The 57671-nt window shown below is 71.6% G+C and carries 46 protein-coding genes (1 of these 46 running past the window's edge); 17 read left to right on the plus strand and 29 right to left on the minus strand.

The genetic code is table 11. The features are described from left to right. Positions 1 to 442 precede the first annotated feature (442 nt). From ABD363_RS22405 to ABD363_RS22415, 3 genes are all read left to right on the plus strand, one after another. On the plus strand, positions 443 to 952 hold the full coding sequence (locus ABD363_RS22405) for a hypothetical protein (protein WP_344606386.1): 510 nt from the start codon (positions 443 to 445) through the stop codon (positions 950 to 952). A gap of 107 nt (positions 953 to 1059) precedes the next feature. Next, a complete protein-coding gene (locus ABD363_RS22410; protein WP_344606388.1) occupies positions 1060 to 3729 on the plus strand; it encodes a DEAD/DEAH box helicase in 2670 nt (889 codons plus the stop codon). Between the two features lie 613 nt (positions 3730 to 4342). Then, positions 4343 to 4561: a hypothetical protein gene (locus ABD363_RS22415; protein ID WP_344606390.1), complete on the plus strand. Its 219-nt coding sequence runs from the start codon at positions 4343 to 4345 to the stop codon at positions 4559 to 4561. A gap of 891 nt (positions 4562 to 5452) precedes the next feature. Here ABD363_RS22415 and zwf read toward each other — a convergent pair. From zwf to ABD363_RS22485, 14 genes are all read right to left on the minus strand, one after another. Continuing rightward, positions 5453 to 7072, minus strand: coding sequence for a glucose-6-phosphate dehydrogenase (zwf, locus tag ABD363_RS22420; protein ID WP_344606392.1), 1620 nt, complete (start codon positions 7070 to 7072; stop codon positions 5453 to 5455). Then, on the minus strand, positions 7069 to 7563 hold the full coding sequence (locus tag ABD363_RS22425) for a flavin reductase family protein (protein ID WP_344606394.1): 495 nt from the start codon (positions 7561 to 7563) through the stop codon (positions 7069 to 7071). Before ABD363_RS22425 ends, zwf begins: the two co-directional genes overlap by 4 nt. A 54-nt stretch (positions 7564 to 7617) precedes the next feature. Beyond that, positions 7618 to 9069: a dihydroorotase gene (locus ABD363_RS22430; RefSeq protein ID WP_344606396.1), complete on the minus strand. Its 1452-nt coding sequence runs from the start codon at positions 9067 to 9069 to the stop codon at positions 7618 to 7620. After that, complete coding sequence (locus ABD363_RS22435) at positions 9057 to 10193, minus strand: acyl-CoA dehydrogenase family protein (RefSeq protein WP_344606398.1); 1137 nt, start codon at positions 10191 to 10193, stop codon at positions 9057 to 9059. The genes ABD363_RS22430 and ABD363_RS22435 overlap by 13 nt, the downstream gene beginning before the upstream one ends. Next, complete coding sequence (locus tag ABD363_RS22440; protein ID WP_344606400.1) at positions 10172 to 11218, minus strand: PrpF domain-containing protein; 1047 nt, start codon at positions 11216 to 11218, stop codon at positions 10172 to 10174. Before ABD363_RS22440 ends, ABD363_RS22435 begins: the two co-directional genes overlap by 22 nt. Continuing rightward, positions 11215 to 13023, minus strand: coding sequence for an asparagine synthase (glutamine-hydrolyzing) (asnB, locus tag ABD363_RS22445; protein ID WP_344606402.1), 1809 nt, complete (start codon positions 13021 to 13023; stop codon positions 11215 to 11217). The genes ABD363_RS22440 and asnB overlap by 4 nt, the downstream gene beginning before the upstream one ends. Positions 13024 to 13028: 5 nt before the next feature. Continuing rightward, positions 13029 to 13832 (minus strand): cupin domain-containing protein, encoded by an 804-nt coding sequence (locus ABD363_RS22450; protein ID WP_344606404.1) that lies wholly within the window; start codon positions 13830 to 13832, stop codon positions 13029 to 13031. 69 nt (positions 13833 to 13901) lie between these two features. Continuing rightward, a complete protein-coding gene (locus tag ABD363_RS22455; protein ID WP_344606406.1) occupies positions 13902 to 15071 on the minus strand; it encodes an acyltransferase family protein in 1170 nt (389 codons plus the stop codon). Beyond that, the gene (locus tag ABD363_RS22460) at positions 15062 to 15589 is read right to left on the minus strand and encodes a cupin domain-containing protein (RefSeq protein ID WP_344606408.1); all 528 of its coding nucleotides are present in this window, start codon (positions 15587 to 15589) and stop codon (positions 15062 to 15064) included. Before ABD363_RS22460 ends, ABD363_RS22455 begins: the two co-directional genes overlap by 10 nt. After that, positions 15586 to 16050, minus strand: a complete 465-nt coding sequence (locus ABD363_RS22465; RefSeq protein WP_344606410.1) for a VOC family protein — start codon at positions 16048 to 16050, stop codon at positions 15586 to 15588. The genes ABD363_RS22460 and ABD363_RS22465 overlap by 4 nt, the downstream gene beginning before the upstream one ends. Before the next feature lie 101 nt (positions 16051 to 16151). Then, positions 16152 to 17519 (minus strand): MFS transporter, encoded by a 1368-nt coding sequence (locus ABD363_RS22470; RefSeq protein WP_344606412.1) that lies wholly within the window; start codon positions 17517 to 17519, stop codon positions 16152 to 16154. A 127-nt stretch (positions 17520 to 17646) separates the two neighbouring features. Further along, positions 17647 to 18315, minus strand: coding sequence for an HAD family hydrolase (locus ABD363_RS22475; protein ID WP_344606414.1), 669 nt, complete (start codon positions 18313 to 18315; stop codon positions 17647 to 17649). Continuing rightward, the gene (locus ABD363_RS22480; RefSeq protein ID WP_344606416.1) at positions 18312 to 19244 is read right to left on the minus strand and encodes a pseudouridine-5'-phosphate glycosidase; all 933 of its coding nucleotides are present in this window, start codon (positions 19242 to 19244) and stop codon (positions 18312 to 18314) included. Before ABD363_RS22480 ends, ABD363_RS22475 begins: the two co-directional genes overlap by 4 nt. A 552-nt stretch (positions 19245 to 19796) precedes the next feature. Continuing rightward, positions 19797 to 20660, minus strand: coding sequence for a helix-turn-helix transcriptional regulator (locus ABD363_RS22485; RefSeq protein WP_344606418.1), 864 nt, complete (start codon positions 20658 to 20660; stop codon positions 19797 to 19799). Between the two features lie 154 nt (positions 20661 to 20814). Between ABD363_RS22485 and ABD363_RS22490 the strand changes: the two genes are divergently transcribed. Both ABD363_RS22490 and ABD363_RS22495 read left to right on the plus strand, forming a co-directional pair. After that, on the plus strand, positions 20815 to 21015 hold the full coding sequence (locus ABD363_RS22490) for a tautomerase family protein (protein WP_344606420.1): 201 nt from the start codon (positions 20815 to 20817) through the stop codon (positions 21013 to 21015). 151 nt (positions 21016 to 21166) lie between these two features. After that, positions 21167 to 21820, plus strand: a complete 654-nt coding sequence (locus ABD363_RS22495; RefSeq protein ID WP_344606500.1) for a TetR family transcriptional regulator — start codon at positions 21167 to 21169, stop codon at positions 21818 to 21820. A gap of 26 nt (positions 21821 to 21846) precedes the next feature. On the opposite strand, the gene ABD363_RS22500 is transcribed toward ABD363_RS22495, so the two are convergent. From ABD363_RS22500 to ABD363_RS22510, 3 genes are all read right to left on the minus strand, one after another. Continuing rightward, positions 21847 to 22617 carry an SDR family NAD(P)-dependent oxidoreductase gene (locus ABD363_RS22500; RefSeq protein WP_344606502.1) on the minus strand — a complete coding sequence of 257 codons (771 nt, stop codon included), beginning with the start codon at positions 22615 to 22617 and terminating at the stop codon, positions 21847 to 21849. 103 nt (positions 22618 to 22720) lie between these two features. Further along, positions 22721 to 23578 (minus strand): NAD(P)H-binding protein, encoded by an 858-nt coding sequence (locus ABD363_RS22505; RefSeq protein WP_344606422.1) that lies wholly within the window; start codon positions 23576 to 23578, stop codon positions 22721 to 22723. A gap of 53 nt (positions 23579 to 23631) precedes the next feature. Continuing rightward, complete coding sequence (locus ABD363_RS22510) at positions 23632 to 24255, minus strand: ScbR family autoregulator-binding transcription factor (protein ID WP_344606424.1); 624 nt, start codon at positions 24253 to 24255, stop codon at positions 23632 to 23634. Positions 24256 to 24461: 206 nt separating this feature from the next. Between ABD363_RS22510 and ABD363_RS22515 the strand changes: the two genes are divergently transcribed. Both ABD363_RS22515 and ABD363_RS32690 read left to right on the plus strand, forming a co-directional pair. Then, positions 24462 to 25367, plus strand: coding sequence for a ScbA/BarX family gamma-butyrolactone biosynthesis protein (locus ABD363_RS22515; protein ID WP_344606426.1), 906 nt, complete (start codon positions 24462 to 24464; stop codon positions 25365 to 25367). A 606-nt stretch (positions 25368 to 25973) separates the two neighbouring features. Beyond that, positions 25974 to 26165, plus strand: a complete 192-nt coding sequence (locus ABD363_RS32690) for a hypothetical protein (RefSeq protein WP_486388795.1) — start codon at positions 25974 to 25976, stop codon at positions 26163 to 26165. A 149-nt stretch (positions 26166 to 26314) separates the two neighbouring features. On the opposite strand, the gene ABD363_RS22520 is transcribed toward ABD363_RS32690, so the two are convergent. After that, positions 26315 to 27799, minus strand: coding sequence for an aldehyde dehydrogenase family protein (locus tag ABD363_RS22520; RefSeq protein ID WP_344606428.1), 1485 nt, complete (start codon positions 27797 to 27799; stop codon positions 26315 to 26317). Positions 27800 to 27952: 153 nt separating this feature from the next. Between ABD363_RS22520 and ABD363_RS22525 the strand changes: the two genes are divergently transcribed. After that, complete coding sequence (locus ABD363_RS22525) at positions 27953 to 28732, plus strand: SDR family NAD(P)-dependent oxidoreductase (RefSeq protein ID WP_344606430.1); 780 nt, start codon at positions 27953 to 27955, stop codon at positions 28730 to 28732. A gap of 28 nt (positions 28733 to 28760) precedes the next feature. On the opposite strand, the gene ABD363_RS22530 is transcribed toward ABD363_RS22525, so the two are convergent. From ABD363_RS22530 to ABD363_RS22580, 11 genes are all read right to left on the minus strand, one after another. Further along, positions 28761 to 30200 (minus strand): carotenoid oxygenase family protein, encoded by a 1440-nt coding sequence (locus tag ABD363_RS22530; RefSeq protein ID WP_344606432.1) that lies wholly within the window; start codon positions 30198 to 30200, stop codon positions 28761 to 28763. After that, on the minus strand, positions 30197 to 31438 hold the full coding sequence (locus ABD363_RS22535; protein ID WP_344606434.1) for a cytochrome P450: 1242 nt from the start codon (positions 31436 to 31438) through the stop codon (positions 30197 to 30199). The genes ABD363_RS22530 and ABD363_RS22535 overlap by 4 nt, the downstream gene beginning before the upstream one ends. Further along, positions 31438 to 33879 (minus strand): SDR family NAD(P)-dependent oxidoreductase, encoded by a 2442-nt coding sequence (locus ABD363_RS22540; protein ID WP_344606436.1) that lies wholly within the window; start codon positions 33877 to 33879, stop codon positions 31438 to 31440. Before ABD363_RS22540 ends, ABD363_RS22535 begins: the two co-directional genes overlap by 1 nt. Then, on the minus strand, positions 33876 to 35330 hold the full coding sequence (locus tag ABD363_RS22545) for a cytochrome P450 (protein ID WP_344606438.1): 1455 nt from the start codon (positions 35328 to 35330) through the stop codon (positions 33876 to 33878). The genes ABD363_RS22540 and ABD363_RS22545 overlap by 4 nt, the downstream gene beginning before the upstream one ends. Next, positions 35330 to 41668 carry an SDR family oxidoreductase gene (locus tag ABD363_RS22550; RefSeq protein WP_344606440.1) on the minus strand — a complete coding sequence of 2113 codons (6339 nt, stop codon included), beginning with the start codon at positions 41666 to 41668 and terminating at the stop codon, positions 35330 to 35332. Before ABD363_RS22550 ends, ABD363_RS22545 begins: the two co-directional genes overlap by 1 nt. 76 nt (positions 41669 to 41744) lie before the next feature. Continuing rightward, positions 41745 to 43154 (minus strand): acyltransferase domain-containing protein, encoded by a 1410-nt coding sequence (locus tag ABD363_RS22555; protein ID WP_344606442.1) that lies wholly within the window; start codon positions 43152 to 43154, stop codon positions 41745 to 41747. A 139-nt stretch (positions 43155 to 43293) separates the two neighbouring features. Next, entirely contained in the window at positions 43294 to 43641 is a 348-nt protein-coding gene (locus tag ABD363_RS22560; protein WP_344606443.1) for a response regulator transcription factor, read from the minus strand. A gap of 307 nt (positions 43642 to 43948) precedes the next feature. Further along, on the minus strand, positions 43949 to 45148 hold the full coding sequence (locus ABD363_RS22565) for an MFS transporter (protein WP_344606444.1): 1200 nt from the start codon (positions 45146 to 45148) through the stop codon (positions 43949 to 43951). Positions 45149 to 45338: 190 nt separating this feature from the next. After that, positions 45339 to 46457 carry an NADH:flavin oxidoreductase gene (locus tag ABD363_RS22570; RefSeq protein ID WP_344606446.1) on the minus strand — a complete coding sequence of 373 codons (1119 nt, stop codon included), beginning with the start codon at positions 46455 to 46457 and terminating at the stop codon, positions 45339 to 45341. A 147-nt stretch (positions 46458 to 46604) separates the two neighbouring features. Continuing rightward, positions 46605 to 48185 carry an MDR family MFS transporter gene (locus tag ABD363_RS22575; protein WP_344606448.1) on the minus strand — a complete coding sequence of 527 codons (1581 nt, stop codon included), beginning with the start codon at positions 48183 to 48185 and terminating at the stop codon, positions 46605 to 46607. 30 nt (positions 48186 to 48215) lie between these two features. Next, positions 48216 to 48815: an NADPH-dependent FMN reductase gene (locus tag ABD363_RS22580; protein ID WP_344606450.1), complete on the minus strand. Its 600-nt coding sequence runs from the start codon at positions 48813 to 48815 to the stop codon at positions 48216 to 48218. Between the two features lie 118 nt (positions 48816 to 48933). Between ABD363_RS22580 and ABD363_RS22585 the strand changes: the two genes are divergently transcribed. The 9 genes from ABD363_RS22585 to ABD363_RS22625 form a co-directional block, all read left to right on the plus strand. Beyond that, positions 48934 to 49671 (plus strand): TetR/AcrR family transcriptional regulator, encoded by a 738-nt coding sequence (locus tag ABD363_RS22585; RefSeq protein ID WP_344606452.1) that lies wholly within the window; start codon positions 48934 to 48936, stop codon positions 49669 to 49671. A gap of 128 nt (positions 49672 to 49799) precedes the next feature. After that, entirely contained in the window at positions 49800 to 50651 is an 852-nt protein-coding gene (locus ABD363_RS22590; RefSeq protein WP_344606454.1) for a hypothetical protein, read from the plus strand. 313 nt (positions 50652 to 50964) lie between these two features. Next, positions 50965 to 52452 (plus strand): FAD-dependent monooxygenase, encoded by a 1488-nt coding sequence (locus tag ABD363_RS22595; protein WP_344606456.1) that lies wholly within the window; start codon positions 50965 to 50967, stop codon positions 52450 to 52452. A gap of 13 nt (positions 52453 to 52465) precedes the next feature. Further along, on the plus strand, positions 52466 to 52792 hold the full coding sequence (locus tag ABD363_RS22600; protein ID WP_344606458.1) for a TcmI family type II polyketide cyclase: 327 nt from the start codon (positions 52466 to 52468) through the stop codon (positions 52790 to 52792). Continuing rightward, positions 52789 to 54069, plus strand: a complete 1281-nt coding sequence (locus tag ABD363_RS22605; protein WP_344606460.1) for a beta-ketoacyl-[acyl-carrier-protein] synthase family protein — start codon at positions 52789 to 52791, stop codon at positions 54067 to 54069. Before ABD363_RS22600 ends, ABD363_RS22605 begins: the two co-directional genes overlap by 4 nt. Beyond that, positions 54066 to 55292: a ketosynthase chain-length factor gene (locus ABD363_RS22610; protein WP_344606462.1), complete on the plus strand. Its 1227-nt coding sequence runs from the start codon at positions 54066 to 54068 to the stop codon at positions 55290 to 55292. The genes ABD363_RS22605 and ABD363_RS22610 overlap by 4 nt, the downstream gene beginning before the upstream one ends. Before the next feature lie 411 nt (positions 55293 to 55703). Further along, positions 55704 to 55973 carry an acyl carrier protein gene (locus ABD363_RS22615; RefSeq protein WP_344606464.1) on the plus strand — a complete coding sequence of 90 codons (270 nt, stop codon included), beginning with the start codon at positions 55704 to 55706 and terminating at the stop codon, positions 55971 to 55973. A 179-nt stretch (positions 55974 to 56152) separates the two neighbouring features. After that, complete coding sequence (locus tag ABD363_RS22620) at positions 56153 to 56938, plus strand: 3-oxoacyl-ACP reductase (RefSeq protein ID WP_344606466.1); 786 nt, start codon at positions 56153 to 56155, stop codon at positions 56936 to 56938. Positions 56939 to 56981: 43 nt separating this feature from the next. Next, positions 56982 to 57671, plus strand: the 5' portion of a protein-coding gene (locus tag ABD363_RS22625) for an aromatase/cyclase (protein WP_344606468.1). It continues 246 nt past the right edge of the window; the window shows 690 of its 936 coding nt (coding positions 1-690); the start codon lies at positions 56982 to 56984; the stop codon falls past the right edge of the window.

Genomic DNA, 57671 nt, shown 5'->3' on the forward strand with positions numbered 1-57671 from the left:
CCCGCGGAGCGGGTCCCTCCGCGCTGACGCGCGGAGCAGCGAAACAGCGAGCTGCGCTCGCCGCTTCCGGCGCTGCGCGCCGGAGCCCTCGCTACGCTCGGGCGGGCCGCTGCGCGGCCCCAGGGCCCCTTCGGGCTGCGCCCGTTCGGGGCCGGGGCGGCCCGCGGTGCGGGCCAAAGGGGCTCCGCTGCGCTCCGCCCTCGGGGGCGGCCCCGTGGGGCGTGGAGTGAGTGGCCGTCAGTGGGTGAATGTGAGATGAGGGTTGGGCCCGCTGTGCGGGCCGGGCTGGCTACAGGGAGGGGGTGCGGGGCGGCGAGCGAGTGTGACGGGAGGTCACCGGGTGACCAAATCGAGGGAGTTGGCGGGTTCCCCTCTCAGCGGGATGCATCGCTGTGTAGAGTCCGGGAAAACACACCACCCCTGGGGAGACGAGGAACGGCCCATGCACGACAGGCGGGAGAACCCGAAAGTCCGCGCCCGCGCGGCGGTGCGGCGCAGGGCTTCGGGCATGACGCTGGAGCAGATTGAAAAGGCCACGGACGAGGCGCGCTTGCACGAGCGGATTCGCTCGCGGCTGTGTGAGACCGAGGACGATGTCCGCGCTATCGGGATCGCGGTGGCCGAGCATACCGAGTGGCGGCGCATCGGATACGTGATGGAGGAGGAGGGGCTGGAGGTCTACGACCCCGAGCGTGATCCGACGGCGGTGCGGTGGGCGCGGGAGGAACAGACCGCTCGCCTGGAGCAGGACAGCGCGGCCAGGCTGGTGCTGACCGTCCCGGTGGATGCGGAGGCCTACCAGCGGCTGCGTGCCTGCGCCACCGCCCACGGCATCACTCCGCGGCGCCTGCTGGGCCTGCTCGCTGAGCGCGTCCGCACCACACCCGAGGGACTCATCGAGGTGGCCCCCTTCACCATTGGCCCGGCGGGCACCGAAAACACCGGGGAGTAGCCGAGCGGGAATTCGTGCCCATGCTTGCGCGGACGCGAATTCCCCTCCGGGTACAGAAGAAGCGCGGAAAACGTCCGGGAGCAGGGCAGAGAACGAGAGGGCCGTTCATGGCGGGCATCAGGCTCCGGCCGCATCAGGTGGAAGCGGTGGACGCGATCGTGCGCACGCTGGAATACCGCGCAGGTCACCAGGTACCGGCCGAGGGGCTGCGGGCCACCGTGGTGGCCGCCACCGGCGCGGGCAAGACGCTGATCGCCGCCGAGGCTGCCCGGAGGCTGGAGCCGCGGGGTCGGGTGCTGGTGATGGTGCCGACCCTGGACCTGCTCACCCAGACCGTCCAGGTGTGGCGGGCCGCCGGCCACACCGGCCCGGCCGTCGCGGTGTGTTCCCTGGAGGGCGACTCGGCGCTGGCCGGGTTGGGAGTGCGGTGCACCACCAACCCGATCCGGTTGGCGTTGTGGGCGGGGTCGGGGCCGGTGACGGTGTTCGCCACCTACGCCTCCCTCGCGCCGCGGCAGGAGGCCGGCCCAACCGATCCAGACGGGTCGGTGGTGGAGGGGCCCGGGCCGCTGGAGGCCGCCTTCCGGGGCGTCTACGGGCAGCAGCTGGCGCCGTTCGGGCTCGCCGTGGTCGATGAGGCGCACCGCACGTCCGGGGATCGGGCCAAGCCGTGGGCGGCCATCCACGACCAGACCCGGATCCCGGCAGCACGGCGGCTGTACCTGACCGCCACGCCGCGTATCTGGGAACCCGCCGGACGCCCGGGCGAGGCAAGAGCCGCAGAGAGCGGGAGCGGGGCTCAGGAGGCCGTAGAAGGCCGTTCAGAGGCCGTTCCGAGGGCTGTTGGGCGGTTGGTGGCGAGCATGGACGACGAGCGCCTCTACGGGCCGCAGGTGTTCACGTTCTCCCTCACCGAGGCGGTGGATCGGGGCGTCTTGGCCCGGTTCGAGATCGACGTGCTGGAGATCCGGCCGCCCGACCTCGGCGCGGGCGGGAGCGAGGAGGAGCGGCGGGGCCGGCGCCTGGCGGCGTTGCAGGCCGCGCTGGTCAAGCACGCGGCCGAAACGGGGGTGCGGTCGCTGATCAGCTTCCATCACCGCACGATCGAGGCGCTGGCCTTCGCCCGTGCCCTGCCGCAGACCGCGGCCCGCCTGTACCAGGAGGACCCGGCCACCTGCCCGCGGCGAGTGTGGGCCGACTGGCTCTGCGGCGAACACGAACCCGCCCACCGACGGGCGGTGCTCCAGCGGTTCGCCGACGGCATCGACGAGGACGGCTGGGAGACCGAACTGAGCGTGCTGGCCAACGTCCGCGTCCTGGGCGAAGGGGTGGACATCTGCGGCAGGCGGGGTGTCGACGGCGTCGTCTTCGCCGACGTACGCGGCTCGGCCGTCGACATCGTCCAGGCGGTGGGGCGAGCCCTGCGGCAGAAGCCCGGTGAGGGCAAGGTGGCCCGGCTGATCGTGCCCGTCTTCCTCGCCCCGGGCGAGGCGCCGGACGACATGCTCGCCTCCGCCTCCTACCAGCCGCTGGTCGCCGTCCTCCAGGGCCTGAGGGCACATGAGGCCAAGCTCATCGAACAGCTCGCCGTCACCACCGCCCTCAGCCGCACCCAGCCCGTGTCGGTGACCGACCTCGACCCCGCACACAGCGGCGACGGACAGGGCGAAGGTGAAGAGGCGGCGGAGGCGGTGCCGCTACTGCGCTTTGCCACCCCCCGCGACCCCGCACTCATCGCGCAGTTCGTCCGCATCCGCGTCATCCGGCCCGAATCCCACCTTTGGCTCACCGGGCTCAACGCCCTACGGAAATGGCACCGGCAACAGAAAGAGAGCGAGGACCAAGAGCCCGAGGAGTACAGCCGGGAGCACGGTGACGGGAACCGGACTCAGGCCCAGGGCCAGGGTGGTAAGGAGCGCGGGAAGGGCACGGTGGTGGTGCCGCTGGACGCCCGCGTCGGTCACTTTCCGCTCGGGCAGTGGGTCAGTGAGCAGCGCCGCGCTTACCGGGCCGGGACCCTGGCGGCGTGGCGGGTCGAGCTGCTGGAGGAGGCCGGGATGGTCTGGTCGGTACCCGACGCCCAGTTTGAGGAGAACCTCGCTGCGGCGCGGGTCTACTTCGCCGTGCACGGGACGCTGTGCGCTCCTCGGACGGCCGTTGCCGAGGGCCGGCCGGTCGGGCAGTGGCTGACCAACTGCCGCCGCCCCGGCGGACTCGGCAAAAACCCGGACCGGGCCGCGGAGCGGGCCGCCCGCCTGGCAGCCATCGACCCCGACTGGAACCCCGCGTGGCCGACCGACTGGCAACGGCACTACGCCAAAGTCCGCGTCTGCCTCCACGGCGGCGCCACCCTCGACGAGATCCGCCCCGGGGTCACCGCCGGCGGAGAGGACATCGGGCTGTGGCTGGCCCGGCAACGCACCCACTGGCAGCAGTTGACCGACGGACAACGCCAACGCCTGACCGCCCTGGGCATCCACCCCACCACCCTGGCCCGCGCGCCGGGCGGCCAGACCGGACCCGGAAACCAGACGGCAGCAGGAGCGGTGGTGCCTGCGGGCGCGAGCACCTGGGACCGCGGCCTGGCCGCCCTGCGCCAGTACCTGGGCCGGGAAGGACACACCCGGGTGCCGAGAAAGTGGGTTGAAGCCGTCCGCGATGAAGCCGGGCAGGAACACCTCATCCGGCTCGGGGTATGGCTCAGCAACCAACGCCAACGGCGGGACCGGCTGCCGGACGAACGCATCAAGGTGCTGGAGGAACTCGGGGCGCTATAACGCAGCAGGCGCGGATCCGACGGTCCGGGCCAACCGGAATGGACGACTCCACTCGCCTGCGTTCCTTGGGCGCGCAACCTCCTTGTTCGCCATGACATCTCGGACGAACCCCCCTTGACTCCCTAAAAACCGCTGAACAGTCGGCTCTCGCGGGCCAGGCGCCAGGAACCCCTTTGCGTTCCAGGACTCCAGCGTTATAAAGGCGGACGTCTTCGGTGTGCCCGGAAACCCCTGCATCAGGCACCCGACTCAGCAGTCCTGCCGGGTCCTATCCGTGGACGGGTGGGGTTTTCTCCATGCCTGCGTCCGGTCCGCAGAAGGGGAGCTTGCGCCGCTGGCGGCTGCCTCCTCCACCATGCCACCCGAGCGCTTCCGCCCCACCCGCCCATAACAGGGGTGCAGAGATATCTCGGGTCGGCGGGCGGGTTGCGGAGCTAACCACCCCGCCCGGCACCGTCGGGCTCACCAGGCACCGCACTCCCCGGAGAACTCCTGGGAACGGGGCCCGCCCTGTCCTGTCGCCTGTCCGAGACGCGCAGGGGCGGGAGCACTTCCTCTGCCCACCACATGTGTGCGACCGGCGCACGCCCAACACCCCTTGGAGGAGCACGCCATGACCACAACCGAGCCGAACCCGCCGCGTATCCCCGAACCAGACCCAGGCCGGGACCGGGACCGGCTGCTGCACTGGCTGATCACCGGCGGGATGGTGTTCGTGTTCCTCGGCTACCTGCTGCACCAGCACCCGGCGTACCGGGAGACCGCAGCCGCCCTGGGCAGTATCGGCAGCCCTCTGCTGGCGACCGTGCTGGCCGCCCGCGGCCGCCGATGACAACCTGCCAGGCCAGCAGCCCCCAGCCGCCGCACCCGGCCAGGCACCACCAGCTAGACGAGCGCCGCAACACCGGGTGCCGGGCTTGCCGCGGCAGCCCGGGACCCGGTCTCCCGGCACCCCGCTCCGCGCCCTGGATACACACCGTGCAGTCGCCGTCGGCCTCGGCCGGGTGCTCGCTGTCGCCCGCGGGGAGTCGGACGGGCAAACGGGACGGCCGCAGGTGGAACACGGCCATGCGGCCGCCTCCCGCTGATGCCGGGCCTCCTCTCACGCGCGCGCCTGCTGTTCTTCCGCAGTCCGGGCCTCGACACGGCACTGTTCCTTCCACGTCAGGCAGGCGACTTCGCCGTCGGGGTCGGCCAGGGCATCGGCGAGGAAGGCACTCAGGCCAGCACCTATCGCAGCCCGCACAACGGAACACCCCCGCATCGGTGGTAAGGACAAGGGAGTCCCGTTGATCACGCCCGTGATGGTCGGAGCACCCCCGCGCCGGCAGGGAGGACTCCGGCTGCGCCTGGTGCTCGGCGTCCGCCTCGGGAACACCCCCGCGTCGGCGGGGAGGACTTCAGCCCCGTCGCCGGGTCGCGCCGGTACTTCGGAGCACCCCGCATCGACATGCCGCCGCGATGGTCGCGCCGGATCGCCGCGTACAGTTCGACCTTCGACAGCTGCGGCATGACCAGCACCTTTCACCAGGAGCGATGCTGCCCTGGCACGGGAGCCGGTGCCTTTCGAACTCATCGGCAAGCGACGTCACCACTGCTCGACGAGGCCGGCACCGGACGTGCACGGCGGGCGGGGCGGTCCCTTCTGCGCACGGCCTCAGGCCCCGGGAACACGGCGGTTCCGGGGCCTGGCGCTTCCTCGTCGCCTCGGTCTGCCTGGTGGCTACGGGCTGCGCGGTGCGGACGGCGGTCGCTGATCGGCGCTGGTGTCCGTGCCCGACCGGAGCCATGCGCGGCCGTCCGACCGCAGCATTCTCTCGGCCGCCGCAGGTCCCCAGGTTCCCGGGGCGTACGGCTCGGGGCGGCCGCGACGGGACCAGTGTTCCCGGGCGGCGTCGATGATCCTCCAGGAGTGTTCGATCTCCGGCCGGCTCGGGAACAGGGTGGTGTCGCCGCGCAGGACGTCGGCGATGAGCGACTCGTACTCCCCGGGGACGGGCGGGAGGGTCGATTCCCCGTAGTCGAACCCCATCGTCACGTCCTGGATGTCTGTCGTGCTTCCCGGGACCTTCACCCCGAAGCGGAGTTCGACTCCCTGACGGGGTTGGACCTGGAGGGAGAGAACGTTCGGCGGGTTGCGGTGGGACTCTCCGGTGAAGGCCGTCGGAGCGTTCTTGAACACCAGGGAGATCTCGGTGACGCGCTGTCTGAGTCTTTTCCCGGTGCGCAGGTAGAAGGGGACGCCGGCCCAGCGCTGGTTGTCGATCTCGACTTTCAGGGCCGCGAAGGTCTCCGTGGTCGAACCGGGGGCGACTCCCTCCTCCTGCTGGTAGCCGGGCACCGGTGCGGCGTGTTGACGGCCGCGGGTGTACTGGCCGCGGACCGCGTAGGTGTCCAGGTCGGAGGGGAGCCGTACCGCCCGCAGGACCTTGGTCTTCTCCGCGGAGACGGTGTCGTGGTCGAAGGTGCGGGGCTCGTCCATGGCGGTCAGCGCGAGCAGTTGCATCAGGTGGTTCTGCATCGTGTCACGGGCGGCTCCCGCGCCGTCGTAGTACTCGGCGCGGCCGCCGATCCCCTCGTCCTCGGCCAGCGTGATCTGGACGTGGTCGACGTGCCGCCGGTTCCACAACGGCTCGAAGACCGTGTTGCCGAACCGGAGAGCCGTGATGTTGCGCAGGGCCTCCTTTCCCAGGTAGTGGTCGGTGCAGAGGATCCGTCCGCCGGGGAACGCCCGTCGCAGAGCGGTCGCGAGGGCACGGGCGGAGGCCAGGTCGTACCCGAAGGGTTTCTCGGCGATCAGCAGGCTTCGGGCCCCGCCGCGTGCGTCGGCGAGTCCGTGTCTTCGCAGTTGCTCGGCGACGGGGGCGTAGCAGGAGGGTGGGGTGGAGAGGTAGTAGACGTGGTGTGCGGGTATTCCGTTCCTGCGTTCGGCGGACGCGATGGTCTCCTTGAGGGCGATGAAGGGTGTCTCCTGGCCGAAGTCCCCGGGTATGAACCGGAATCTGTCCCGCAGCCATCTCCAGGTCCGTTCGCGCAGCGGGGTGCGGGCGTGGGTCGTGACGGCGTCGAGCATGGGGAGGACGAAGTCGGTGTGCTCAGCCGTCGGGCGGTCCATGCCGATGAGGAAGAAGTCGGGCGGCAGCAGGCCGCGATTGGCCAGGTCGTAGATGGCCGGGAGCAGTTTCCTGCGGGACAGGCTGCCTGCGATGCCGAAGATCACCAGTGCGGTCGGTTGCGTGGTTCCCGGCAGGTGGAAGCGGTCGGGGTGGGTTGCTCGCTCGGTGGGGGAGGTGAGCGAGGGCGGGGAGAGGTGGGGGGAGCGTGGGGGCGATGTGGTCGTCATGTCGTCGCCATCGCATGCGGTCGGGTGCCGACGAACTGCCGGTTGTGGTAGACGAGCGGCTGCTGTTCGAGGACCGCGGTGCGTTCCACCTGGCCGACGAGGATGCTGTGGTCACCGCCGTCGAGTACGGCGTGGGTGGTGCAGGCGAGGCGGGCCGCCGCGTCGGGCAGGCCGGGCAGGCCGAGTTCGCATTCGGTCATCGTGCTGTCCGTGAACTTGTCCTGCCCGCCGCGTGCGAAGGCCCGTGCGACCTCCTGGTGGTCCTCTGCGAGGAGGTTCACCATGAAGCTGCCGGTGCGCGTGAAGGCGGGGTGGCAGGAGGAGGTCTTGGCCAGGCAGACCAGGATCAGGGGGGGCCGGGCGGACAGGGAGCAGAACGCGCTGGCAGTGAAGCCGTAGCGGTGCCCGTCGCTGGTGCGGGTGGTGACGACGGTGACGGGGGTGGGCACCTGTGCCATGGCGTGGAGGAAGGAAGCGTAGTCGGTGGGCATCGGTTTCCCGTCTCTCGCTGGCAGGGTGGTCGGTGCGGGTCGGGCCGGGGCGGGTCAGGGGGCGGGGGCCGGTTCCCTGGTGGCTCGAGGGTGGTGGGGGGTGGCCGGTTCTTCGGTGGCCAGGGGGTTGCGGGCGTCGAGCCACACACCGCCGGCGGGGCCGAAGGAGGTTCCGTCCCAGATGATCTCGCCGCGCCGGATGGTGGTCGTGGGGCGGCCGGTGAACGTCCAGCCCTCGTAGGCGGACCAGTGGTTCTTGGTGTGGGCGTGCCGGGCGGACATCAGCCAGGTGGCCTCGGGGTCGAAGAGGACGAGGTCGGCGTCGAGCCCCTCGGTGAGGGAACCTTTCTGCTGGTCGAGGCCGAACAGGCGGGCCGGTTCGGCCGAGCACACCCGGGCCAGCAGGGTCAGGCTGTCGTCGACGGAGGTGTGCGGGAAGCGTCTGCGCAGCCCGGTGAAGACCGCGGTGAGCAGTTCCTGGACGCCGGGCAGACCCGGCGGTGCGTCCGGTGCCGGCCTGGACTTCTCCTCGATGGTGTGGGGGGCGTGGTCGCTGCCGAGGGTGGAGATCTCTCCGCCGACCAGGGCGTCCCACAGCCGCTGCTGGTCGTCGCTGTGGCGGATGGCCGGACTGAGGCGTATGCGGGCGCCCAGCCGGTGGGTGTCGGCGGCGGTGAAGGAGAGGTGGTGGGGGGTGGTCTCGTAGGTGATGGGCAGTCCGATGTGGCGGGCGGCTGCCAGGAGGTCGGCTTCTTCTGCCGATGAGACGTGCAGAACGTGGGCGGCGGTGCCGTATCGGCGCACCAGTTCGATGATCTTGGTGACGGCCACGATGCCGCCGCTGCGGGGCCGGGTGCGTTCGTACTGGTCGTAGTGGCGCGGGGTGCCTTGCCGCCGGTCCAGGAGGGCGAAGACGCCGTCGTCCTCGGCGTGGAGCACTAGGCGGATGCCCGTCTCGGCGGCGACGGCGAAGACACGGGCGAGGACCTTCGGGTCGTGGATGACGTCGGGAGCGGTGTGGTGGCCGGTCATGAAGACCTTGACGGAGGTGGCGACGCGCGGGGAGAGGTCCCGGATGGTCTCCACGGTGTGGGGGCTGACGCCGAAGTGGAACCGGAAGTCGACCAGGGAGGTGCCCTCGATCAGTTCCGCCTTCTGGTGGGCCCGTTCGACGGTGTGCAGGGCGGGGCGGGTGTTGGGCATGTCGATGACGGTGGTCACCCCGCCGGCGGCCGCGGCGCGGCTGCCGTGTGCCCAGTCCTCCTTGTGGGTCAGTCCGGGGGTGCGGAAGTGGACGTGGGAGTCGATGACCCCGGGTAAGAGGTGGAGGCCCCGGGCCCGGAGGGTGCGGCGGGCCGGCGGGGGTGTCTCCCCGGAGGGGAGGATGCGGGCGATACGGCCGTCGGCCACGGCCAGGTGGCCGGGGCGCACACCGTGCGGCGTCACGATGCGGGCGTCCGTGACGACCAGGTCGTAGGGGGTGGGGTGGGTGGTCAGGCGGTCCACTGAGCGCTCACCAGCTCTCGTGTCAGGTGGTTGGTCGGGCCCATGAGCCCGACGGCGTGGGCGTCGCGGGCGAGGCGGTTGATGGGGTGGTCGCTCAGGAAGCCGCTGCTTCCCAGCAGACGCTTGACTTCCTGGCAGATGTGCTCGGCGGTGGAGGTGGCGTGGAGCTTGCTGAGCAAGGTGGTGGTGCCCGGGTCGTCGCTGGTGCGGCGGCCCGCCCGTTCCACCAGGGCACGGGTGGCCTCCAGCAGGGCGGCGATGTCGGCGAGTTTGTGCCGTACGGCCTGTGCTTCGCTCAGTCCGCGCTTTCGCGCGTGGGAGAGCGCGAGGTGGTAGGCGGTGTGGGCGATGCCGAGGGACACCGCGCCGAGTGTGGCCCCGGAGTGGCGTACGGCGGCGATGATGCGGGCCGCCTGTCCGAGCGGCTCGATGGCGGCGCCGGCCGGGACGTGGCAGTCGCGCAATTCGACGAAGCCGGTGGCCGAGGCCCGCATGCCGACGAGGTCCATGCCGGTCTCGGCGGTCAGGCCGGGGGTGTCGGCTTCGACGAGGAAGAAGGTCTGCCCGCTGCTGCCGTAGAGGGAGGTGTCGTGTTCGGGGGCGGAGGTCTGGGCGAGCACGAGGTAGAGCTGGGCCAGGCCCGCACCGGTGGTGAAAGCCTTGGCGCCGTTGAGGACCCAGCCGTGGGGCGTGCGTTCGGCGGTGGTGGACAGGTTGCGCTTGTCCGCGCCCGCGCCGCTTTCGCTCCAGGCCGATGCCGCCAGCCACTCCCCCGATGCCAGGCGCGGCAGGCAGCGGGCCTTTTGTTCCTCGTCGGCCCACTCCTGGATGCGGGCGCTGACGGCGAAGTGCTGGAAGAGGATGATGGCCACGGAGGGGTCGGCGCGTGCGACCTGTTCGACAAGGGCGTTGATCTCGGTGGCGTCCTTGCCCGCTCCCCCGTAGGCGCGCGGTACGGCGGTGCCGAGGATGCCGCAGGATCGCAGGGCGTGCAGGACGTCGTCGGTGATGCGGCCGGTGCGGTCGGCTTCGGCGGCGTCCCGGTGCAGCAGGTGCTCCAGCCGGGGGTCGAGCTGTCCGGACGGGGGGGCGGTGGGGGAGGTCATACGGTCAGTGGTTGCCATGTCCGGTCCTTCCGGTAGAGGTAGCTGCTGAGTTCGTTGATCGGTGCCGGTCCGTTGAGGTGGGCGTGCTTGCCCTTCACGCTGACCCACTGCAGGGACGCCTCGCCGTCGCCGCCGGACAGGTAGGCGGCGACATGGGTGGTGCTGGCCGGGGTGTCGATGGTGATGTCGTCGGCGGTGATGCCCGCCTGCTGCAGGAGTCGGGCGGGGACGGTGCCGGGGATGGCGGCCGCAGCGGCCAGACAGGTGGCTCCGGTGAGGGCGAGGGTGGGGTGCCAGCTGGGAACGGATATGGCGCGGACCGACAGGCGGCCCGGTGTGTAGGCTCCGACCGCCGCGATCTTGGGGAAGACGCTCTCGGGCGGCCAGCCGAGGACGGCCGAGGCGGCGGTTCGGATGCGCAGCAGTCGGTCGTAGAGGGTCTCGCCGGCGGTGAACAGTTCTTGCTGGGTGGCCATGCCCAGGGAGGCGGCGTCGACGAAGACGTAGGGGTTGCCGGTGGCGACCAGGGAGGCTTCCTGCATGCCGTCGGCGGTCATGAGCATCTGGCGGGCCTGTCCGGTGAGCAGGAGTTCGCCGAGGGGGATGCCGTCTCCTTGAAGGAAGTGGACCGTGAAGTTCCCGCTGTTGCGGCGGGCTTCGTCCACCTCGCACACCACGTGGTCACCGTTGTTGAGGACCTGGACGCGGATGCGGTTGCCGGGCGACAGGCGGGGAAGCCAGCCGAGGTTGTCGGCGGCCAGGACGGAGGAGAGGATGGAGTGGCCGCAACTGCCCCGGAAGTCGAATCGGTCGGTGCCTCCCGGCAGTCCCTGGACGAACCGGTAGTCGAGGTCGAACAGGGGGTGGGGGGAGGGTTTGACGAGGGCGAACTTCAGCACGTGTCCGTGGCCGTGGTCCTCAAGCCAGCATCGGACGGTGGTCAGGACCGTGCGCAGTTCGTCCTCTTGCCGGGGTAACGGCCCGGCGTCGAGCACGAGGGTGGGGGTGGGGGCGCCGACGGCTTGCGCGAGGTAGGCGATCATGCGGGGACTCCCGGTGCGAACTGGTGCGTACGCGTCCGGCCGCCCTGGAACTGCTCCTGCCACAGTTCGTGGATGAGCAGGGACCAGATGGCCAGGGCGCTCCGGTCGTCGGGGGTGTTCTGCTGGGCGGCCAGCAGGCGGTTGACGGCCTGGGGGTCGAGGTAGCCGCGGGCGCGGATGCGTGAGGCGGTGAGCATGTCGCGGGCGAAGTCCAGCAGCGGCTGGCCGGGGGTCAGCATGGCGGTGATCGGCAGGGTGAAGGGCTGCTTGGGCCGGTTCAGGACGGTGTCGGGGAGCAGGCCGCGGGCCGCGCCGTACAGGGCCCGCTTCACCTGCCCGTCCTTCACCTTCAGGTGGTCTGGGAGGGCGAGGGCGTAGCGGACGACGGAGGGTTGGCAGAAGGGGAGACGGACCTCCACGGAGGAGGCCATGCTCAGGTGGTCGACCCGCCGCAGGTGGTAGGCCGGCAGGCGCTGCCCGACCTCGACGCGGGTGATCGTCTCCAGCCGCCTGGTGCGGGTGGAGCGCAGGTGGTCGGCGAGGTGGTCCTCGGCGGTGCCGCGGTCGGTGATGTAGGCGCGGTACTCCGGGGAGTACAGACGCATCCGGTCCTGTCGGGGGATGGCCGACAGGGCCTGGAGGTATCCGGGGATCCAGTCGGTTCCCTCGGGGGCGGCCAGGGCCTCCTTGATGCGGGCGTAGCCTCCGAAGAGTTCGTCGGCCGCGTCCCCGGTGACGGCGACCTTGAAGCCGGCGTTGTGGACGGCGTTGAACAGGGCGTAGGTGCTCAGGGTGATGGGGTCGGCGTTGGGCTGGCCCAGGTGCCAGACGACGTCGGCCAGCAGGTCGGGGAAGGTGGCCGGGTCGATCTCCACCTGGTGGTGGCGGGTGCCGCAGCGCTCGGCGACCTGGCGGGCGAAGGCGCGCTCGTCGGCCGGCCAGGTGCCCCGGTAGGCGATGTTGAAGGTGTGCAGTTCGGGGACTTTCTCCGCGGCCAGGGCGGTGACCAGGCTGGAGTCCAGTCCTCCGCTGGTGATGGCGCATACCGGTACGTCCGCGCGGGTCAGGCGGTGCACCTCGCGGCGCAGCAGGGAGCGGACCTGGTCCGCCGCCGTCTGCGGATCGGTGGCCGCCTGGGCGGGTGTGGGCACGCGGTGATGCATGCGCGGGCCGTGGCGGCGGGTGACGTCCATGGTGACGGCCGGCGGCATCACCTTGATGCCCTCGAACATGGTCTGTTCGCCGAAGGGCGTCTTGGTGGCCAGGTAGGCGTCCAGCCCCGGGGTCCAGGCGTCGGCCCGGACGGCCTGGAAGGACAGCAGGGCCGGCAGTTCGGAGGAGAAGTACAGGTGCCGCCGGACGGCGTCCCAGTGGTAGTACAGCGGCTTCATGCCGATGTCGTCAGTGGCCAGGATCAGCCGGGGTTCGTGGCGGAGGTCGACGACGGCCACGGCGAACATGCCGTCGAGGTGGTCGACGAAGGCCGTGCCGTACTCGGCGTACAGGGCGGGGATGATGGATCCGTCGCAGGTGTCGGAGAAGGTGTGGCCGCGGCGGACGAGGGAGTCGCGGAGTTCCTGGTGGTTGTAGATTTCACCGTTGAAGACGGCGGTGATGTCTCCCAGGACGTAGGGCTGGTCGCCGCCGTCGAGGTCCATGATGGCGAGGCGGTTGTTCCCCAGTCCCCAGCCGTCTCCGGTGACGTGGGTCTGGGCGTCGGGGCCGCCGTGCCGCTGGAGCGCGGCGACGGTCTTGAGTTCGTGGGGGGTGACGTCGGCGTCGAAGTGTCCGAATATCCTGCACATGGTGGCTAGATCACCTCGCTGGAAAGGCCTGCGCGCTCGTAGAGCATCGGGTCGAAGGGGGTGGGGCCGCCGCAGGTGACGAAGCGGGGGGCGGCGGCGTCCTGGGCTGGGTGGCGGGTGCCGTGGGGCACGCCCGGCGGGGCGTAGAGGACATCGCCGGCTTCGGCGTCGATCCACCGGCCGTCGAGGTGGAGCTGTCCGGATCCCTCGAAGGCGATGAAGGCTTCCTCGCTGTGGGGATGGACGTGCACGCTGAAGTATTCGCCGGGCTGCATGACACCGCAGTGCAGGCACAGTTGGGGGCTGCCGGTGCCGGGCCAGAACAGGAAGTTCATCGTGGCGGTGCGCGCTGGGGGGGCGGCCTGGCCGGTGCCGGTGAAGCCGGTGAGCTGGGCCGTGGTGTCCCACAGGCTGGTGAAGCGGCGCGGGGCGGTGGCGCGGGGGCGTCCCGGGAGCAGCCGGGAGGTCCACACGTAGGCGGTGAGGGGGGCGTCGCGGTCGGCGGTGAGTTCGCAGTCGTCTCCGGTAGGGGCGTAGACGGCGTCCGCGGCCGCGATCGGCCGGCGGTGCCGGCCGGAGGTCGCCTGCCCGGTGCCCTGAAAGACGACGGCGACGTTCTCCTCCGCGGTGCCGGAGGGTCTCTTCCAGGTGGCGCCGGCGGGGATGCGGACCACGTCCAGGCGGATGGTACGCGCTCCCAGGTGGGGGCCCACGGCGCAGGCGACCTGGCAGGGGCCTTCGGGGTGGAAGGCGAGGCGGTCGGCGCGGATCACCGTTCCGCGGGTGGTGTCGGTTGCGGCGGGATGCATCACGGGTGCCTTTCTGGTGGGGGTCGTTCCGGCGCGGGCGGGGGCCGGTGCGGGTCGGTGCGGGTGGGGTTACAGCAGGACAGAGGTCCTCTGCCGGGGGATCGCCCCGGTAGGGGCGGGGGTCTGCCGGGCCGGCGTGGTCCGGGGGCGGGCCCAGGCGCGCATGGCCGGCACCTCGACGTGGCGGTACAGGAGGTGGGCCGCGAGCAGGGTGACGAGGAAGATCGCCAGGCTGACGGTCAGGCCTTCGAGGACGGACCACTGCTGGGGTCCGATGGCCTTGAGCGAGAAGTGCAGGATGAGGTAGTGGGCCATGTAGAAGGCGAAGGACACCTCGCCCAGCCAGGTCATGACGCGTCCGCGGAACGGGGAGGGCGCGCAGGTGAGGTCGGTGGTGGCGGCCTGGGCGATGAGCGCGGCCAGGGGGAGCGCGGTGACGGCCATCATGCCGAACTCCGGGGGGACGACGAGCATCGCGCCGTAGCCGGCGAGGACCAGGATCGTGGTGGCCGTCCAGCCGATCGGGATCCAGCGCCCGGTGATCACCAGGCGGGCCAGCAGGATGCCCAGGAGGAAGTCGAGCATCCGGATGGGCGGGGGGTTGTAGATCGCCCAGAAGTGCCAGAACGGCATGGGCGCCCAGATGATGCCGGGCTCCTTGGGGAAGGTGGTGTACACCAGTGCGGCCCAGGCGGCGATGGCCGTGACGGTGCCGGCCGCCCACCACCACAGGTGTTCGGGGCGGATCTTCTTGACGAGGCGGTGGAGGTAGGGGAAGGCGAGGTAGAACACCAGCTCGCAGCACAGGGACCAGCTCGGCCCGTTCGTCCCGGTGAGGGCGTCCATCCGGGGGATCCAGGTGTGCACCAGGAAGGCGCTGGGGATGGCGTGGAAGGCGTTGAGGACCTCGCCGGTGACGATCATCAGGACGAGTCCGGCGAACCAGGTGACGAGGTGGTTGGGGAAGATTTTCACCATTCTTCGGCGCCAGAAGGACCGGACGGTGTCGTCGTCCCGGGCCGACCATGTGAGGACGAATCCGCTGAGGATGAAGAAGAAGCCGACGCCCATCCAGCCGGCCGGGTTGAACAGGTCGAAGAAGGTGTCGTTGGTGTCGCCGTCACCGAAGATCCTGTTCCCCGCGACGTGGGAGACGAAGACCATGCAGGCGGCCACGAAGCGCATGCCCGTCAGGGAGGGGATTCTTCGGGATGTCTCTTCTTTGGATATCAGTCCCACGAGGGCCGGTCCTTTGCGATCGGTGGGCGGACGGTGTCCGCCGTGTCGGGGTGGTACGTGTACTGGTCGTGCTGCTCGGCGAACTTCCTCAGTTCCTCCTCGGTGGGCGGACTGCTCTGGTTGAACAGGTCGGCGAGGCCGAGGAAGAACCGCTCCCGGTGGGCTCCGGGCGTGAAGGCGATCATCAGTTCGGCGGGGGCGTCGGAGACGTTGGCGAAGCCGTGGGGGGTGCCGGGCGGTACGTACAGGGCCGTCCCGGGTCCGGCGGTCACCGAGGTGTTTCCCCTGGTGAGCTGTACTTCGCCGGAGGCGACGATGAACAGCTCGGTCATGTTCTTGTGGAAGTGGGGTGTGGCGTAGGGGCCGTGGGGGGCCAGGGAGAGGGAGAACAGTCCCAGGTGGTCGCCCGTGGTGTGGGTGGGGATGAGGATGGTGCACTTGTTGGTGCCGATGGAGACGGTGTCCGCCGTGTCGGGGGTGCCCAGGTAGGAGCGGTCGGCGTGGACCAGGAGCGTCACCACTGCCCTCCGTCGGCCTCGGCCTCGGCTGTCTTGATCTGGTCCTCCAGCGGGGTGGGGGGCGGGTTGTCGGGGGCCGGCACACCGTGTCGGAAGGGGTGGTCCTGGGGGATCTCGACGAGGTAGATCCGTATGCCGTCGGGGTCGGTCAGGTGCATCTCCCACAGGCCCCAGGGCTCGGTTCGGGCGTCCCGTTCCGGGGTGACGCCGTTGCGCAGCAGGCGCGCGCGGGTCCGGGCGAGGCTGCGGACCTGCAGCCACAGGGCGGGGTGGCTGGTGTGCGGCCGCGGGCCGCGGCCCACCAGTTCCAGGAATCCGCCGCCCAGGTGGAACACGGTGCCGCGTTCCGGGCCGCTGCCGAACTCCTGGTAGATGGCCAGGCCGAGTTGGTCGCGGTAGAAGGTGCGGCTGGCTTCGGGATCGCCGGGGCGTATCACGATGCGACTGGCCAGGATCTCCATGGCGGGTGCTCCTTCGGGGCGAGGTCCGGGGCGGCCGGCCCGCCGCCGGGTGGGGGCGGGGCGGCGGGCCGGCCGGTGGGGGGTGGCGGCGGCGGGGGTGGTCAGTCGGCTGCCGTCTGGAGGGGCCGGCGCATGGCGGCGGCGGCGATGACGGAGCCGAGGAATCCCATCGCGGCGCTGAAGGCGAAGGTGACGGTGAAGTTTCCGGCCTGGGGAGATGCCCCGAGCATGAGCACCAAGATGGCCAGGCCCGTGGCGGAGAAGACGTACTGGGTGGTGGTCATCATGGCCGCGCCCACGCCCTGGTTCTCCCCGGGGATGTCGGAGGTGGCGTAGACGAACATCGCGGGGAAGGCGATGCCGTTGCCCACTCCCGACAGCAGCAGGCCGGGCAGCATGCCGATCAGGTAGCTGTCGCTGTGCACGCCCACGGCCAGCAGTGCCAGGCCGAGACCGGCGATGGCCAGGCCGGTCACCACCATCGGCTTGGGACCGTGTCGGCCGATGAACCGGTCGGTGATGACGTTGCCGAGGATCACCGTCACGGTCAGCGGCAGGAAACCCAGGCCGGCGGCGAGCGGTCCCATGTCGTGCTCGTTCTGCAGGAACATGGTGACCAGGAAGAACTCCACGCCGATGCTCAGGACGTAGCAGGCGTCGATGACGCATGCGGTCATCAGCGAGCGGGTGCGCCACAGCTGGCGTGCGATCAGCGGGCTGGCGCTGGTGCGTTCGCGCACGACCCAGGCGGTGCCCAGCACCACGAATCCGACCAGACCGATCACGGTGGACGGTGCAGTGATGCCGACGTCCCCGAGCCGGGAGAGGCCGAGCACCAGCAGGAGGATCGCACCCGTGCCGAAGACGGCGCTGGGAACGTTCAGGGGCGTGGGGCGGCCGCCGTCCTGGTGCTGTCGGCCGGGCAGCAGGAGGAAGCCCAGGGCGATCACCGCGACGGCCAGGGGGACGTTGACGAAGAACACCCAGTGCCAGGAGACGGCGGTGAGCAGTCCTCCGATGACGACACCGCCGACCAGCCCTAGGGCGCCCACCGCGCTCCACACGGCCATGGCCCGGTTCCGCTTCGCTCCCGGCGGGAAGACCTGCTGGATCAGGCCGAGGGTGCACGGGTCCAGCAGGCCCGCTCCGATGCCCTGCAGTGCGCGGGCGATCACCAGGGTGGTGAAGTCGTCGGTGAGTCCAGCGGCCAGGGAGCTGACGCCGAACAGGGCGGTGGCGCCCAGGAAGACGCGGCGGGCGCCGAAGCGGTCCCCCATGCGTCCGCCGACCAGCAGGAAGCCCGCGAAGAAGATGGCGTAGCTGCTGACGACCCACTGCAGGCTGCTCTCGCGCAGCGACAGGTCGGCACCGATGCTGGGGAGGGCCACGTAGACGATGGAGAAGTCCAAGGTGGCCAGGAATAGGGCGCAGCCCAGGACCGTGAGGGTCCACGCCTCCTTGGAGGTCATCTTGTTGGACGGAGTCGGTTCGGGCCGTGGTGCGGGGCCGGGAAGGCTGCCGCTACCGGTTGCACCGCCCGGTGCGGTTTCTGTGGTCATCTTCGAGGGTCTTTCTGTCGATGTGGAGCAGGGGAGGTCACAGGAGGGAGACGGAGGAGGCGGTCAGGGCGCGTACGACGGACGCGAAGTCCTCGCAGACGACGGTGTCCTCCAGGGCGCCGAGTTCCTCGGGGGAGGCGACGCCGTAGCTGACCGCGACGGCTTCCATGCCCGCTGCGTGCGCCATGCGCATGTCGGTGACGGTGTCGCCGATGTAGGCGCAGTCGGTGGGGTCCAGGCCCAGGGCGGCCGCGGCGCGCAGCCCGGTCTCGGGGTGGGGTTTGGCGTGCGACACCTGGTCGTGGCCGATGACGGCGCCGAACAGGTCGCGGATGCCCATCGCCGACAGCAGGGCCTCCGCACTGGAGGTGATCTTGGAGGTGCCGACGGCGAGGAGGGTGCCCCGCTCGTGCAGGGTGACCAGGCCTTCGCGGACGCCGGGGTAGAGCATCGCCGGTCCGCGGCTGACGACCTCCTGGCTGAACAGCTGCCGGTAGCGGGCGACGGCCCGGACGGTCGCCGGGTCGTCGACGGGTCGGCCGATGAGGTGGCCGATCGACGGTTCCAGCGGCTTGCCGATGGTGGGGCGCACCTGCTGTTCGGTGACGGTGCGGCCGGCTTCCGCGGCGACGGTGATGAGCAGGGCGGAGATGGCCGAGGGGGTGTCGGCCAGGGTGCCGTCCAGGTCGAAGACTGCGGCCTTCACCGGGTCTCCTCCGGGTGTGCGGTGCGGGCGTAGGCGACGGCCAGCCGGCCGGCGACGGAGGCGGTGGAGACGAGGACGGCGCGGTTGGCGGCGGCGCTCTTGCCGCCGGTGGCCCGGGAGACGGCCTTCATCAGGTAGGGGGTGATGGCCGCGCCGCGGATCTGGGCGGTCTCCGCCTCCTGCAGGGCTTCCTGGATGACGGCCTCCATGGCGGCGCTGTCCAGGGCGTCCGCTTCGGCGATGGGGTGGGTCACCAGCGGTCCGCCGGGCAGGCCCGCGGCCCAGTGGGCGCGGATCGCGCGGGCGATGGTTTCCAGGTCGTCGAAGCGCTGGGGGTTTTTGAAACCGGAGGAGCGGCAGTAGAAGGCCGGGAAGTCGTCGCAGCGGTAGCCCATGACCGGCACGCCCAGGGTCTCGAGGTACTCCAGGGTCAGTCCCAGGTCGAGGATGCTCTTGGCCCCGGCGCAGACCACGGCGACCTTGCTGCGGGTGAACTGCACCAGGTCGGCGGAGATGTCGAAGGTCTCGGAGGCGCCGCGGTGGACGCCGCCGATGCCGGCGGTGGAGAACACCGGTATGCCTGCGAGGTCGGCGGCCACGAGGGTGGAGGCCACGGTGGTGGCGCCCAGGCCGCCACGGGCCAGGACCGGTCCGATGTCCCGGCTGCTGACCTTGGCGACGTCGGCCGAGGTGGCGAACTCCTCGATCCGGTCGCGGTTCATGCCCACCAGGAACCGGCCGCGGGCGAGGCCGATCGTGGCGGGTACGGCGCCGGCGTCGCGGACGGCCTTCTCGATGGCGAGCGCGGTGTCGAGGTTGCCCGGGTACGGCAGGCCGTGGGCGATGACCGTGGACTCCAAAGCGACCACGGGGAGTCCGTCGGACAGCGCGTCCGCTACTTCTTCATCGATTTCGAGCAGTTCGTGCACGGCATTGCCTCCGCAGTGTGTGGTGGTGTCCTCGATGCTTCCGACCCGATTTTGCGGGGCGCACGCGGGCGCGTCCACGAATTTGAGTGGCGACTACTCGCCTGGCATTCATCGGCCATCGGCGGGCTTTTTTCCGGGGTTTCCGAGGCGTTTACTCTCCCTTTCGCCGCGCGCGGGTTCCGGCGGCGGCGCGGCCCGTTCCCGCTTCCGCCTGTTCGGGCCAATCGCCAGGTGGGCGCCGGGTTTGGCCGGGGTGCGGTGGCGAGTACCCGCCCGGCGCTGGCGACGACAGGACATCATCGCGCTTTCGGCCCGCTCTTTCTGCTTCCATGGGCGGCAGAGGAAACAGAAAACTCGGACCAGACAGAAGAGGACCGCTGGGGTAATTCTTTTCCCAGCGGCCCGAGCGGTCTTTTGGTGAGTTTTCGGAATCAGAGGAGGGAGGTGGTTTTCTCCCTTGCGGGAAGTCGGTGACGTGCGGTGCGCGACGGTGGCGACGGACGGTGCGGTGCGCCGCGCCGGGATGCGGGAGAGCGCATGGGCGTGGTGCGCTCAGCCGAGCAGGCCCAGTTCCTGCGCCCTGGCGCCGGCCTCGAAGCGGCTTCTGGCTCCCAGCGCCTCCATGGCCTTGGCCACCAGCCGGCTCAGGGTGCGGGGCGAGATGTCCATGATCCGGGCGATCTTCTCGTCCTTCACCCCGGAGTTCATCAACTGCAGCGCGGTGACCTGCTGGGGGGTCAGCAGCCGGGAGACCACGGCGCGGACCGGCATGCTCGACGCCCAGCTCTGTTCGAACGCCTCGGCGAGGAGGGCGACGACCTCCGACTCGCGGAACACCCGCTCCCCCGCCTCGCCCGGCTCGGCGCCGGCGGCCATGAACACGGTGGTGCGGTCGATCACCGCGGTGAACACCTGGCGGACCGACACCAGTCGGCACTGCACGCCCAGGCCCGCCGCCCGCTCCAGGTGGGCCGCGGCCCCGGCGACGGTCATGATGGCCTTCGGGTACAGGACGCGCACGGACACCTCCGCCGACCGCAGCGTGCGGTACTGGTCCTCGGCCTCGGCCAGGCAGTCGGGGGAGTCGGGGACCGCCAGGGCGAGGCAGGCCTCCCGCTCGGCGGCGAGGATCAGGTCGCGGCCGGTGACGGGGGCGTCGGTGACGTCGCGCAGCGGCATCGGCCGGCGGCCGGGACGGCCGGCGGCCGGGGGCTGCGCCCGCAGCAGGCGGTGCTCGCGGATCACCTGCTGGGCACGGGCCAGCGCGGTCTCCACCTCCTCCAGGTCGTCCCACGCCGTCCCGGTCTGCCCGGGACGCGGGGGCTGGAGCGAGGGGCGGTCGCTGCGCCGCAGCGGGCCGGGCAGCGCGTGCAGGGCGCCGCCGCGGGCCGTCCGTGCCGCCGTCTGGTGCCTCATCCGGTCCTCCCGGCTTCCGTATCAGGTTCACCCGGTCGCTGCGCGCACTACCATAACAAAAAAATCGCTCGTTATGTGATGCGGTGGCGCCCCGGCACCCTGCCGCCGGCCCACCGGCCCACGCACCCGTCCGTAGACGTTTGAAGGAGATGCCATGCCCGTCGTCACGATCGACTGGTGGGAGGGCAGCACCCCGGCTGCCCGTTCCCGGACCGTGGAGCAGGTCAGCGAAGCCGTCGCGCAGGGGGCGGGCTGCCCCGTGGAGGCCGTGACGGTCGTCATCCGCGAGGTCGACCCCTCCTACTGGGGCAGGGGCGGCCGGCTCGCCGCCCCTGCCCCCGCGGCCGGCGACTGAGCCGGCCGCTGGCGGGCCGGGGGACCTCCCGGTGGGTGTCCCCCGGCCCGCCGCACCCGATATCGGGCCCGGTTCGCCGGGCCGCGAACAGCGAAAGTCAGGTGATCGACCGGTGAGTCAGACACGAGCCGTGAGGACTCGGCAGCGCCTGGTGCAGACGGCCGCCGCCGAGTTCGCTCGTGCGGGGTACGCAGGGACATCGCTGATGCGCATCTGCGCAGCGGCGAACATGACGATGGGGGCGCTGACGTTCCACTTCCCCTCCAAGAGAGAACTGGCCGACGCGGTGTCCGCGCTGGGCGAGGAGGCGACCCGCAGCGCCGTGGCCGGCGTCCCCGGCGGAGGGCCGCCGTTCCTGCAGGCGGTCATCGACGTCTCGCACGCCGTGACCACGCTGCTCGGGGACGATGCCACCGTGCGGGCCGCCAGCAGGCTGTGCCGCGACGGGGACGCGCAGCGGCGCAACTGGTACCGCGCCTGGCTGCCGGCTGTCCACGAGCTGGCGACGCAGGCCCACCTGAACGGCGAGCTGAGGCCGGGTGTGGCGCCCTGGGAGGTGACCATGCTGGTCGCCTGCCTGGTCACCGGCGCACAGCCGCCGATCCCGTGGGCGGACGGCTTCACCGGCGAACACCCGCCGCACCCGTCGCGCCTGTGGACGTTCCTGGCCCACGGCATCGCCGCCGCCGGCACCCGGCGCCTCCTGCGTCCGGCGGGCGCCGGCCGCGGCGGCACCGCCGGAGGCGTCCCGGCGGTGCCGCCGCGGGAGGCGTCCGGCGCCCAGGGGTCCGGCAGGAGGCCGTGAGGCCGAAGCGCCGCCCGCACCGCCGCTCACACGGCGGTCCAGCCTCCGTCCACCGCCACCGCCGCACCGGTGACGAAGGAGGAGCGGTCGCTGCACAGCCACGCGGCGGCCTGGGCCACCTCCGCCGGCCCGGCCATCCGGTGCTGGACGGCGCGCGCGGTGAAATGCTGCTCCAGACCCGGGGTGCGCTCCAGGACCTGCTGCATCAGCTCCGTACGGGTGTTCCCCACCACCAAGGCGTTGACCCGGATGCCGTGCTCCCCGTACTCGGCGGCCGCGGCTCGGGTCAACCCGATGACCGCGTGCTTGGCGGCGACGTAGGGCGCCGCCGCTCCGGTGGCCAGCTGTCCCGCGACGCTGGAGGTGTTGACGATGGCCCCTCCCCTGCCCTGTTCCAGCATCGCCGGGATCTGGCTGCGCAGGCAGTGCCACACGCCCCGGGCGTTCACGTCCATGATCCGGTCGTAGAGGGTGCCGTCGAGCTCGTGCAGCCTGGTGCCGGCCACCGCCCAGCCGGCGTTGTTGAACGCCGCGTCCAGCGACCCGAAGCGTTCGCGGGCGGTCCGCACGGCGGCCTCCACGTCCTCGGCACGCGTCACGTCGCCCGGCACCACCTCCGCCTCGCCTCCGGCGGCACGGATGTCCGCGGCCAGGCTCTCCAGCGCCTCCTTCCGGCGGGCCGTCAGCACCACCGCGGCTCCCTCCGCGGCGAACAGCCGCGCCGCCGCCGCGCCGATCCCGCTCGACGCCCCCGTCACCATGACGGTTTTCCCGTGCAGCAGTCCCTGTGGTGTCATCATGCGTGCCTCCAACTCCCTGCACCGTCGTGTGCCTGGGAACCCCCGGTCCCCGGGCACGGTTCACCCACCGGTCCCGCCGGCCGCCGCGGCCGGCGGGGCGTCACCGAAAGGCCCCGGCATGCCGTTCCGCCCAGCGGGCGAACGTGCCGGGGTCCCGGCCGGTGACGGCCTTCACCCCGTCGAGCACTGCCTCCTTGGCGCCCTGGCGCTGACGTTCGGCGCTGAGCAGCCGGGCCCGGACCATCGGCTCGGGCATGGATGCGCGCCACCGGGCGCAGGCCTGTTCCGGCGTCAGCTCCTCACAGCGCAGCGGCCGGCCCAGCACCCGGGCCAGTTGTTCCGTCTGCTCCCGCGCGCAGAGGGGTTCGGGCCCGGTCAGCGCCCAGGTCCCGCCCTGGAACGCGGGAACGGTCAGCACCCGTACGGCCACTTCGGCGATGTCCGCGGGATCGACGCAGGCGTTGCGGGCATCGGGGTACAGGGTGCGCACGACCCCCTCCCGCCGGATCCCGGCCGCCCACTCCAGCGCGTTCGACATGAACGCCCGCGGCCGCAGCACCGTGCTCAGCAGGTCCGCGGCCGCCAGTCTCTCCTCGTTCGACCGCTGCCAGCGGGTGATGAGGTCGTCGGCCGCCGGGTCGGCCACCGCCAGGGCGGACAGCTTGACCAGGTGCCGCACCCCGCCGCTCAGCGCGGCGCCGAGGATGTTCTCGTCGTGCGCGGGCTGCCGGGGGTCGCTGGTGACCACGAAGACCGAGTCCGCGCCGGCCAGGGCCCGTGCCAGCCGCCGCCGGTCGGCGAAGTCCGCCGCCACCAACTCCCCCGGCACCCCCGCACGGGCCGCCCGGCGCGGATCCCGCGTCACCACCCGCACGGCGACACCGGCGGCCGCCAGCCGCCGCGCCACCTGCCGGCCCACCGTCCCGGTGCCGCCCGTCACCACGATCCGCCCGTTCACGGACGGACGGGCCCCCTCACCGACGGAGCCGGGACAGCCCGGTAACCGCGCGCTCATGCCCCACGCCCCCGCCCGGGGTCCAGGTCGATCGCCGCTATCGCCCCCCGGCGGGCGATACCCGGCAGAAGGTAGCGCCACATGCGCACCACGCGCTCGGTCAGATCGCTGCGCCCGCTGCTGAGCTGGGAGTCGAGCTGCGTTCCCGTGCACGCCCCCACCAGGAACTGCGCCACCAGGGCCGGCTCCACCTCATCCAGCAGTTCGCCGCGCTTCTTCGCCGCTTCCAGGCACTCGGTCATGGCCCGCTCCCACCTGCGGAAGGAACTGTCGTCCTTCAGCCCGAAGGAGCCCTGCTCCACCGCCAGCCGCACCCCCGCGCGCAGCAGCGGGTCGTCCCGCAACGCATAGGACCACACCAGCGTGATGTCCACCAGCCGCTGCAGCCCTTCGCTGTGCAGCAGCGGCTCGATCACCTCGGTCTGGCTGTTCATCACCTCCCTCGCCAGCGCCTCCTTGGACTTGAAGTGGAAGTACATCGCTCCCAGCGTCATCCCGGCCCGCTCCACGATCGAGGCCACGTTCGCCCCTGCGAACCCGTGCGCGTCGAACTCCTCCGCCGCCGCCCGGATGATGCGGGTCCGCGTCCGTATCGCCCGCTCCTGTTTGAGCTCCGTCATGGGCAGTTCACCTGACACCTCTCGACAGGAAAAAGATTATCTTTTATGTTACCGCGGCAGGGAAGCGCCCCCAGCCCCGGCGGGCTCACCTGCCCCGTGAGCCCTGCGGACCCCAGGGGCACCACGCCTGACACGTCCGGGACCTGCCGGGCAGCACACAGGCCGGATTGCATGCGCCGATCGTCCACAAGGGGAGGAGACCGCTGATGACCAGTGCCGTCCAGCCCAGGCAAGCCACGTCCCCGGGCACCGTACCAAAGGAGTGGGTCCACAAGAGCAACCACGCGGAGGTCTTGCTCACCGACTGGCGTCCGGCGGGGGACGACACCGCTGTCGTCACCGCCCGCTGGCCCGGCGACCATCCCTTCTACCTGAGCCACCACGGCCTGTACGACCCGCTGTTACTCGTCGAGACCATCCGGCAGACAGTCCCCCTGCTCTCCCACGCCGCCTACGGCATCCCCTTCGACCACCGCCTGGGGTGGGACAGCTTCCGCCTCGACCTCGTCCCCGCCGCCTTGCGCATCACCGAGGAGCCGGCCGAACCCCTGCTCCAGGTCACACGGACCCTCACCCGGCGCCGCGCCCTGGGCTCCGCCCGGCACCACACCCGCATCACGGCGACCCTCGGCGGCAACCACCTGGCCACCGCCGACCTGTCCTTCACCAACTTCCCGCCCGCCGTCTACCGCCGCCTCCGCGGCCCCTACGCCGACCCCCTCCAAGCGCTCTCCCGCGCCCTGCCGCCCTCCCCGCCCGTCCCCGCCTCCCGCGTCGAGCGGCACCGCCCGGACGACGTGCTCCTGTCTCCCACCGGCGCCCCGGACCAGTGGCTGCTGAGGGTCGACCCCGCCCATCCCATCCTGTTCGACCACCCGCTCGACCACATTCCCGGCATGCTCATCCTGGAAGCCGCACGCCAGGCCACCCATGCCGCACGCCCCGGTCCGGTCCTGCTCGCCGGCATCAACGCGGCCTTCCACCGCTACGCGGAACTCGACCGCCCCTGCCTGCTGCACACCCGCTCCGCCCCTCCCGGCCTCCACCTCACCGCACAGCAGGACGGCCGGAAGGTCTTCACCGCCACCGTCACCACCGACACCCCGCACTGACCACCGCCCCGCACCACCCCGGCGGAGGAGGCCCCGCCCCCGCCGGCACCGCGGCGCCGTGTCCAAACCGATGCGGCGCCCCTCCCCCGCCCGCGCCGCAACGGTGCTCGCGCCGACGGGCGGGCGGAATCCGGCGGACGGCGGGCACCAGGGGGCCGGCCGGGGCGGAGAGGGCGGCCTCCGAGTGCCGGCCGCCGGCGCCGGCCGTAGGTACCGGCGTGGTCGAAGGCGATGACGGTGTCGACCACGGCCAGGGCGTGCTCGCCGCGCAGGCCGGTCTTGGCCGCCGCGCGGCGGGCGGCGGGCCGGAGCCGGTCCCTGGTGGCAGGGCGCCGGAGGCGGCGGCCTCGGACACCGCAGCCCCATCGCCTACGAGAACGCCTTCCGAACGACATCAACTACGCTGACGCAAGCCGCATAACCCGTGTCCAGGAACCGGGGTCAAGGCCCCAGCCCACCTATCCCCCGCCACCGGACACTCGGTTCCGCGTAGACCCCACCGACTGACCAGAACTACCACCCAGTACAACTGGACAACGGCAGGCCACAATCAAGATCAATAAGCACGCCGTCAGCTACGCCATAGAGATAGATCTCGTGGAGTCGGTGGCGTTCAGCCCGGACGGCCGCACCCTCGCCAGCGGCGGGGCTGACGGAAGGATCCGGCCGCGGGATGCCTCCCTTTCTGATCCGGTCTCCGCCATGAGAAGGATCTCCGGAGCGGTCCACCGGACCTTCACTCAGAGAGAGCGCTCGAAGTACCTGTCGGACCAGCCCTCAGGCACTACGTTTGCTTGAATCACAGCCATGCGCGCCCCCCGACGGCATTCCTACAGGTCAACGACCTGCGACGGTCAGACACCGCAGGTCACAGCGTTGGCTGGTCTCTTCCGGGACGTCTGGGAGCGGATGTCGGCCGACAGACAGCTCATCACCGCACCGGCGGTTCAGGACAGGTCGGTGATGACCGTCTTCGTCTCCAGGTAGTTCTCCAGGACCGCGTGTCCCATCTCCCGTCCCCAGCCGGACTGCTTGTAGCCGCCGAACGGCAGAGCCGCGTCGAGGGTGTTCCAGGTGTTGACGAACACCGTCCCCGCGCGCATGGCGTCGGCGGTGCGGACGGCCTTGCTCAGGTCGCGGGTGAAGACGCCGGCGGCCAGGCCGTAGGGGTTGGTGCGTTCGATGGACACGATGTCGTCGAGCCGGTCGAAGGGGAGGACCACCAGCACCGGGCCGAAGATCTCCTCGTCGACGATCTTCATGCCCGGTGCCGTGTCCGTGAAGATCGTGGGCGAGGTGAAGTAGCCCCGCTTCGGCAGGGACTGGCCGCCGGTGTGCGGGACGGCTCCGTCGCGCACACCCGACTCGACGTATCCCCGGACCCTGTCGAGCTGTTCCCTGGAGACCAGCGGGCCCAGCTGGGTCGCGGGGTCGGTGCCCGCGCCGACGACCAGCTTGTTCATCTCCGCGACCAGGCCCTCGACCACCTGGTCCAGCACGGGCCGCTCGACGTACAGGCGGGAGCCCGCCATGCAGGACTGGCCCTGGTTGAAGAAGATGGCGCCGGCCGAGGCGGCGACGGCGCGCCCGAGGTCGGCGTCCGCGTAGACGATGTTCGGGGACTTGCCGCCCAGCTCAAGGGTGAGCTTCTTGAGGTTGCCCGCCGAGGCCCGGACGATCTGCTTGCCGACCTCCGTGGAACCGGTGAAGGCGACCTTGTCGACGTCCGGGTGGGCCGCCAGGGCCGCCCCCGCCTCCCCGTCGCCGGTCACGATGTTCACGACGCCGTCCGGGATCCCGGCCTCCTGGATCAGTTCCCCGAGCCGCAGCGCGCTCAGCGGGGTCTGCTCGGCGGGCTTGAGGACCACGGTGCAGCCGGCCGCGAGCGCCGGGGCGAGTTTCCAAGCCGCCATCATCAGCGGGAAGTTCCACGGGATGATCTGGCCGACCACTCCGATGGGTTCGCGCGTGGTGTACGAGAGGAAGCTGCCGGGGGCCGCGGCCGAGAAGGGGATCGTGTGCCCCTCGATCTTGGTGGTCCAGCCGGACATGTAGTGGAACAGGTCGGCGGCCATGGGGATGTCCGCGAACGACGCGTAGGTCACCGGTTTACCGTTGTCCCGCGACTCGGTCAGGGCGAGCTCCTCGCCGTGCTCCAGGATCAGATCACCGATCCGGTGCAGGATCCGGCCCCGCTGCGAGGGGGTCGTACGGCGCCACGGAGAGCCGGGTTCGACGGCGGCGCGGGCGGCGCGCACGGCCCGGTCCACGTCCGCGGCGCCGCCCCGCGGCACGGTGGCCAGCGTCTGTTCCGTCGCCGGGTCGAGGGTCTCCAGGACGGCGCCGTCGAGCGCGTCCACCCACGCGCCGCCGATGAACATCCTGCGCGGCGCCGTGGACAGTCCCGCCGCGGGCATTTCTGTCAGGGTCATTCTCCCACTCCATTCTCGTATCCGAAAAAAATCATCAGCTCTCCCGGCCGCGGAAGCCTTTGACAGAACCCGTCGGCCGGATATTCAATGCAGGCACCCACCGTGCTTCGGCTTGGTGCGGTGTTTCGTTGTTCCTGGACGCTGGGAGACCCGATGAGCAACACATCCGAGACATCCGAGGCACCCGAGAAACTCGTGGCTCTGGTCACCGGAGCCGGCCGGGGAATAGGCAGGGCCACCTCCTTACTGCTCGCCGAGCGCGGCTATGTCGTCGTGGCCGTGGACCAGGACGAGTCCGCGGAGAGCACGGCCCGGGCGGTCGGGGGGGCTCATTTCCGCTGTGATGTGCGGGACGCCACGGCGCTCCAGTCCGTGGCGGACGAGCTGGAGCGGCTCGACCTGCTGGTCAACAACGCCGGAGTGTGGACGTTCAGTTCTCTCGCGGACATCAACATCGAGCATTTCCGGCGGGTTCTCGACGTCAATGTTCTCGGAAATCTGCTTTGCACCCAGACATTCGCACCCCTCATCGCCCGGAGTGGCGGCGGAGCCATTGTGAACGTCACCTCTTTCCTCGCCGGGACGCCCCGCGCGAATTCCGGTATCTATCCCGCGGCGAAGGCCGCGATCATCGCTCTGACCCAGCAGGCCGCCGCCGAGTACGCCGACGCGGGAATCCGTGTCAACGCGGTGGGTCCCGGCCTGATCCGCACCGAGGGAGCCGCGGACCTGTTCGGCCCGGACCCCGCCGAGCACGCCCGGCGCGGGTCGTACCTGCCGCTCGGCAGGCTGGGCGAGGCCCGGGACATCGCCGGTGTCATCGCGTTCCTGGGCTCCCCCGAGGCCCGCTACATCACCGGGCAGACGCTCTACGCGGACGGCGGCATCGGCGTCGGCACCATGCGGTTCCTGCACCAGGCCTGGACGCCGTGACGCGACCGGGCCGGCGGGCTCGGCCGGGTCAGCGGTGCAGCTCCCGGAAGAACTGCCCGTGGAAGTCGTTCGGGATGTGGTGCGGCACCTCGGCCCGGGCCACTTCCTCGAACGACGGCCCGTCGAGCACCAGCAGGAACGACCGCCCGCTCCGCGCGTCCAGCACCCCGGACAGCACCACGCCGTCGTCCTCCGCGCCGCCGCCCGGCCGCGGCACGAAGACACCCTCGCCGGGAAAACAGCCCTTCTCGTACCAGGCCTTGTGGGTGCCGGCCACCACATCCACCTTCAGCAGCCTGTTCATCGCGCGCAGGCTGCGCGGAGAGTGCCCGAGCCCGTAGACATAGCGGTACGCCCTGCCGTTGTGCCGGCGGTAGTGGATGCGCGGCATCTCCACTCCGGCGTCCGCGAGCGGCTCCCACCCGACCGAACCGCCCGACCGCCCCAACGACAGCGTGTACCGGCGCAGCTGGTATCCGTACGCCTCCAGGTCGAGCTGGTCCTCGGTCGGGTCCAGGCCGAGCACGGTCTCGTAGGGATGGTGAGCGGCCGCGATGTCGACCAGCAGTTCCCCGTCCGTCTCGACGGCGTTGACATGGTGGAAGGCGAAGAACGCCTCGCTCTCGAAGGTGCCGGCCAGCCGCCCCTCGCGCTTGTCCACCACGAGGAAACGGGCGGGCCGCTCCGGCTGCCAGCTGAACGTCTCCAGGAAGGGGTGGCGGGCCTGCCGGAAGCGGTCGGTGTCGATGACGACCGGGAACTCCACGAGGACGACGTAGTTCTCGGTCGCGGCGAAGCTGTGCATGTAGCACGGCTCGTCGACCTCGATGGTGGCCAGCGGTCGCTGGACGAGTTCCCCCTCGGGGACGTAGAAGAGCCGGTACGCCGTGCGGTCCGCCATCGAGGTGGTGTAGTTGATCAGCACCCGCCGGTCGAAGTCGTAGTGCGGGTGCGGGGTGGAGGTCTCGCCCTGGATCTGGTCCTCGAACGTGACCTCGCCCAGGGTGTCCAGTGTGTGCGGGTCGAACTCGTTGGCCAGGGGCTGCTCGGCGAAGGCGAAGTAACGCCCCGCCATCCGGGCCACGTTGACGTTGGTGTTGTCGGTGATGTTCGGCGAGTAGGCCGCGAAGTGGCGTCCGAAGAGCCGCTCGCAGGGGTCGAGGCCGAACTGCTTGCCGTACAACTGCTCCTTGCTGGTGGCCAGTTCGTACGCCGTCGTGCGCAGGAACCGGTTGGCGTACTTCACCCGCCCCTCGGTGAAGGAGAACGCGTGCAGCATCGCCAGGCCGTTGAACCAGTGCGTGAGACGGTAGTCGCCCACCTCGAACTTCGCCGGCCCGTTGCGCAGCAGGGTGCCGGTCAGCCAGCCGGGGACGGTGCCCCTGACCGGCAGCCGGTCAAGGGAGACCTCCCGGTCGAGGGTGGTGAAGCCGGGGAAGTCCGGCAGCGGGGGCCTCGCCGTGCTCATCGCGTCTCCTTCGCCTCGAAGGTCATCGGCATGACGTGGGGGCCGCGGAACGTCGGGGTGAGGGTGCGCCGGACTCCGGACGGGTCGGCCCTCGGCCGGGCCACCCGCTCCAGGAAGGCCTGTACGGCGATCTCGTTGACGAGCCGGCCGAGCCGGCCGCCCAGGCAGTAGTGGGCGCCATGGCCCAGCGCGAGGTTCGTGTTGCGGGGCCGGTCGAGGTCGATCCGGTCGGGGTCGGGGAAGGCCGCCGGGTCGCGGTGGGCCGCGCCGATCCAGACGAACACCTCCTGGCCCGCCTCGACGGTCCGGCCGCCGAGGTCGACCGGCTCCGTCGCCCGCCGGCGGGTCAGCTGCACCGAGCTGTCGTACCGCATGAACTCGGGCGTGGCCGCGGGCACGAGGGAGGGATCGGCGGCGACGGTGGCGTACACGTCGGGCTGGGACAGCAGCGCCAGCACGGTGTTGCCGATCTGGTGGGCCGTCGTCGTCTGACCAGCCGTCAGCAGGAAGATCAGGTTGCCGAGCAGCTCCTCCTCGCTGCGGAACTCGCCGTTGTCCCAGGCGTCCAGCGCGGTCTGCATCAGGTCTCCGGTGCGCCGGGTGCGGCGCAGGTCCAGCTGCCGGCGGAAGTAGTCCATGTACTTCCCGATCCCGGCCAGGTGGTATTCGGGGTTCTCCCTGCTGAACGGCCCGTCGTCCACGAGCAGCCCCCAGCTGAGGACGAACTTCCAGATCCGGCCCCGGTCCTCCTCCGGGATGCCGAGGACCTGGCACACCGTTTCCGACGGCAGGGCCAGGGCGTAGTCCGCCATGAAGTCCATCCCGCCACGGGGCAGGACCGCGTCGAGCAGGCGGTGCGCGGCCCGTTCCAGGTCGGGACGCATCGCGTCCACGGCCCGCGGCAGGAACGGCTGGGACATCGCTCTGCGCAGGCGCTGGTGGTCCGGTGGGTCGCTGACGAACACCTGGGTGTCCAGGGCGCGCAGGGCGGACGCGGTCTGCTTGGTGCCAGTCGCCGGATCCCACTGGGGGCGGCGGGCGGACAACCTCGGATCGCGCAGGGCGGTCAGCGCGGTGTCGTAGCCGGTGACCATCCAGGCGCCCGCATCGCCCATCCGCGGGTCCCAGAGCACCGGGTCCGTCTCACGGGCCCGCCGGTAGAGCGGATAGGGGTCGTCGATGAACTCGGGCCGGTAGACGTCGGACAGCGACACATCGGGGGCGGTCGGCTGCGTCATCACAGGTCTCCTCGATAACTGACACCAGAAAGCCGGAGGGCACGGCGGTCGCCGTCGGCGCCGGACACCGTCCAGCGGCCGGTGTGTGGGCTGCCCCGGAGGAGGAGCGCCGCGCCGCCGTCCGGTGTGGGGATCCCCTCCTGTACGTCGATGTGCCGGACCGTGAGCACGGGGCCCGGGGAGTGCGCGGCCGTGCGGCGGAGAATGTTCTCCAGGGCGGTCAGCGGAAGGGCGTTGACGGGCCAGCTGGGCAGCACCCACAGATCGCCGGCCGGGGTCTCGCGGACCTCGGCCTCGCAGGCCCCCCGCGGCCCGGTACGCCAGCGGGCGGTCCGCAGTACGAGCCCTGGCCACCGCAGGGCCGGGCCGTCGTACGGCCGCCCGCCGCCGTCCCCCTCGAGCCGCTCGCCGGACGACCCTCCCGGCCCGTCCCCGGCGGGGCGCCCGGTGTGCGGGCCGGTGACGTGGGCGTCGCCGGCGGCGTGGGCCTCGTGGGCGTACACGAGCCGCAGGTGCGCGGCCGGACGGTCGCCGTCGGAGGTGCGGTAGCGGACGTCCGCGGTCCAGGCGCCCTCGGTGTAGCCCGCGGTGACGGACCGGTACAGGGCGATACGGCCGTGCCGCAGGCGCAGGTCCGCGAGGTTCACGTGGATGTCCCGCACGCTCCGCAGGGTCAGCGGGGCGTAGTCCTCCGGTTGCACCCAGGCCGCGCCCCGCACCGCGTTCTCCAGCAGCAGTGACACCGGCAGTGCGGCTTCTTCGCCGACCAGTACGTCGGTGAGGACGGGAGCGTGCGCGCGGTCCAGGACGATCAGCGCGGTCTGTTCCGCGTGCGGCACATGTGTGACCGGCTCGCCCAGATGGAACACCGCCGACAGCAGCTCACGGTGGCCCGGCAGGTCCGCGCTCACCCGGTATCCGCGGCTCTGCTGCGGTCCGAGCGCGCGGCCCAGCGGGCCGATGTAGGTGACCTCGCCGCGGGAGCCGGCCGTCAGCTCCCGCGTCCACAGGTCGATGCCCTCCGTCACGTCGAGCGCGGCCATGTAGCGCAGGGTGGCCTCGAAGTTGGCGACCATGCCGAGCCGGTCCCAGGTGGGCCAGCACAGCGTCATGACGGGGAAGGCGACCTGCGTCCGCGCCCAGAGGCCGAGGCGGGCGAGTCCGTCGTTGGCGGCGGCGTAGTCGAGCTGGCCGACCATGCCGCCGAGCCGTCCAGTGAGGGAACCGACGTTGCAGAAGAACTTCAGGGGCAGCCCGCGTACTGCGGAGAACAGGTTGACGAAGCCGTCGACCTTGGTGGCGACGGTGCGCAGGAAGTCCTCGTCGGTCTTCTTGGGCAGCCGGGCGGGCGTGTCGACGCCCGCGTTGTGCACGACGGCGGTGAGCGCCGTCCCGTACCGGGCGACCAGGGCCGTGGTCTGGTCGGGGTCCGTGACGTCGCACACCGCGTAGGAGACGCGCAGTCCCTCCGCGCGGGCCTCGTCCAGATGGCGGACCAGTTCCCGCTCGCGCCGGGCCGCGGCGATCGCGGCGCGTACGGCGGTCAGGGGGCGGCCCTGGCGCCGCTGCGCCCACAGGCTCCGCTCGTACGCCGTGAACCGCTCGTCGTCGAGCGTGCGGGCCGGGTCGTCCGGGCCGGGCAGCGGGGCGCGTCCCGTGACGACGACCGCGCAGCCGTGGCGGGCCGCCAGCGTCCGGGCGAGCCGCCAGCCGATGCCGCGTCCGCCGCCCGAGAGCAGCACCAGGTCATCGGCGCCCAGGGACAGCTGCGGCGGGCCGGCCTCTTCCCGGACCGCCTGAAGGGTGCGGCGCCGCCCGGCACGGTGGCCGATCTCGAACGGGCCCCAGCGGTACAGCTCGCGGGTGATCCGCCGGGGCAGGTCCGCCAGGCCGGCGAGGTCGGTGTCCACCACGCGGATGTTGCAGTTGGGGATCTCCCGGTGCACCGTCTTGGCGAGGCCGGCCCAGATCCCGCCGAGCGGCTGCAGGGCCGACGGGTCGTCGGGGGTGTCGTACCCCATGGATCCGCCGAGGTAGGTGACGGCCACGTAGAACAGGCGGCGCGCGTCCCGCTCCCGCCGCCAGTGCGGGTAGCAGGCCCGCAACGCGGTCACCGAACGCAGCAGCGCGCGACGGTAGCCGTGGTGTTCCCCCGGTACGAAGGGCTCGGCGTGGCCCAGGTCCAGCAGGCCGTCGGGCACTTCTGCCGGCACCGGCCAGATCCCCTCCTCGGCGGTGCGGGCGTCGGCGCCCGCGGCGCGCAGGGCCTCGGTGACGGCCCGGGCGAGCGGTGGCGTGCCGCCGAGCACGAGGACCTTGGCCCCGCGCAGCGCCGTTGCGGGCGGGGGCAGGTCGGGTTCGGCGACGGTCCGCCAGCGGACGCGGTGCACCGGGGCGACCGGGCGGGTCGCGGTGGGCTGCACCGGGGAGAGACCGCTCATGCCGGGGGTGTCTTCCGCTCGGCCGGGCCGTTGTGGCTGATGTGCACAACGACGCCGGGCTGCGGGCGCAGGGAGACCAGCGCCGTCGGGCGGACCGGGTGGTCCGCGGCCGGCTGGAGCCGGTAGCGCTGCACCACCATGGCGACCGCGAGCCGCAGTTCCAGCAGGGCGAGGTCCATGCCGATGCACTTGCGGGCGCCGCCGCCGAAGGGGAAGTAGTCGTAGCGGTCGCGCTGCCGCGGCGTCCTCCCGGTCCGGGTGCCGCCGTTCGTGCCCTGGCCCGCGTGTGCGGGACAGAACCGCTCCGGCGCGTAGGTCTCGGGGTCGTCCCAGACGGCGGGGTTGTGGTGGGCGGCGTACACCGGGACGAGGACCGTGCTGCCGGCCGGGACGTGGTGGCCGCCGATGCGGTCGTCGGCGACGGTGTCCCGGGGGAACAGCCAGATCGGCGGATACAGGCGCAGCGACTCGTCGACGACCGCGCGCAGGTACGGCAGGTCGTCGACGTCCTCGGCCGTGGGCACCCGGCCGCCGAGCACCGTGGTCAGTTCGGCGTCGAGCCGGGTGCGGACGTCGTCGTGCCGGGCGATCGCGTACAGGGTCCAGGCGAGGGCGCAGCCGGTGGTCTCGTGCCCGGCGAGGAACAGGGTCTTCAGCTCGGCGCGTATCTGCCGCTGGGTGAACGGCTCTCCGGTGACCTCGTGGGTCGCCTTGAGGAGGGCGGCGACCACGCTGTCGGGGCTGCCACCGCCGCGCCGGTGGAGGTCGATGATCTCGTCCATGACGTCGTTGAGGGTCCGCTGGTGCCGCTTGAGTCGGCGCTGATACGCGGTGGGCACCCAGCGGGGCAGCATCTGCTTGACCTCGCCGGTGAGGATCATGGCCTTCAGGGAGAAGCGGACCGCGGGCAGCAGCCGGTCGGCGTACCGGCGCAGGTCGACGCCGAACAGCATGCGGCCGAGGATGCCCATCGCCAGCCACATCATGTCGTCGGTGATGTCGACCGGTCGGCCGCTGCGCGCGTGGGGCTCCCAGCGGTCCAGCAGTTCCTCCACCGTGTCGGTGACGGTGGCGGACCGTGCGCGCAGCGCGGCCCGGTGGAAGAAGGGCCGGCTGACCGCGCGCCGGGTCCGCCACTCGGCGCCGTCGGTGGTGAGCATGCCCCGGCCGAAGAACAGGTGGAAGCCCCGGTAGAACCTGCCGCGCACGTAGTTGCGCGCATTGTCCTGCAGGACGTGTCGGACCGCCTCGGGGTCGGTGACCTGGTGGACGAGGTAGGGCCCCATCTTCATCCGGACCACGCCGCCGTACTGGCGCTGCAGCTCCGTCAGCAGACGCAGGGTGTCCTTCTTGAAGCTGCTGAGCGCGCCGAACAGCACACTGCCGCCGGGGCCCGGGGCCTGCTCCTGCCGCTTCCCCACGGGGTCGGTGATCGTCGTCCGGTGCCGCATCAGCCGGCTTTCCTGAGCGTCTCGGTGTCGGTGGGGTCGGGGAGCGGTTGCTTGTCCGGGGAGTACAGGCGCCCGGAAACCGCGTCCACGTAGCCGACGACGGTGGCGGAGACGTCCTGCAGCTGGGCGATGACCCGGCCGTCCGGTGCCACGGCGACGAACCGGTTGCCGGGTGCGGGTCCCGTCATGTCGAAGGCGGGCGGTGTGGCGTAGAGGTGGAGCCGGCCGTACCGTCTGGTCAGTTCGATGTCGTTGGCCTCCTCGTACAGGTCCACCCGGCGGATGGACAGGGGTGCGGCGATGGGCATGAGCCGGCCGTCCTCCAGGTGCAGGACCCCGGTGCGGGCCAGGCCGTCGAGCAGGATCGCGGGGGTGAGGAACCGGGACAGGGCGGGATCCCGGCCGGGGATGTCGGCCCGGTAGAGGGCGCGTTTGCCGAGGGGGTGCAGCCGGGTGCGCCGGGTGGAGACGAAGGGGCCCGTCAGGGACACCGGTGACGCCGGTACGTGGTAGGGATCGGCGACCGGGGTGTCGTCGCCGTCGTCCCAGTGCCGCCAGGACGGGGCCTCGGGGGTGTCGCGGCGCAGCAGCACACGTGCAGTGAAGTGCACCTTGTCCTCGACCAACAGGACGCCGCCGGGGGCTCGTACGTCTCCGGTGACGGAGACGTCGACCACGGTGAGGTCGTCCCCGCGGTCCACCACCCGGCCAGTGATCTTCTTGGCCGCGGGGCGGACGCCCGGGTGGACGCGCAGGAAGTTCTCGAACCGCAGGTCCTCCAGGGCGGAGGCCTTCCAGCCGGGCGCCAGGTGGCGTGCCGTCTCCGCGGCGATCTCCACGACGAACGTGCCCGGCAGGGTGGGTACGCCGCGGACGGTGTGGTGGGCGAGGTAGCCGTCGGTGCCCAGGTCGAAGGTGCAGTCGAAGACCGCGGAGTCGGCGTCCTCGGACACCGGCCGGCGCAGGTAGAACGTGCCCTTGCCGGGTACGTCGGACAGGGCGGTGCCGGACGCCAGGTAGCCGGGGTAGAACCGCTCGACGGTCTCCCGTTCCGCCCCGCCGATGTGCACCACCGACGCCCTGCGGCGGTCGGCGTGCAGTTCCTGCAGAAAGTGGTGGACGCCCTCGCCGGCCGGCATGTGGCTGTAGGACCCGGCGCGTTTGAAGTACGCCTTGGTCAGTTCTCCGGCTCCCATGCCGACGCCGTCCCACAGCGTCCAGCCGATGGTGAACTCGTCGGTGCCGTGCGCGGCGGCAGAGGCCGCTGCTGACGCCAGGTAGTCGTTGCCGGCCGCGTAGTCGGGCTCGCCGAGCTGGCCGAAGTGGCCGAGCAGCGAACCGAAGTTGCACCAGGTGGTCGGCGGCCGGCCGGCGAACGCGCGCTTGAGGTTGCGGTAGCCAAGGGCCTTCAGGTCGCGGATCGCGCGGAACTCGGCGAAGTCCTTGTCCTTGATCAGGGCGGACCTGTTGCGTCCGGCCGCGTTGATGAGCAGGTCCACGGCCGGCTGCTCCGCCAGTATCCGGTCCGCGGCCCGCGCGACCGCCGCCTCGTCCCGGACGTCGCAGGTCAGGTAGGTGACCCGGCCAGGCCCGCAGAGCTTCTCCAGGCGGCGGACGGTGCGGCGGGCCGCACGTGCGTCCAGCAGCCGGTCGAAGGCGCGGTTGATGTCCGCCACCGTGCGGTCGCCGGCCGCGAGGTGCTCGCGGATGTACGCCTGCCGGCCGGCGGCGAAGGTGGCGTCGCTGCCGTCGAACACGTCGTCGGGGTAGTCGTCCAGCGGGTTGCTGCCGAGCAGATAGATCCGCGGGCGGAAGTGCTCAGCCAGGGCGGCGACCACCTCGGCCGTGATGCCGCGGGCACCGCCGACGGCGACCACCACGGAGTCGGGGCCGAGGCGGGCGACGGGCTTGCGTCGCCCGGTGTCCGGGAGGGCTTTCTCCGGCCGGAGTGCGGGGGCGTGCCGCCGGCCGTCCAGGTGGAAGACCACGGGGAAGGTACGTACGGCCCGTGTCTCTCGCTCCACGAGCAAGGCGCCCTTGCCCAGCTCCCGTTCGTCGGTGGCCAGCAGAAACGTCAGGGCGTCGGGCAGTTCCAGGCCCGCGCACTTGACCAGCCCGGAGAACAGGCCGGTGCAGGGGTGCGGAACGCCGTCGGTGACGGCGCCGAGGAGGAGCGTCAGGAACGACGCTCCGGAGGCCGCCAGGTCCGTGTGGGCGGTCTGCAGTACGAGGAACGCCACATCGTGCAGGGCGGTGAGGGAGGGGGCGAGGCCGTCCCGGGTGCCGGTGGAACCCTCCAGCGGTGCCGAGCGGGCGAGGTCGGTGACAATCCGCAGGTGCCGTACGGGCCCATGGTCCGCGAGGGCCGCGCGCACCGCCTCCGGGGTGGGTTCCGGCAGGTGGTGCCGGCGGGGCCCGGTGGCGCCGGCCGGTGCGGTGGACAGGACGGTCGCGTCGGGCGGCACGTGCCGCAGGGAGGCGTCCAGATCGGGTATGTCGGTGAGGACGACGACACCGGGCGGCAGAAAGTCGATGCGCTCGTGCGGCTCGGGCCCGCTCACTTCGATCAGCTCGGCCACGTGACGAACCGTCTGGGGAACCTCACCTGTGGCCCCCCGCTCACCCCGGAGGAAGGCGGCGGGCAGTGAGACCGACCCGGAGCCCGGCACCTGGACGGGGGCGTCCGGCGGCGATGGCCGCGGCCGGCGGCGGGGCGGGGATTCGGGCTGTGACTCGCCGGCGGGAGCCGATACGGCGGCCGGGATGGTGGCAGCCGGTGGTGATGACCGGGGCCGACGGGCGGGCAGGGTGTGGGGGTCGGGGGATGGCACGGCGGCCGAGACCGGAACAGCCGGTGGCGATGGCTGCGGCCGGCGGGCCGACACAGGCTCACCGGCAGAAGACGACACGGCGGCCGGGATGGGAACAGCCGGTGGGGACGGCTGGGGCCGACGGGCGGGTCGGGTGGCGGGGTCGGGGGTGGCCGGGATGTCGAGGGTGAGGTGGGCCGTGGTCTTCGGGGTGCCGGCTGTGCAGGTGATGTCCACCGTGCCGGGCGTGCCCAGCAGGGCTCGGAGGATGCCCAGGGCGCCGGCGGCACCGAGGTAGCGGGCAATTGAGGGCGCGGTCGGAGTGGAGCGGGGCGGCAGGAGGTCGATGCGGCGATCGCCGGGCGGGGTGTCCCCGACCCTCAGATCCGCGATCCGGCCGAGGATCGGCAGCCCCTCCGCGAGGGCCCGGGACTCGGTGGTGAGGGCGAACATGAAGGCGCCCTCGGCGAGTTCCGCACCGGGCCCGCCCTCGGGGAGCCCGGCCAGCAAAGTCGCGTACTCCGGCAGACTGTTGCCGTTGATCCCGCCTGCCAGGGCGAAGTCCAGCCGCCCGGACCGGAGATAGCGCGCGGCCGTCTCGACGGCGGTGAGGCTCGAGGCGTACCCGGAGTCGAGGGTGATGTTGGGGCCCTTGAGGTCGAAGTAGTTGGCGACCCGGGCCGAGATGACGTTGGGCATCATGCCGGGGAACGCGTCCTCGTTCGACGCCGGTATCTCGTCGTGGACGAGCTGGCGCAGCCCCGTCAGCAGCTCGGGCAGGCCGGGCAGCGTCGCCGTGGCCGGGTCCTCGGTGAGGGCTTTGTCGATGTCGTCGAGGAAGCAGCGGTTGGCGTACAGCATGGCCGCCCGGGTGGGGCCCATGTGGCCGACGAACACCCCCGTCGAGGCGGTGGTCGCGTCCCAGAACTCGGTCAGCCGGCCGCGCAGGTCGTGGGCGCACTCCAAGATCATCAGCTGGCATCGGTCGATGGTGCGTACCGTCGCGGGAGGCAGCCGTACCCGGTGCAGGGGCGGCGTCGGATAGGCGGAGCCGAAACCGTCGGCCGGCCCGCTGCCCCGCCCGGTGATCCACTCGACGACACCGTCCCGGTCGAGACCGGGGACGTGCGCCGACCATTCCACGACGACCACCCGGTCCCCGGTGCCGGCGGGCGCCACGGAGGGCACGGCTCGTGGGCGGTGTTCCCGCGCGCGGTGTTCCTGTACGAGGAGATGCGCGTTGGTGCCGCCGAAGCCGAAGCCGGACACGGCGACGGTACGGGGCCGGTCGGCCGACGCGGGCCAGGTCACGTTCTCGGTCGGGATCTCCAGCAGGGTGTCGTCCAGACCGAACGACTCGGGCGCCCGGGTGAAGCGGAACTGCTTCGGAATCGTGCCGTGCTCCATGGCCAGCAGCGCCTCGATGACGGACACGACGCCAGCCGCCCACCCCGTGTGTCCGATGAGGGACTTGTTGGAGGTGACGTAGGCCGGCCGCACCCTGCCGAAGTGCTCGCGGAGCGTGCTGAACTCGGCGAGGTCTCCGGCCGGGGTCCCCGTGGCGTGCGCGATGATCCAGTCGACGTCGGCGGGCGAGGTGCCCTCGGCGAAGGCGGCGCGGACCGCGAGGTCCTGGCCGGCCGCGTTCGGGGCGTAGATCGCCTTGCCCCGGCCGTCGGAGGAGGCTCCGACCGATCTGAGCACGCCGAGGACGCGGTCGCCGTCGCGCCGCGCGTCGCTGAGCCGCTTCATCACGACGACGCCCGCGCCGTCGGCGAAGATCACACCGTCCGCGTCCGCGTCGAGCGAGTGGACCGCCCCGCGCCGGGACAGCCCCTGCAGCTTCGAGAACAGCACGGTGCCGCGCGGGGCGAGTGCGAACGCGCCGCCGCAGACGGCGATGTCGTGCTTGCCGCTCAACAGGCCCTTGGCGCCGATGTCGATGGCGTAGAGCGAGGACGAGCAGGCGGTGTCGATCATCTGCAGCTCGGTGTCGTCGGGCAGGACACCCGCCATCGCGAGCTGACCGACCCGGTGCGGCAGGAACCGCTCGGGGGCGTGCGCGCCGCGCCGGTAGCGCCGGGCCAGGGTGTCGTGGACCGCGTCGAGGAGGTGGTCGCGCTGCGGCGCGGTGAGGTCGAGCGAGCCGGCCACGCGCCGGGCTCGTGCGTCCGTGCCCGCGATGACTCCGGCCTCCTCCAGGTGCTGGCTGCCGTCGGGGGTGTAGCCCACCAGGAAGGAATGGCGGGCGGAGGGGTAGCGCCGCACTCCGCGCAAGGCCTGTACCAGGCTGTGGCGCAGCCAGGTGGTCGTCAGCTCGTGGTCTGCCGTGCCGTCCGCGCCGGCGCCCTTCGTGTCCATCGTCTCGACGGCTCCGGCGACCGGCTGGAAGTCGGTGATGAAGACGCATGTGTCCTGGTACGACTTGTCGAGCGCTGCGGGGTCGGCCGAGTGGAAGGTCGAGCGGTCCCAGCGGCCGGCGGGCACGGGGGCGAAGAGGTCCGCGCCGGTGGTGCGCAGCTCCCAGAACTCCTCGGGGCTGTTGGCACCGGCGACGGCCAGGCCCATGCCGACGATGGCGATGTCGTCGACCATGGGACCGTCTGCCATGGCGTCGCCGGCCACGGCATCGTCGGCCACCGCGGGCTCGGTGTTCGCGGGCTCGGCGTTCGCGGCGACGATGTCGTCGGCCGCGGCTTGTGCCGCCGTACCGCCCTGCTCCGGTCCCTGCGCGATCCCCCGCTCGCCGCGCGGGGGCGACAGAAGGGCCGCTCCCAGGGACAGCCCTCCGTCGGCGAGGATGGTCTGGCCGGTGATCCAGCGGGAGTCGTCGGAGGCGAGGAAGGCCACGAGGGCGGCGAACTCCTCCGGCGAGCCGAGTCGGCCCAGCGGAGTGGCGTCCCGGATGACCTTCTGCATCGCCTCGGCGTCCGGGAACGCGTCGGCCACCTCGCTGAGCAGCATGGCCGCGGACGCGGTGTTGACCCTGATGTTGAGCGGGGCGAATTCCACGGCCAGATAACGGGTCAGGGCCTCGACGGCGGCCTTCGCCGGCGCGCACGCCAGATAGTTGGCCATGACCATCTGCGAGCTGCCGAGCGCCGACATCTGGATGATCGACCCGCCGCCCCGCCGGGCCATCAGCGGCGCCGCCGCCCGGGCACAGCGCAGGCTGCCCTTGTAGTTGGTGTCGAGCGCCTTGTCGAGGGCGGCGTCGGTGATCCGGTCGAGCGGGAGCAGCGCGCCGTTCGCCGCGTTGTTGACCAGGATGTCGAGATGGCCGAAGCGTTCGTCGATCTCGGCGAACATCCGGTCGACCTGGTCCTGCCGTGCCACGGAGGCCCTGATCAGATCGACTCGGGCGCCGAGGGCCGTGAGCTCGGCGCGGGTGCGCAGGGCTTCGTCGTGGGAGTGGAAGTAGTTGACCAGGACGTGAGCGCCACGCTCGGCGAGGGCCCCGGCCACACTCCGGCCGATGTTCCTGGCCCCGCCGGTGACCAGGGCGAGCCTGCCACTGAGCTGCTGCATCGCGGAATTGCTCCTTGTCGCGCGGTCCGGGACCGGATGGCGCGATGGGCCGCGTCACCCGGTCGTGGTGAGTCGCTCAGGCTGCGGCGACGGGCACGTCGCCGCCCGCCAGACGGGCCTGCAGCAGATCGACCACCTTGCCGACGGTGTCGCAGTCGGACAGCCGGAAGCCGCTGTCCGTGGGCGCGATGCCATAGCGGCCGGTGACGCGGTTCAGCAGCTCCACCTGCTTGACGGAGTCGATGCCGAGTTCGGCCTCCAGCAGCACGTCCTCGGTGAAGACCTCCTCGGGATACTCCAGCGCCTGCGCGTACAGCGCGCGGACCGTGGCGAGGAGCTCCGCCCGGTCCGGCACCCCGGCCGGGGCGGACACGCCGGCCACGCCCGTCGGCGCGTTCTCCGCCGGCCCGGCGGGTACGGCGGGCTCGGCGGGCAACCGTGTCCGGACGCGCTCGACGAGCTGCGTCCCGTATGTCGCCCAGAACTGCTCGAAGGACTCGGGCACGGGATCGGGCAGCCCGGCGACGGCCCCCTCCACACCGAGCCGTCCGACCGCGTCCAGCGTGAAGGTCGACCGGACGGTGATGTGCCGGGCGTCGGCCAGGACGCGTTCGACACACCGGCCGAGGGAGCCGAGCCCGCCCGCCTCGACGAACGTGGTGACGCCGTTGTCATGGAGGGTGTGCACCGTCCCGCGGAGGTCGACCGGCCTGACGAGGTGTTCGGCGATGAGGGCGGCCAGATCGTCGTCCGCGCGATACGCCCGCCCCAGGATCGGCGAGTACACCGCCTCGTGCGGCGTCTGCCGGGGCAGGCGGGCGATCCTGGCGGCGAGCGGTGCCCGAAGGGGCTCCAGTGCCGGGTTGTGGAACGCGAACGGTGACTTCAACAGCAGACCGCCGGCGTTCAGCTCGCGGGCGACGCGCAGCGCGGCCTGCACGGAGCGCTCGGGGCCGCTGATCACCGTCTGCCGGTCATGGTTCTCGGCAGCCACCGCCAGGGCGGGGTCGTCGAGCAGTGCGAGCAGTTGCCGCGTGCGCTGCCCGTCGAGCGCCAGGGCCGCCATCCGGCCGACGGCGGGCTCCGCGTCCTGAAGGACCCGGAGACGCTCGGCGACGATACGCGCCCCGTCCTCCACCGAGAACGCCTCGGCAGCGACGAGCGCCGCGATCTCGCCCAGGCTGTGGCCCACGAGGAAACGCGCCCGAAGGCCGTTGTCCCGCAGAATGCGCCAGGCCGCCACATCACTGCCGTAGATTGCCAGCTGAGACACCCAGATCGGCTGCTGCAGCAGGTCTTCCGCGGTCAATGGGGCGCCTTCGAAGAGTGCGGCGGAGATCGCACTTCCGAAGATCTCCTCGGCGACCGTGTCAACTGCCTTGAAAATCTGGTCGACTTGCTGGTACTTCATTCTGGCGGCACGCAGCGCCGCTCCGTCGAATCCACCCTGGCCCGGAAAGAGAACCGCCGTTTCCGCTGTCGTCATCCCCGTTGTGACTCCACTCGAATTGAAGTGTCAAACCGCTTGTGGACACCAGACTTGAGGAGCTTGAGAGCTGCTGAAGAGTCAACCATCGGCCAGGTGCGCGGCGCACCGGACGAAAGTACACTTGACAGTCGCGTACTTACTGGGAACTGAGCGCGACCCAGTGCGTGTAGGCCTGCGCCACCAGGCCGGCCTGCAGCCGCGAGTCCAGGTGCAACTTGGCGAGGATGCGCGTGACGTGGGATTTCACCGTGCGCTCGGTGACGTAGAGAGATGCCGAGATGGCCTGGTTCGACAGTCCTCGGCCGAGGAGGATGAACACGTCGAATTCCCGGTCCGTGAGTTCCTCGATGCGGCGCACCGGGTCGGCCACCCAGTCGGCGCCGCTTTCACCTATCAGCGAGCTGATGCGTCTCCACTCCTGTCCGGACTCCCCTCCGTCGTCTGTCTCTTGATGCCAGGTCTCAGAGAGCAGCGCGATCAACATTCCCCCTTTGCTGATCAACGAGACGCCGCACAGACGGGCGCCCCAGAACCGTGCAGCCAGATGTGAAGGCGGGCCGCGGACCACCTGGCCGGACAGTGGTCGGAGCCACTCACGGCCGCGCGGAAGAAAAACTCCGTCGGGATCGGCGCCGTTGACGTGTCCCCATGGGCCGATGGCCGCTGCGGCGAATTGCCGCGGATACCCGGATACTTGAACCCGTCCCGTAAGCGGAGCTTCGCTTACACACTAGCAAGACCTGTGCACGGTTTCCATGGGGAATGGAGAAATCACTGTGCCGCGGAAACCGTCAACCCTCCTTCCCGCTCAGGGAGTCGAGAACGGGCACGGCACCGCCCGCCGGCGTCGCGCCTTGCTCGCGGAGCCGGATGATCCGGTGCGCGAGTTCGGCGGTGCCGAGGCCGAGGGCGAGGAACACCACACTGATCAGACCGAGGCGATGAGCACCCACGAGGTGGAGTCCGGCCGCCCCGATGGCGCCGGACAGGCCGACCCCGAGGTAGGTCGCGGTCGCGTTGAGCGCGACCGACAACGGGGCTCCCGCGCCGGACACGGAGATCAGCCGGTGCTGCTGCGGCACGAGCACACCGAAGCCGCACACACCCCAAACGGTGACGGCGACGAGCGCGCCGGGTAACCCGGATCCGCTCCAGGGCATCAGCGCGAAGTCGGCGACACAGGCCAGCAGGGCGACGGTGAGCACGCGGCGGGTGCCGAAGCGGTCGGTCAGGTTGCCGGCGGTCAGGTTGCCGATCGTGGCGGCGAGACCGAAGACGACGAGGAGCAGGGCCAGCCGGGTGCCGCTGCCGTCGGTGGCCCGGTCGAAGGAGAGGCTGATGTACGTGTAGACCGTGTACAGGCCGGTCATGGCCAGCAGGGTCGTGGACAGCACGGTGGCGATGCGGAGGTCACGCAGCGGGGCGAGCCGCGTGCGCAGGCCCACGGTCGGCGGCTCGGGGACGGGCGGGAGCAGCACCGCGATCCCCGCGGCCGCGACGACGCCGAGGGCCGCGACTCCCCACAGCGAGAGGCGCCAGTGGCCGGCGTCCGCGATGGCCGTGCCGAGCGGGGCGCCGAGCGCGGTGGCGGCGCTCAGCCCGGCGATGACGACGGCGAGTGCCCGCCCCCGCTGCTGCGGTGGGACCAGCGCGGTCGCCGCGACGGTGGCGACCGGTGTGACGACGGCGGCACCGGCGGCGGCCACCAGCCGGCCGGTCAGGGCGATGCCGTAGGCCGGGGCGACGGCGACGATCACGTTGCCCAGGGTGAACACCGCGAGCCCGGTCAGCAGCAGCCTGCGTCGCGGCCAGGACGCCGTGACCGCGGCCAGGACCGGGGAGAGCAGCGCGTAGGCGAGGGCGAAGAAGGTGACCAACTGGCCTGCGACGGAGGGGGACACGTCCAGGGAGCGGGCGATGTCGGGCAGGATCCCCGCGATGAGGAAGCCGTCGGTGCCGATGGCGAACGTGGCCGACGTCAGAACGAACAAACGAGGGTTCACCTGGTGTCCTCCAGACTTCCCGGTCAGGGAAGCACGTTGACGGCTCCGGCACACCGGACCTGGGTACATATCTGGGGGCCGTGGCCCGTCGCTCCGGCGGCCGGCCGGAGCGACGGGCTCTTGGGGCCCGCGGTCGAGCGGGCGTACGACCCGGTGGGGAACCGCCGGGTCGTACGGCTCAGTGGAGGCTGCCGACGAGGCCCACGTGGAAGGGGTTGAGCTCGTCGTGGCGCCCGGAGAGGATCTTCGTCAGCCACTCGGGGTCGCCCAGGAGGGCCCGGCCCACCGCCACGAGGTCGAACTCGTCGCGCTCCATGCGGTCGAGCAGCTCCTCGATGCCCGTGACGCGGGCCTGCTCTCCCTGGAACACCTGGAGGAACTCGTTGCTCAGGCCCACCGAGCCGACGCTGATGGCGGGCTTGCCGGAGACCTTCTTCGCCCAGCCGGCGAGGTTGAGGTCGGAGCCTTCGAACTCGGGGAGGTGGAACCGCCGGGTGGAGCAGTGGAAGACGTCGGCGCCCGCCTCCGCCAGCAGGCCGAGGAGGGTCTCCAGTTCCTGCGGGGTCTCGGCGATGCGGGCCTGGTAGTGGTTGACCTTCCACTGGGAGAGCCGGAAGGAGATCGGGAACTCGTCGGACACGGCTGCCCGGCAGGCGGCGACGATCTCGGCGGCGAAGCGGGTACGGCCGGCGACGTCACCGCCGTAGCCGTCGGTGCGCCGGTTGGTGTGGGACCACAGGAACTGGTCGATGAGGTAGCCATGGCCGCCGTGGATCTCGACACCGTCGAAGCCCAGGGCCTCGGCCGCGGCCGCGGCGGAGGCATAGGCGGCGACCACGTTGTCGATGTCGGCCTGGGTCATCGCGTGACCCGACCGCGTGCCGTCCAGCGCGATGCCGGAGGGGCCGATCCGCGGGGCGCCGGGCACGGGCGGGTTGCCGGCGGTGCGGTCCATGCCGACGTGCCACAGCTGCGGCATGATCCTGCCGCCCTCCTGGTGGACCGCGTCGGCCACCGCGGACCAGCCGGCCAGCGCCTCGTCGCCGTAGAAGTGCGGGACCCGGGCGCTGTTGCCCGCGGAGTCGTGGCCGACGTACGTGCCCTCGGTGATGATCAGGCCGACGCCGCCGGCCGCTCGCCGGGCGTAGTAGCGCGCCACGTCCTCGCCCGGGACGCCGCCGGGGGAGAACTCGCGCGTCATCGGCGCCATCACGACACGGTTGGGCAGGCTGAGGCCTCCCAGGGAAAAGGGACGGGCCAGGATGTCCTTGGCACGCTCGACCGGATTCGTGGGCATCAGTGTCTGCCTTCGGTAGGGAGCCGACCGCACGGCGACGGGGGATTGGATTCATACCGTGCGGTCGGCGGCTCGGGTGGGTTGGTGGAGCCGAGGGCGGGCGGGGCCGCCGGGTGCCGGGGCGCCCGGGCGTGGCCCGGCCGGCGCTCAGTCCGCGGGCGGAGTGCGGACGGAGTCCGTCTCCGGGGCGCTTGCGGTGACGGCCGCCTCCGCCGTCGCCGGGTCGGGGGCCGGTGTCGCGCGGATGAACCACGCGGTGGCGAACGTGATCACGGACAGCACGGCCGCGCCGACCACGACACCGTGCAGTCCGCTGCTGACGGCGTCCTCGACGGTGTGGCGCACACCGGCGGACATGTCCTTCAGCAGGGCGGGGGTCAGCTCGCCGCCGGCGGTCAGCCGTTCCTCGGCGTCGGAGCCGAGCCGCCCGGCCAGGACGTCGGCCATGCGGCTGCTGTGCACGGCTCCGAGGACGGCGACCCCGAGGGAGCCGCCGATCGTACGCACCAGGGTGACGGTGCCGGTGGCGGCGCCCATGTCGCGTGGGGCGGCGTTGTTCATGGTGGTGAGCAGGGTGCTCTGCATGAGGATCCCGACGCCGACGCCGACGACGAGGGTCAGTGCCGAGGCCGCGGGGAGCGGGGTGTCCGTGCCGAGCAGGAGCAGCAGCACCGTGCCTACGACGGTGACGGCGCCGCCGGTGAGCGGCACGACGCGCTCCAGGCCCCCGCGGTCCATCAGCCGCCCGATGGTCAGCTGTGCCGTCAGCATGCCGAGCATCAGCGGCAGGATCAGCATGCCGCTGACCGTGGGCGAGGCGCCCTGGACGAACTGCATGTACTGCGGCAGGTAGTTGATGACGGACACCAGGATCGCGCCGACCAGGAAGCTGAGGATCTGGGCGAGGGTGAACTCCCGGCTGCTGAACAGCCGCGGCGGTGTGATGGGTTCGGCGGCCCGCTGTTCCACCCGGACGAACCAGGCGAGGCTCAGCACGACCGCCACCGCGAGCGCGGCGATCTGCCAGGACGTCCACGCGTAGGTGGTGCCGGCCCAGCTGGCGAGGAGGGTGAGGGCCAGGATGCCGGCGGTCAGCAGGCTCGCGCCGAGGTAGTCGACCCGCCCCGTGACGCGGTGTGCGGGCAGCCGCACGCCCTTGGCGACGGCCAGCAGGGCGATGACGCCGATGGGGACGTTGACATAGAACGTCCAGCGCCAGTCCATGTAGTCGGTGATGAATCCGCCGAGCAGGGGGCCGCCGACGAACGACACCGGCAGCATGACGCCCACCATCGACTGGATGCGGCCGCGCTCCTGCGGGGGCACCAACACGCCGATGACCGCGAGGGCCCCGACCATCAGGCCGCCCGCGCCGAGGCCCTGGACGGCCCGGAAGGCGATGAGCTGCCCCATGCTCTGCGCCAGGCCGCACAGCACCGTCCCGATCAGGAACAGCAGCACGGAGTTGATGTAGGCGCCCTTGCGGCCGTAGAGGTCGCCGAGTTTGCCCCACAGGGGGGTGGCGGCCGCCATGGTGAGCAGGTACGCCGTCACCGACCAGGAGAAGTGGTCCAGGCCGCCGAGATCGCCCACGATCGTGGGCAGTGCGGTGCTGACGATCTGTCCGTCGAGCGTCGCCAGGAAGATGCCGAGCATCAGTCCGAAGACGCCGAGCCGGGGTAAGGCGGGCCGGTCGGGCGCGGGAGTGGGCGTCGGGCGGTCGTTCATCGCTGCCCCCAGGTCGCGAGTGGCGGGACGTCAGACGGCGTACGGGCGGACACGCCGGGCGTCGCGCAGGGCGTGCGCCCACCAGGTGAGCTGGTCGAGCATGGCCTTGGCGGCGGCGTCGCAGGCGGGGTCGGCCGGCTTGCCGTCGGCGCCGAAGATCTCGCCGTAGTTGTGGAAGCTGACGGTGTTGCGGATGGTGACCGCGTGCAGTTCCGCGAGGACCACGCGGAGCTGTTCGACGGCGCGCAGGCCGCCGGCGAGGCCGCCGTAGGAGACGAAGCCGACCGGCTTGGCGTGCCACTGTTCGTTGTGCCAGTCGATGGCGTTTTTCAGCGGCGCCGGGAAGCTGTGGTTGTACTCCGGGGTGACGATCACGAAGGCGTCGGCCTCGGCGAGCCGTGGCGAGACCGCACCGAGCTGGGCCGCGACCTCGTCGGAGGGGGTCTGGCCGTAGGCGGGGAACACGGTCGGCAGCGGCGTGCGGACGAGGTCGACCAGGTCGGCCGTCATGTCCTCGCGCTGGGCGATGTGTTCGGTGATCCAGTCGGCGACGACCGGACCGAACCGCCCGTCCCGCGTACTGCCGATGATCACCGCGGTCCGCAGGGGGCCGTCGGTCACGTCAGCCATGGAAAGCACCTCCGGGTGTGTACGCCGTATCTTCGACGTACAACGTACACGCAGCTGTGTACGCTGTCCACTCCTGATACGGTGTACGCAGCACCGTCCGGCGGAAGGAACCCAGGCGATGGCCTCCCAGCAGAGACAGGTACAGACCGAGGACCGGGACCACGTCTCCGTGTGGGAACGCCTCGAACGCCCGGCACCGGCCCCCCGCACCACGCTCACCCCGCAGCGGATCGCCAAGGCCGCGGTCGGCATCGCCGACGCCGAGGGACTGGACGCGGTCACCATGCGGCGCCTGGCCACCGAGCTCGGCGTGGCGCCCATGGCCGCGTACCGCTACGTCACCGGCAAGGACGAACTCCTCGAGCTGATGGTCGACTTCGTCTACGGCGAACTGGACCTGCCGGACGGAACGGAGGGCTGGCGCACGACCATGCGCACGCTGGCCCTGCGGATCCGGGAGGTCCTGCTGCGGCACTCATGGGTGACCCGGGCCACCTGGTGCGCGCCGACCCCGAACCAACTGGCCGTGCCGGAGGCCGCGCTGGCCGCGCTCGACGGCCTCGGGCTCGACGCGGACACGGCGATGGCGGTCTACAGCACCGTCACCGCGTACGTGCATGGCGCGGTCGACTCGGAGATCGGCCTGACGCATCTGCTGCGCGTCCGCGGCTGGGCCAGCCGCGAGGAGGCCCGCTCGGGACTCGCCACGCAGATGGCCTGGCTGGTGAGCACCGGCCGCTTCCCGATGTACGCGCGCTACATCGGCGAGGCCGGCCGCAAGGACGACCTGCTGTGGCAGTTCGAGACCGGCCTGGACTGCGTCCTCGACGGCATCGCGGCCCGTCTGTCGGTCTGACCACATCTCCCGAACAGCACATTCAGAAAAACGAAAGCCCGCTACAGAGAAATTACATGTAGCGGGCTTTCGCTTGTCCGCACGGAATCCGCGAAATAGGTTCACCGTACTTCGAAGCGGTGGGGGATATGACACACGGGTTCACGGACACCACGAAGACCGCACCTACGACGACACAGCCGCTGGAGTGCGAGGGCGCCATGTGCCGGCGCGGCGAGGCGGCGGGCCGGGCCCGCGATCTCGCCGTCGCCGGCAGCCGGCTCTGCCCGACCTGCCGGCTCCGGCTCACCCACGATCTGCGGCGGCTGCCGCGCCTGTACCACGAGTGCGGGCAGCTGCTCACGGGCGCCGACCGGCCCCGGGACCGCACCTCCGGCGGTCCGCTGCCCGGCATGGCCTTCAACACCGCAGCCGCCGACGCCCGGTCCGCGATCCTCGGGATCCTGCGGTCCTGGGCCGCGCTGGTGATCGAGGAACGCGGTGCCGGCGCCCCGCGCGACACCGCGCAGGACATCGCCGCGTTCCTGCTCCGGCACACCGACTGGCTCGCCGCGCACGGGGCCGCCGGTGAGCTGTCCGACGAGGTCACCCACTGTGTGCGCCGGGCCCGCCGGGTGATCGACCCCGCCCCGCGGCACCGGGCCCCGGTCGGCGGCTGCGTGGTGCCGGACTGCACGGGCCTGCTGACGGCGGCGGCCCGGCGCGACGGCGCCGGATCCGCCGTGGAGATCCGCTGCGACAGCGATCCCGCGCACCGGTGGTCCGGTCAGGAGTGGCTGCGGCGCGGCGCCCGTCCCACACCCGAGCAGGAGCCGGCGGTGCGCTGGATGACCGCCCGTGACATCGCCCTGCTGTGGGGCATCGCGCCCGGCAGCGTGTACCGCCGCGCCAGCGAGGACCGCTGGCGCCGGCAGACCCGCAACGGGCACACCTACTACCACGAGCAGGACATCCACGCCTCGCTCGGCGCCCGCGCCTGACCGGCGCCGGAAAGCACCGGAAAAAGAAGCTCCGCCAAGGGTGAACCACCCTGGGCGGAGCTTTTTTGGGTCGCTACAAATAAGACTTGACGCGGGTTTGACACAAGTTTGTTGTTGGACTCGAAAATCTGCATTGACATCGGCGGAGCTTCCGAAGAAGCTCTTCATTAGCTTCCGCAGCACTGTGTCGATTTACCCGGCACGCACTTAAGAGCCCGAAAGCAAGCGGGCCGTCCGAGGCGGCGCACCGATGACCCCTTCCGGTGCGCCGCCTCGTCGTATCCACCCTTCCGACGCCCCGGAGGACACATCCATGGACGCTTCCGTCATCGTCGCCGGCGCCGGTCCCACCGGACTCATGCTCGCCGGGGAACTACGCCTCGCGGGGATCGACGTCATCGTGCTGGACCGGCTCGAGGAGCGCACCGGCGAATCCCGCGGGCTGGGCTTCACCACCCGGACCATGGAGGTCTTCGACCAGCGTGGCCTGCTGCACCGCTTCGGCGACATGGGGACCAGCAACGCCGGGCACTTCGGCGGTCTCCCGGTCGACTTCGGCGTCCTCGACAGCATCCACCAGGCGGCCAAGACCGTGCCGCAGTCGGACACCGAGACGATGCTCGAGGGCTGGGTGCGTGAGCTGGGCGCGGACATCCGGCGCGGCCACGAGCTGGTCACCCTGCACGACTACGGCGACCACGTCGAGGTCGAGGTGCGCGGCCCGGACGGCGAGACGAGCCGGCTGACGGCTCCCTATCTCGTCGGGTGCGACGGCGGCCGCAGCACCGTGCGCAAGGCCGCAGGCTTCGACTTCCCGGGCACCGCCGCGACCATGGAGATGTACCTCGCGGACATCAGGGGTGTGGACCTCGAGCCCCGCCTGATCGGCGAGACGTACCCCGGCGGCATGGTCATGTGCGGCCCGCTCGGCGACCGCGGCGTCACCCGCATCATCGTCTGCGAGCGCGGCACCCCGCCCCGCCGGCGCACCGAGCCGCCCGCCTACGCGGAGGTCGCCGCCGCCTGGCAGCGGATCACCGGCATCGACATCTCGCACGCCGAGCACGAGTGGGTCAGCGCGTTCGGCGACGCGACCCGGCTGGTCACCGAGTACCGGCGCGGCCGGGTGCTGCTGGCGGGGGACGCCGCGCACATCCATCTGCCGGCCGGCGGCCAGGGCATGAACACCGGCATCCAGGACGCCGTGAACCTGGGCTGGAAGCTGGCCGCCGTGGTCCGCGGCAGCGCGCCCGAGGCACTGCTGGACACCTACCACGGTGAGCGCCATCCGGTGGGCGAACGGCTGATGATGAACACCCGGGCGCAGGGCCTGCTCTTCCTCAGCGGCGAGGAGGTCCAGCCGCTGCGCGACGTGCTGGCGGAGCTGATCCGCTACGAGGAGGTCAGCCGCCATCTCGCCGGCATGGTGAGCGGCCTGGAGATCCGTTACGACGTCGGCCCGGGCCGACACCCGCTGCTGGGGCTGCGCATGCCGCACCTGGAACTGGTGGGCGACCGGCGCAAGACCAGCAGCACCGAACTGCTGCACGCGGGACGGGGCGTGCTGCTCGACCTGGCGGACAACGCCGTCCTCCGCGACCGTGCGGCCGGCTGGGCGGACCGGGTGGACATCGTCACCGCGGAGCCCCACGGCGTCCCGGCCGGCAGCGCGCTCTCGGGCACCTCGGCGGTCCTGGTGCGGCCCGACGGGCATGTGGCCTGGGCTGCGCCGGGCAGCCATCACGACCTGCCCATGGCACTGGAGCGCTGGTTCGGTCCGTCCCGGACCCGGCAGTCCTGACAAGGAGACACTCATGCACAGCACGTTGATCGTGGCCCGGATGGAACCCCGTTCGGCCGAGGATGTCGCCCGCCTCTTCGGCGAGTTCGACGGCACGGAGATGCCGCACCTGATGGGCACCCGGCGCCGGCAGCTGTTCTCGTACCGCGGGCTCTACTTCCACCTTCAGGACTTCGACTCCGAGGACGGGGGCGAGCGGATAGAGGCGGCGAAGACGGACCCGCGGTTCGTCGGTATCAGCGAGGACCTCAAGCCGTTCATCACCGCCTACGACCCGGCCACCTGGCGCTCCCCCGCCGACGCCATGGCACAGCGCTTCTACCACTGGACCGCGCTGTGAGCGGCCGGAACGGCCGGCGGGTCGTGATCACCGGCATCGGGGTCACCGCGCCCGGCGGCGTGGGCGCCAAGAACTTCTGGAGCCTGCTGTCCGACGGCCGCACCGCCACCCGGCGCATCAGCTTCTTCGACCCGTCGCCGTTCCGCTCGCAGGTCGCCGCCGAGGTGGACTTCGACGCGGAACTGCTGGGCCTCGGCGCCCAGGAGATCCGGCGGATGGACCGGGCCGCGCAGTTCGCGGTGGTCACCGCCCGGGAGGCGGTCGCGGACAGCGGCCTGGAGTTCACTTCCCTGGACCCGCACCGCACGGGCGTGACCATCGGCAGCGCCGTCGGCGCGACGATGGGCCTCGACCAGGAGTACCGCACCGTCAGCGACAGCGGCCGGCTCGACCTCGTCGACCACGAGTACGCCGTGCCGCACCTCTACAACTACCTGGTGCCCAGCTCGTTCGCCGCCGAGGTGGCCTGGTCGGTGGGTGCCGAGGGCCCGACCACCGTGGTCTCCACCGGCTGCACGTCCGGTCTCGACGCCGTGGGCTACGCCGCCGAGCTGATCAGGGAGGGTTCGGCCGACGTCATGGTGGCCGGCGCGACGGACGCCCCCATCTCGCCCATCACCGTGGCCTGTTTCGACGCGATCAAGGCGACCACCCCGCGCAACGACGACCCGGAGCACGCCTCGCGCCCCTTCGACGGGACGCGCAACGGCTTTGTGCTGGGCGAGGGTTCGGCCGTGTTCGTCCTGGAGGAACTCGACAGCGCCCGGCGGCGCGGCGCCCATGTCTACGCGGAAATCGCCGGGTACGCCACCCGCAGCAACGCCTTCCACATGACGGGCCTGCGCCCCGACGGACGCGAGATGGCCGAGGCGATCCGGGTCGCCCTGGACGAGGCCCGCCTCGCGCCCGAGGCCATCGACTACATCAACGCGCACGGCTCGGGCACCAAGCAGAACGACCGGCACGAGACGGCCGCGTTCAAGCGCAGCCTGGGCGAGCACGCGTACAGCGTGCCGGTCAGCTCCATCAAGTCCATGGTGGGTCACTCGCTGGGCGCGATCGGCTCGATCGAGATCGCGGCGAGCGCGCTGGCGATGGAGCACCACGTCGTGCCGCCCACGGCCAACCTGCACACGCCCGACCCCGAGTGCGACCTCGACTACGTGCCGCTGACGGCGCGGGACTGGAGGACCGACGCGGTGCTGTCGGTGGGCAGTGGCTTCGGCGGGTTCCAGAGCGCCATGGTGCTCGCCCGCCCCGATCGGAGGACAGCATGAGCGCGGCGGGTGTCAGGGTCGCCGTCACCGGGCTGGGCGTCGTCGCCCCCAACGGGCTGGGCACGGAGGCCTACTGGACCGCGACCCGCAAGGGGACCAGCGGCATCGGCCGGATCACCCGCTTCGTCCCGGACCACTATCCGGCCCAACTGGCCGGTGAGATCGACGGATTCGCCGCGGAGCAGCATCTGCCGGGCCGGCTGCTGCCGCAGACGGACCGGATGACCCAGCTCGCCCTCGTGGCCGCCGACTGGGCGTTCCAGGACGCCGCGGTGCGTCCCGGGGAGCTGCCCGAGTTCGAGATGGGCGTGATCACGGCCAGCTCGTCGGGCGGCTTCGAGTTCGGCCAGCGCGAGCTGCAGGCCCTGTGGAGCAGGGGCAGCCGGTACGTCAGCGCGTACCAGTCCTTCGCCTGGTTCTACGCCGTCAACAGCGGTCAGATCTCCATCCGCAACGGCATGCGCGGCCCGAGCGGCGTGGTCGTCAGCGACCAGGCCGGCGGTCTCGACGCCGTCGCCCAGGCGCGGCGGCAGATCCGCAAGGGGACCCGGCTGGTGATGTCGGGTGCGGTCGACGCCTCGATCTGCCCGTGGGGCTGGGTCGCGCAGATGGCGAGCAACCGGCTGAGCACCAGCCGCGACCCGCAGCGGGCCTACCTCCCCTTCGACGCGGCGGCGAGCGGCCATGTGCCCGGCGAGGGCGGCGCCCTGCTCGTCCTGGAGGAGCTGGAACAGGCCCGGGCCCGGGGCGCACGGCAGGTCTACGGTGAGATCGCGGGATACGGCGCCACGCTCGACCCCCGGCCGGGCAGCGGGCGTCCCCCCGGTCTGCGCAAGGCGATCGAGCTGGCGCTGGCCGACGCCGGGACGGCGCCCGACGACATCGACGTGGTGTTCGCCGACGCCGCCGCGATCCCCGAGCTGGACCGGATCGAGGCCGAGGCGATCACCGCGGTGTTCGGGGCGCGGGCGGTGCCCGTGACCGTGCCCAAGACGATGACCGGGCGGCTGTACTCGGGGGCGGCGCCCCTGGACCTGGCGGCCGCGTTCCTCGCCATGCGGGACGGGGTGATCCCGCCGTCCATCGGCGTCTCCCCCTCCCCCGACCACGACCTCGACCTGGTCGTCGACCAGGAGCGGGCGGCGCCGGTGCGCGCGGCCCTGGTGGTCGCCCGCGGCCACGGCGGTTTCAACTCCGCGGTCGTCGTGCGCACCGCCGCGTAGAGCCGGGCCTGCGGATGCCGCCCCCGTCGTCCCGGAGGGCGCGCACTGCCCGCGGCGCCGCCGTCGTACGGGCCCGGACTGCCGTCTGCCACCGCGGCCGACCGCGGCCTCCGGCAAACGCCGAGGGACACCGCCCCCGCCGCACCTGGGGCCGGCCCGCCCGCACCACCCCGGCAAGGCCCGGCACCGGACCCTCGCGCGAGGCACCGCATCTGAGGCGAGCGGACGCGAGCGGCCCCCTCCGCCTCCTACGCCCGCAGTTGCACGCTGCCCCATGGCTCCGCTCGGCCGGTCGCAGGGCGCCGCATCTCGTGGCGTACCTGGCGGCGGCGAGCGGTGGCGGTCACGACGGCACGCGGAGGGCCGGACGTGATCGCCTCTCTCACACCAGCGACGAAAGGACAGTCACTCATGCCTGCCCATGAGTTCACCCTCGACGACCTCAAGCGCATCCTGCGTGAGGGGGCCGGCGCGGACGAAGGCATCGACCTCGACGGGGACATCGTCGACACCGACTTCGAGTCGCTGGGCTACGAGTCCCTGGCGATGCTGGAGACCGGCGGCCGGATCGAGCGCGAGTTCGGCATCACCCTGGACGACGACACGCTGACCGACGCCAAAACGCCGCGTGAGCTGATCGAAGCCGTCAACGCCCTGCTGGTGCCGGCCCGGATCGGCTGAGCCCGTCCCGGACCGCGCCCGCCGGTTCCCGCCGGACACCGTCGATGCCCCCGGCGGGAACCGGCGGCGCGCTTCTCCCCCTTTCCCTTTTCCTCACCCGCCGCTGCCGCCGTGTCCCCCACGGGCCCGGCGGCAGCGGCGTGTCCAGCCGCCGTCACCGACGTATCCAGGAGACAGACATGACGCAGCAGCACCGGAGGGTCGCCCTCGTCACCGGCGCGACCAGCGGTATCGGCCTGGCGGTGACCAGGCTGCTGGCCGACCAGGGCCACCGGGTGTTCCTCTGCGCCCGTACCGAGGACAGCGTGACCCGTACCGTCAAGGAGCTCCTCGACGAGGGGCTGGAGGTGGACGGCGCCCCCTGCGACGTCCGCTCCTCCGAGGGCATCAAGCGGCTGGTGCAGCAGGCCGTCGATCGCTTCGGCACGATCGACGTCCTGGTCAACAACGCGGGCCGGTCGGGTGGCGGGGTCACCGCCGACATCGCCGACGACCTCTGGTACGACGTGATCGACACCAACCTCAACAGTGTCTTCCTGATGACGCGCGAAGTGCTCACCACGGGCGGCATGCGCGAGAAGGACCGCGGCCGGATCATCAACATCGCCTCCACCGCGGGCAAGCAGGGCGTGGTGCTCGGTGCGCCGTACTCCGCCTCCAAGCACGGTGTCGTCGGTTTCACCAAGGCGCTCGGCAACGAGCTGGCGCCCACCGGCATCACCGTCAACGCGGTCTGCCCGGGTTACGTCGAGACCCCGATGGCGCAGCGCGTACGCCAGGGCTACGCGGCCGCCTACGACACCACCGAGGACGCCATCCTCGAGAAGTTCCAGGCGAAGATCCCGCTCGGCCGCTACTCGACCCCCGAGGAGGTCGCGGGTCTGGTCGGCTATCTGGCCTCCGACACCGCCGCGTCCATCACCTCCCAGGCGTTGAACGTCTGCGGCGGCCTGGGCAACTTCTGAGATCCGGCCCCGGCGCACCCGACCACACGCAGGAGAAGACACCATGACGACCCGCCAGGTCGAGCACGAGATCACCGTCGAGGCCCCGGCCGCCGCCGTCTACCGGCTGATCGCCGAGGTGGAGAACTGGCCGCGGATCTTCCCGCCCACCATCTACGTCGACCACGTGGAACGCGGCGCGGGCGAGGAGCGCATCCGGATCTGGGCCACCGCCAACGGCGAGGCGAAGAACTGGTCCTCGCGCCGCACCCTGGACCCGGAGAACCTGCGGATCACCTTCCGCCAGGAGGTCTCCACCCCGCCGGTCGCCGCCATGGGCGGCACCTGGATCATCGAGCCGCTCTCCGCGGCGTCCGCCCGGATCCGGCTGCTGCACGACTACCGGGCCGTCGACGACGATCCGGAGGGCCTGAAGTGGATCGACGAGGCCGTCGATCGCAACTCCCGCTCGGAGTTGGCCGCGCTGAAGACCAACGTCGAACGGGCCCACGCCGCCGGGGAGATCACCTTCTCCTTCGAGGACACCGTGCAGATCGCGGGTTCGGCGAAGGACGCCTACGACTTCGTCAACGAGGCCGGGCTGTGGGTGGAGCGGCTGCCGCACGTGGCCTCCGTCCGCTTCTCGGAGGACACCCCGGGGCTGCAGACCCTGGAGATGGACACCCGCGCCAAGGACGGCTCGACGCACACCACGAAGTCGTACCGGGTGACCTTCCCGCACTACAAGATCGCG

The organism is Streptomyces glaucus (assembly GCF_039533365.1).
In the GTDB taxonomy this organism is placed as follows: domain Bacteria; phylum Actinomycetota; class Actinomycetes; order Streptomycetales; family Streptomycetaceae; genus Streptomyces; species Streptomyces glaucus.

What these genes read in the sequence shown, in the direction of transcription:
- zwf (WP_344606392.1), bottom strand. Translation starts at nt 7,072, where the DNA reads ATGACGACCACATCGCCCCCACGCTCCCCCCACCTCTCCCCGCCCTCG.
- ABD363_RS22465 (WP_344606410.1), bottom strand. Translation starts at nt 16,050, where the DNA reads ATGGAGATCCTGGCCAGTCGCATCGTGATACGCCCCGGCGATCCCGAA.
- ABD363_RS22615 (WP_344606464.1), top strand. Translation starts at nt 55,704, where the DNA reads ATGCCTGCCCATGAGTTCACCCTCGACGACCTCAAGCGCATCCTGCGT.
- asnB (WP_344606402.1), bottom strand. Translation starts at nt 13,023, where the DNA reads ATGTGCAGGATATTCGGACACTTCGACGCCGACGTCACCCCCCACGAA.
- ABD363_RS22485 (WP_344606418.1), bottom strand. Translation starts at nt 20,660, where the DNA reads ATGAGGCACCAGACGGCGGCACGGACGGCCCGCGGCGGCGCCCTGCAC.
- ABD363_RS22490 (WP_344606420.1), top strand. Translation starts at nt 20,815, where the DNA reads ATGCCCGTCGTCACGATCGACTGGTGGGAGGGCAGCACCCCGGCTGCC.
- ABD363_RS22595 (WP_344606456.1), top strand. Translation starts at nt 50,965, where the DNA reads ATGGACGCTTCCGTCATCGTCGCCGGCGCCGGTCCCACCGGACTCATG.
- ABD363_RS22540 (WP_344606436.1), bottom strand. Translation starts at nt 33,879, where the DNA reads ATGAGCGGTCTCTCCCCGGTGCAGCCCACCGCGACCCGCCCGGTCGCC.
- ABD363_RS22410 (WP_344606388.1), top strand. Translation starts at nt 1,060, where the DNA reads ATGGCGGGCATCAGGCTCCGGCCGCATCAGGTGGAAGCGGTGGACGCG.
- ABD363_RS22550 (WP_344606440.1), bottom strand. Translation starts at nt 41,668, where the DNA reads ATGCAGCAGCTCAGTGGCAGGCTCGCCCTGGTCACCGGCGGGGCCAGG.
- ABD363_RS22620 (WP_344606466.1), top strand. Translation starts at nt 56,153, where the DNA reads ATGACGCAGCAGCACCGGAGGGTCGCCCTCGTCACCGGCGCGACCAGC.
- ABD363_RS22470 (WP_344606412.1), bottom strand. Translation starts at nt 17,519, where the DNA reads ATGACCTCCAAGGAGGCGTGGACCCTCACGGTCCTGGGCTGCGCCCTA.
- ABD363_RS22515 (WP_344606426.1), top strand. Translation starts at nt 24,462, where the DNA reads ATGACCAGTGCCGTCCAGCCCAGGCAAGCCACGTCCCCGGGCACCGTA.
- ABD363_RS22580 (WP_344606450.1), bottom strand. Translation starts at nt 48,815, where the DNA reads ATGGCTGACGTGACCGACGGCCCCCTGCGGACCGCGGTGATCATCGGC.
- ABD363_RS22425 (WP_344606394.1), bottom strand. Translation starts at nt 7,563, where the DNA reads ATGCCCACCGACTACGCTTCCTTCCTCCACGCCATGGCACAGGTGCCC.
- ABD363_RS22555 (WP_344606442.1), bottom strand. Translation starts at nt 43,154, where the DNA reads ATGACGACAGCGGAAACGGCGGTTCTCTTTCCGGGCCAGGGTGGATTC.
- ABD363_RS22525 (WP_344606430.1), top strand. Translation starts at nt 27,953, where the DNA reads ATGAGCAACACATCCGAGACATCCGAGGCACCCGAGAAACTCGTGGCT.
- ABD363_RS22440 (WP_344606400.1), bottom strand. Translation starts at nt 11,218, where the DNA reads ATGATCGCCTACCTCGCGCAAGCCGTCGGCGCCCCCACCCCCACCCTC.
- ABD363_RS22520 (WP_344606428.1), bottom strand. Translation starts at nt 27,799, where the DNA reads ATGACCCTGACAGAAATGCCCGCGGCGGGACTGTCCACGGCGCCGCGC.
- ABD363_RS22415 (WP_344606390.1), top strand. Translation starts at nt 4,343, where the DNA reads ATGACCACAACCGAGCCGAACCCGCCGCGTATCCCCGAACCAGACCCA.
- ABD363_RS22560 (WP_344606443.1), bottom strand. Translation starts at nt 43,641, where the DNA reads ATGTTGATCGCGCTGCTCTCTGAGACCTGGCATCAAGAGACAGACGAC.
- ABD363_RS22610 (WP_344606462.1), top strand. Translation starts at nt 54,066, where the DNA reads ATGAGCGCGGCGGGTGTCAGGGTCGCCGTCACCGGGCTGGGCGTCGTC.
- ABD363_RS22545 (WP_344606438.1), bottom strand. Translation starts at nt 35,330, where the DNA reads ATGCGGCACCGGACGACGATCACCGACCCCGTGGGGAAGCGGCAGGAG.
- ABD363_RS22530 (WP_344606432.1), bottom strand. Translation starts at nt 30,200, where the DNA reads ATGAGCACGGCGAGGCCCCCGCTGCCGGACTTCCCCGGCTTCACCACC.
- ABD363_RS22510 (WP_344606424.1), bottom strand. Translation starts at nt 24,255, where the DNA reads ATGACGGAGCTCAAACAGGAGCGGGCGATACGGACGCGGACCCGCATC.
- ABD363_RS22435 (WP_344606398.1), bottom strand. Translation starts at nt 10,193, where the DNA reads ATGGCAACCACTGACCGTATGACCTCCCCCACCGCCCCCCCGTCCGGA.
- ABD363_RS22600 (WP_344606458.1), top strand. Translation starts at nt 52,466, where the DNA reads ATGCACAGCACGTTGATCGTGGCCCGGATGGAACCCCGTTCGGCCGAG.
- ABD363_RS22405 (WP_344606386.1), top strand. Translation starts at nt 443, where the DNA reads ATGCACGACAGGCGGGAGAACCCGAAAGTCCGCGCCCGCGCGGCGGTG.
- ABD363_RS22590 (WP_344606454.1), top strand. Translation starts at nt 49,800, where the DNA reads ATGACACACGGGTTCACGGACACCACGAAGACCGCACCTACGACGACA.
- ABD363_RS22450 (WP_344606404.1), bottom strand. Translation starts at nt 13,832, where the DNA reads ATGCATCCCGCCGCAACCGACACCACCCGCGGAACGGTGATCCGCGCC.
- ABD363_RS22585 (WP_344606452.1), top strand. Translation starts at nt 48,934, where the DNA reads ATGGCCTCCCAGCAGAGACAGGTACAGACCGAGGACCGGGACCACGTC.
- ABD363_RS22575 (WP_344606448.1), bottom strand. Translation starts at nt 48,185, where the DNA reads ATGAACGACCGCCCGACGCCCACTCCCGCGCCCGACCGGCCCGCCTTA.
- ABD363_RS22500 (WP_344606502.1), bottom strand. Translation starts at nt 22,617, where the DNA reads ATGACACCACAGGGACTGCTGCACGGGAAAACCGTCATGGTGACGGGG.
- ABD363_RS22535 (WP_344606434.1), bottom strand. Translation starts at nt 31,438, where the DNA reads ATGACGCAGCCGACCGCCCCCGATGTGTCGCTGTCCGACGTCTACCGG.
- ABD363_RS22570 (WP_344606446.1), bottom strand. Translation starts at nt 46,457, where the DNA reads ATGCCCACGAATCCGGTCGAGCGTGCCAAGGACATCCTGGCCCGTCCC.